Source organism: Trinickia fusca (assembly GCF_003628145.1).
GTDB lineage: Bacteria > Pseudomonadota > Gammaproteobacteria > Burkholderiales > Burkholderiaceae > Trinickia > Trinickia fusca.
Genome location: NZ_RBZV01000003.1, coordinates 166215 through 223885, shown reverse-complemented (window position 1 = coordinate 223885; position 57671 = coordinate 166215). Strand labels below are relative to the sequence as shown.

Genomic DNA, 57671 nt, shown 5'->3' with positions numbered 1-57671 from the left:
TACTACGTCGGCATCGTTCAGCAATTTGGCCGGACCTATCGCGCGTTCCTCTCGGCCTTCGAGGCGCACGTCGGGCACGCGATGCCGCGTTGGCGAATCCTGCGCACGCTGGCTGAGCCCGGGGAGGGCGAGTGGTCGCAAAAGCGTCTCGTCGAGTGTCTGCGCATGGACCCCGGCGCGCTCACCCGCTATCTGAAGGCGCTCGAGGCGATCGGCTGGGTCGAGCGCAGCACCGATACGCGTGACAATCGCATCACGAACGTGCGGCTCACGCCGGAAGGCGCCGAGATCGTGGCGGCGAGTCTGCCCAGACGCAACGCCTTCCTGCGCGAGACAATGGGGTCGCTGTCCGACGAGGCGTTGGCGGGACTATCCGATGCGCTCGCGCAGCTGGAGGCGCGCATTGTCGCCGTGGCGACCGCAGACGGCGTCGCCGCCCCGCTGACCGACGAGAGCTAGCGCCGTCGGCTTCCTTCGAAGGCCGCAAGCTCAGCCGGCCGAAAGGTCAGAAGAACGTCTCGACGACTTCGGTGACGCGGTATGCCTGATCGACGATCAGCACCTGACGCCACTTGTCGAACGTCAAGCACGGATGCGAGATATCGAACGAGAGCATGTCGCCCACCTTCAGATCGGCGCCGGGCTTGATGCGCATGAACGCGTGCTGATCCATCAAGCCCGTCACCTCCCAGCCGTCGCTTGCCGTCACTTCGCGCGGCGTGCTGTTACCCGGCCGATAGTGGCGTGCCGGCACGGGCATGCCGGCGTCGAATGCCGCATCGCGCTTGCCGAAGCCGACGATCGCGCGGTCGGGTTCGGGAATCGACTGCACGTAGGCCCACAATTGCAGCGCCGGCAACAGTGCCTCACCCATCTTCCTGGCGATTGGATTGCGCGCCAGGATGTCGGCCTGCGCTTTCTTGTAGATGCCGACATCGTGCGTCAGGTAGCAGCCGGGCCGCAGCACGACTTCGACGTGGCCGCTCTTCGATTCCTTGGCAAACTCTTCCGCCACCACGTCGTACCAGGCCGAGCCTGCCCCGGTGAGGATCGCCGGCATGCGTTCGAAGCGATCGCTCGCGGCCAGCGTGTGCATCGTTTCGACCGTGCGCCGTAGAAACGCGCGCACCTGTGCTTCGTCGTTGAGGATGCCTTCGAACAGCTCGACGCCGGCCAGACGCAGCGTGCCCGGATAGCGCGCGATCGCGGCCACCACCTCATCGCGCTCGCTGTCGTTGCGCACGCCCGTGCGTCCGCCCGGCACGCCGAGCTCGAGCAGCACCTGGAGCGATTTGCCGGCCGCTTCGAAGAACGTGCCGAGCTGCTCGACGTTCTCGACCGAATCGACGAGGCAGAAGAACTCGAATTCCGAGTCCGTCAGCATTTCGGCGACCATCGTCATGTTGTGCCGGCCGACGAGCTGGTTGGCCATCAGCACCCGCTCGACGCCACCCAGGTAGGCCGCGCGCGACTGGTGCGCGGTGGCGAGCGTGATGCCCCACGCGCCCGCATCGATCTGGCGCCGGAACAATTGCGGCGCCATCGTCGTCTTGCCGTGCGGCGCGAGCTTCACGCCGTACTCGGCGACGAACGCCTGCATCCAATTGAGGTTGTGCTCCATGCGGTCGGCGTAGAGCACGGCGGCCGGCAGGCTCACGTCTTCGGCCAACAGGTTCCATTCCAGATTGGCCGCCTGATCGAGCGGTACGCTTGCACTCGGCACGACGCCCAGGCCCTTGCTATAGGGATCGATCGTCGCGGTCTGGTAGCTAACCAGTTTCATATTCATAGGGTCTATCCCTGATAGGCGTCGGGGAGGGCTGATCGGCGATGCGCGTCCTGATGGTACAGAAACTCGGGTAGGATTTGCAGCGAATACGCCATTCGGCATAGCCAAGGAGGCCGCTCATGCATTCCCATCCCGAAGCCGCCGATACGCTGATTTATGGAGCCTGTCTGTATGACGGCACAGGAGGGCCTCCGGTTGAGCGCGATGTAGCATTGCGCAACGGCAGGATCGCGGCGATCGGCAACTTGTCGAACTGGCTGGCCGAAGACGTGATCGACGGCACCGGGCGCGCGCTGGCGCCGGGCTTCGTCGACGTCCACACGCACGACGACACGCACGTGATTCAGGCGCCGCAGATGTTGCCCAAGATCTCGCAGGGTGTGACGACGGTCATCGTCGGCAATTGCGGCATCAGCGCGGCGCCGGTCACCTTGAGAAGCGACCCGCCCGACCCGATGCTGCTGCTCGGCGAGCGCGGCGCGTTTCGCTATCCGACCTTCGCCTCGTACGTCGACGCCGTCAATGCGGCACGGCCGGCCGTCAACGTGGCGGCGCTCGTAGGCCATACGGCGCTGCGCAACAATCAGATGGATCGGCTCGACCGTGCGGCCAGCGCCGACGAAATCGCGGCGATGCGCGCGCAACTCGAGGAGGCCCTTGTGCATGGTGCGCTGGGATTGAGCTCCGGGCTCGCCTACCGCTCCGCGTTCTCTGCGCCGACGGAAGAAGTGATGGCGCTGGCCGAACCGCTCGCGTTGGCGGGCGCGCTCTATACGACGCACATGCGCAGCGAATTCGACGCGATCCTCGAGGCGTTCGACGAAGCCTGCCGCATCGGCCGCCATGCGCGCGTGCCCGTCGTGATCTCCCACCTCAAGTGCGCGGGGCCGCGCAATTGGGGGCGCAGCACCGAAGTGCTGGCATCGCTTGACCGCGCGCGGACGCTGCAGCCGATCGGCTGCGACTGCTATCCGTACGACCGGAGTTCGACGACGCTCGATTTGAAGCAGGTGACCGGTGACGTCGAGATCACGATCACCTGGTCCACGCCGCATCCCGAAGTCGCGGGGCAGCACCTGTCGACGATCGCGGCGCAATGGGGTGTCACGCAGCAGGAAGCGGCCGAGCGGTTGCGGCCCGCCGGTGCCGTCTATCACAACATGTCGGAGGACGACGTGCGCCGCATTCTCGCGCATCCGGCCACGATGATCGGCTCGGACGGCCTGCCCAACGATCCGCGGCCGCATCCTCGGCTATGGGGCGCGTTTGCGCGCGTGCTCGGGCACTATGCGCGCGATGAGCAGTTGTTCCCGCTCGAAGAAGCCGTACGCAAGATGACGAGCCTTGCCGCACGGCGCTTCGGCCTCGTCGGGCGGGGCGAAATCCGCATCGGCTATCACGCCGATCTCGTGCTGTTCGATCCGGCGCGCGTGCGTGATGCGGCTACGTTCGAAGCGCCGCAGCAGGCCGCCGACGGCATCGAGGCGGTGTGGGTCAACGGCGTGCTGTCGTATTGCGACGGCGCGTCGACGGGCGCGCGCGCCGGCCGCTTCCTCGCCCGCGAGGCCGCGCCGGCCGGCGATGCGCACGGCGCGTTTTGAACCCGGCCGTGTGCCCGTGACCGACGTGAGCCGATATTACTGACGCGCGGTGCGCGCGTTGTCGGGCATCGGCAGGTTGGTGTTGGTGCGGAACGGATTGATGTCGAGCCCGCCGCGGCGCGTGTAGCGCGCATAGACGGCGAGCTTGACGGGCCGGCATTCGCGCAGGATGTCGATGAAGATGCGCTCGACGCACTGCTCGTGAAAGCCCGTATGGCTGCGGTACGAGATGATGTAGCGCAACAGCCCCGCATGGTCGATCTGCGGGCCGACGTAGTGGATCTGCACGCTGCCCCAATCGGGTTGTCCCGTCACCGGGCAGTTCGACTTGAGCAGGTTCGAGAACAGCGTCTCCTCGACGGGCGCTTCATCGAGCGCGGCCTTCAGCAGCGACGGATCGGGATGATAGACGTCGGCTTCGAGATCGAGTCGATCGAGCGAGAGCCCGTCGAGTTCTTCGAGTTCGAGCGTGGCGAATTCGGCCGGCGTCGCCAGGCGTACCGAGACGCTCGCGCCGCAGGCCGCCGAGACATCGCGCTTGAGCATGTCGCGCAGCGCGTCGATCGATTCGATCCGCGTCTGCGTGAACGAGCCCAGATACAGCTTGAACGACTTCGATTCGACGATATTGGGCGACTCGGCCGGCACGTAGAACGTCGCGATGGCGATCTGCGGCTTGCCGTGCGGGTTGAGCCACGAAAGCTCGTAGGCGTTCCAGATGTCGGTGCCGAAAAACGGCAGTTGCCCGCCGAGGCCGATCGCCTCGCGCGCATGGCTGCGTGCGATCGGAAACAGCAGGCTCGGATCGTATTGTTCGCTGTAGGCGGTCGCCTTGCCGAGCGGGGAATGAGCTTCGGGATTCATCGCAATCGAAGTAGGCAAAAAGGCGGTTAAGCCAGAAAGAGCCGGTAGACCGGGTTGTCGCTTTCGTCCCAATGCGGGTAGCCGAGCGTCGAGAGAAAGCGCTCGAAGTCAGCATTATCGGCCACCGGCACCTGAATGCCGACCAGAATCGAGCTGTAGTCGGCGCCCTGGTTGCGGTAGTGAAAGAGACTGATGTTCCACTCCGGCGCCATCGACGAGAGAAACTTCATCAGCGCGCCGGGCCGTTCGGGGAATTCGAAGCGGAAGAGCCGCTCGTCGTGCGCGAGCGGCGAGCGCCCCCCGACCATGTAGCGGATGTGCTGTTTCGACAACTCGTCGCCGGTCAGGTCGACGGTCGGAAAGCCGTGCGCCTCGAACGTCTGGGCGATCGCGGCCGATTCGCCGCGGCTCTTGATCTGCACGCCGACGAAAATGTGCGCGGCGCTCGCATCGGCGATCCGGTAGTTGAATTCGGTGACGCTGCGCTCGCCCACGAGTTGGCAAAAGCGCTTGAAGCTGCCGCGCTCCTCGGGAATCGTCACGGCGAACACGGCTTCGCGCGCCTCGCCGACCTCGGCCCGCTCGGCCACGAAGCGCATGCGGTCGAAGTTCATGTTCGCGCCCGAGGTGACCGCGATCAGCGTTTCGTTTTCGACGCCGCTGCGCTCGGCGTACTGCTTCGCACCGGCCACGGCCAGCGCACCGGCTGGCTCGAGTACGCTGCGCGTGTCCTGGAACACGTCCTTGATCGCGGCGCACAGCGCGTCGGTGTTGACGGTGAGCACGTCGTCGAGATACGCGCGACACAGGCGGAACGTCTCCTCGCCGACGAGCTTGACGGCCGTGCCGTCGGAGAACAGGCCCACCTCGGTCAGCGTCACGCGTTCGCCGGCTTGCAGCGATTGCGCCATCGCGCACGAGTCTTCGGTCTGCACGCCGATCACCTTGATCTCGGGGCGCACGGCTTTCACGTACGCGCCGACGCCGGCCGCCAGCCCGCCGCCGCCGATCGGCACAAAGATCGCGTGAATCGGAGCCTGGTGCTGGCTCAGGATTTCCATCGCCGTCGTGCCCTGGCCCGCGATCACGTAGGGATCGTCGAACGGGTGCACGAACGTGAGCGCGCGCGCCTGCTGCAATTCGAGCGCGTGGGCATAGGCATCGCTGTACGACTCGCCTGCCTGCACCACTTCGACGGTCGGGCCGCCGTGCGTGCGCACCGCGTCGACTTTGACCTGCGGTGTCGTGATGGGCACCACGATGACGGCCTTCACGCCGAGCCGGGCAGCCGAGTAGGCGACCCCTTGTGCGTGGTTGCCGGCCGAGGCTGTGATCACGCCGCGCGCAAGCGCGTCGGCCGGGATGTGCACCATCTTGTTGTAGGCGCCGCGCAGCTTGAACGAGAAGACCGGCTGGTTGTCCTCGCGCTTCAGATAGACGCGGTTGCGCAGGCGTGCCGACAGATTGCGCGCGGGCTCGAGCTCCGTTTCGCGGGCGACGTCGTAGACGCGCGCGGTCAGGATTTTCTTCAGGTAATCGTGAGACGACGAAGACATGGGAGAGCGCGCGAGCGTATCGCGCGAAAACGTTGCGGAACTTGGAAGCTGTCAATGATAGCGCCAACGGCCGCGTTTCAGGCCCGCTTCGATGGCTGATTGACCGTCCGTTCGGTTATTTTCACGCGTCAGGGGGTGTAAAAATGCGCGATTGCCGCGCCGACATCCCAAAATTTCGCTGAAACCCCGCATCAACGCATAGTGGGATAGTGCGGTAGAATTCGTTTTTAAAATCAGGACCGGTAAATGCGCTGGCAGCTTCGGACCGCCCATTTGACACCTGTGCCGCGACGAGCGTGTCCCGCGGCGCAGCGGCACGTCCGCCACGCGCGATCGTGCGGTTGCCTTAGCCTCTGCCTTTAATTCGCGAAGGCTGGACGGTATCGCGCTCGCGTTGCCTCTTCGCCCTTCGTCAGCCCAGTTTTGAATTTGCGCCTGGCGCGCATTGCCGGCTGCGCCGTCCGTCATGACGGAAGCGCGGTGGGCCTATCGATCCGTCCGACCATGAACGCACCTCAAGTTTTCGATCCGCATGGCGCCGCCGCTGTCCTGGCCGCCGATCCTGAACCGCGTCTGCGCGAGATTCCGTATAACTACACGTCGTTCTCCGACCGCGAGATCGTGATCCGCCTGCTCGGCGAAGAGGCGTGGAAAGTGCTCGACGAGCTGCGCAACGAGCGTCGCACTGGCCGTTCGGCACGCATGCTGTACGAGGTGCTCGGCGACATCTGGGTCGTGCGCCGCAATCCGTATCTGCAGGACGACCTGCTCGACAACCCGAAGCGCCGCACGCTGCTGATCGAAGCGTTGCATCACCGGCTCGCCGAGATCGAGAAGCGCCGCCATGCCGATTTGAGCGAGCATGCGGACGAGGCCGGGGTGGAGCGCGCCGCGCGTGTCGAGATGCTCGTGGTCGCCGCCCGCCGCGCCGTCGAGGCGTTTGCTGTCGAGTTCGATGCGAGTGCCGACCTGCGCCGCCGCGCCATGAAGGTGCTGGGCCGCTGCACGCAGAAGGACAACATCCGCTTCGACGGCTTGTCGCGCGTCTCGCACGTGACCGATGCGACCGACTGGCGCGTCGAATATCCGTTCGTCGTGTTGACGCCGGACACCGAAGCCGAAATCGCGCGCCTCGTCAAAGCATGCTTCGAGCTGGGCCTGACCGTGATTCCGCGTGGCGGCGGCACCGGCTACACGGGCGGCGCGGTGCCGCTCACGCCGTTTTCGGCCGTCATCAACACCGAGAAGCTCGAACAGCTCGGCGCCGTCGAGCTCGTCGAGCTGCCCGGCCTCGCGCGCAAGGTACCGACGGTCTTCTCGGGCGCGGGCGTCGTCACGCGCCGCGTGACCGAGGCGGCCGAAGCCGCGGGCTATGTGTTCGCAGTCGATCCGACCTCGCTCGACGCGTCCTGCATCGGCGGCAACATCGCGATGAACGCGGGCGGCAAGAAGGCGGTGCTGTGGGGCACCGCGCTCGACAACCTCGCCTGGTGGCGCATGGTCGATCCTCAGGGCGACTGGCTCGAGGTCACGCGCCTGGCGCACAACCTCGGGAAGATCCACGACGTCGACATGGCGCGCTTCGAGCTCAAGTGGTTCGACGGCGAGTACGCACCCGGCGAAAAGCTGCTGCGCAGCGAGACGCTCGCGATCGAAGGCCGGCGTTTCCGCAAGGAAGGCCTCGGCAAGGACGTGACCGACAAGTTCCTCGCGGGCCTGCCCGGCGTCCAGAAGGAAGGTTGCGACGGGCTCATCACGTCGGCGCGCTGGGTGCTGCACAAGATGCCCGCACACATTCGCACGGTCTGCCTCGAATTCTTCGGCCAGGCACGCGAAGCGATTCCGAGCATCGTCGAAATCAAGGACTACCTGTTCGAGACGTCCAAGCGCGGCGGCGCGATTCTGGCGGGCCTGGAGCACCTCGACGAGCGTTATCTGCGCGCAGTCGGCTATGCGACGAAGTCCAAGCGCAACGCATTCCCGAAGATGGTGCTGATCGGCGACATCGTCGGCGACGATGCCGATGCCGTCGCGACGGCCACCTCCGACGTCGTGCGCATGGCCAACGGCAAGAGCGGCGAGGGCTTCGTCGCCGTGAGCGCCGAGGCGCGCAAGCGCTTCTGGCTCGACCGCAGCCGCACGGCCGCGATCGCCAAGCACACGAACGCGTTCAAGATCAACGAAGACGTCGTGATTCCGCTGGGTCGCATGGGCGAGTACACGGACGGCATCGAACGCATCAACATCGAGCTGTCGATCAAGAACAAGCTGCAGCTCGTCGATGCGCTCGAAGCGTTCTTCAAGGCGGGCAACCTGCCGCTCGGCAAGACCGACGACGCGAACGAAATCCCGAGCGCCGAACTGCTCGAAGATCGCGTGCAGCAGGCACTCGATTTGATCAAGCGCGTGCGCGAACGCTGGACGTTCCTGCGCGACAAGCTCGACATGCCGCTGCGCGAAGCGCAGCACTACCTGGTGCAGCTCGGCTACGAGGCGCTGGCCGAGAAATTCGCGGACCGTGTCGACGCGCAAGCGCAGACGAACGTCTTTCATGTGACGCAGGACCGTACGATCCGCGTGTCGTGGAAGCAGGAGATTCGGGCTGAACTGCGGCAGATCTTCAACGGCGGCGAGTTCAAGCCGATCCTCGACGAGGCGCAGGCGATCCACAAGCAGGTGCTGCGTGGGCGAGTGTTCGTCGCGCTGCACATGCATGCGGGCGACGGCAACGTGCACACGAACCTCCCCGTCAACTCCGACAACTACGAGATGCTGCAAGACGCGCACCAGGCGGTCGAGCGCATCATGAAGCTCGCGCGCTCGCTCGACGGCGTGATCTCGGGAGAGCACGGCATCGGCATCACGAAGCTCGAGTTCCTGACCGAGGACGAGATCGCCGAGTTTCGCGCGTACAAGCAGCGCATCGACCCGGAAGGCCGCTTCAACAAGGGCAAGCTGTTGCCCGGCGCCGACCTGCGCAATGCCTACACGCCGAGCTTCGGGCTCATGGGTTACGAGTCGCTGATCATGCAGCAGTCCGACATTGGCGCGATCGCCGATTCGGTGAAGGACTGCCTGCGCTGCGGCAAGTGCAAGCCCGTGTGCGCGACGCACGTGCCGCGCGCCAATCTCCTGTACAGCCCGCGCAACAAGATCCTGGCGACGTCGCTGCTGATCGAGGCGTTCCTGTACGAGGAGCAGACGCGCCGCGGCGTATCGATCAAGCACTGGGACGAGTTCAACGATGTGGCCGATCACTGCACGGTCTGCCACAAGTGCGCGACGCCGTGCCCGGTGAAGATCGACTTCGGCGACGTGTCGATGAACATGCGCAACCTGCTGCGCAAGATGGGCAAGAAGAAGTTCAACGCCGGCGCGGCCGCGGGCATGTTCTTCCTGAACGCGACCAATCCGCAGACCATCAACCTTGCGCGCACCGCGATGATGGGCATCGGCTACAAGGCGCAGCGCCTCGGCAACGATCTGCTGAAGAACTTCGCCAAGAAGCAGACCGCGCATCCGCCGGCCACCACGGGCCGGCCGCCCGTCGTCGAGCAGGTGATCCACTTCGTCAACAAGAAGATGCCGGGCAACCTGCCGAAGAAGACGGCGCGTGCGCTGCTCGACATCGAAGACAACAAGATCGTGCCGATCATCCGCAACCCGAAGACGACGACCGTCGATTCGGAAGCGGTGTTCTACTTCCCGGGCTGCGGCTCGGAGCGCCTGTTCTCGCAGGTGGGCCTAGCGACGCAGGCGATGCTGTGGGAAGCGGGCGTACAGACCGTGTTGCCGCCGGGCTACCTGTGCTGTGGGTATCCGCAGCGCGGCGCGGGCCAGTACGACAAGGCCGAGAAGACCGTCACCGACAACCGCGTGCTGTTCCACCGCGTGGCCAATACGCTGAACTACCTCGACATCAAGACCGTCGTCGTGTCGTGCGGCACCTGCTACGACCAGCTCGCCGGGTACGAATTCGAGAAGATCTTCCCGGGTTGCCGCATCATCGACATCCACGAGTTCCTGCTCGAGAAGGGCATCAAGCTCGATGGCGTGAAGGGCATGCGGTACATGTATCACGATCCGTGCCATACGCCGATCAAGACGATGGACCCGGTCAAGCTCGTCAACGAGCTGATGGGCTCGGAACAGGACGGCTACAAGATCGAGAAGAACGATCGCTGCTGCGGCGAATCGGGCACGCTGGCCGTCACGCGTCCGGACGTGTCGACGCAGGTTCGCTTCCGCAAGGAAGAGGAAATCCGCAAAGGCGCGGCCAAGCTGCGCGCGATTCCGGTCGTGGCCGGCAATGGCGCGCCGGCTGCGCAGTCCGGCAACGGGGCGCAAGCCGGTCCTGAGATCAAGGTGCTCACGAGTTGCCCGTCATGCCTGCAAGGGCTGTCGCGCTATAACGAGGATGCCGGCATCGAGGCCGATTACATCGTCGTGGAAATCGCTCGGAACGTACTCGGCGATAACTGGATGGCCGACTACGTGCAACGCGCTAACAATGGCGGGATCGAGCGCGTGCTGGTCTAATAGCGCTCACCGACGTATATCTAGCGCTAGAGGGCGACGATGGACTGTGTATTCTGCCGTGAGGAAGGCGGTGTCGTGCTGTGGCAGGACGATGCATTGCGCGTCGTCCTGGCCGACGAGCACGACTATCCGGGCTTTTGCCGCGTGATCTGGAACGAGCATGTCGCCGAGTTTTCGGACCTCGAGCCCGTCGAGCGCCACCGCGTGATGCTGGCGGTGTACGCGGTCGAGCGGGCGATACGGACCGTGCTGAAGCCTGCGAAGGTGAACCTCGCGAGCCTCGGCAATCAGGTGCCGCATGTGCACTGGCACGTGATTCCGCGCTTCACGAACGACGCGCATTTTCCGCTGCCCGTCTGGGCGCCGCGGCAGCGCGCCGTCTCGGAGGTGCTGCTGGCGTCACGGCGTGCGCAGGCGACGTTGCTCGGCGACGCCGTACGCGAGCAGATCACCCGGGCATTCGCCTGAGCCGGGCCGGCCCGGCTACTGTTGCATTCCGAGGAAGTCATGAGTGGACTGAACCCCGACACGCCCGTTCCGACGGGCGTTGTCGTGCACGCCAAATCGCGCGTGCTCGAACTCCAATATGCCGACGGCGCGAGCTATCGCGTGCCGTTCGAGTTGTTGCGCGTGTTTTCGCCGTCGGCCGAGGTGCGCGGCCATGGACCGGGACAGGAGACGCTGCAGACAGGCAAGCGCGACGTGACGATCGTTTCGATCGAAGGCGTTGGCAACTACGCGATCCAGCCGACGTTCTCCGATGGCCACAATACCGGCATCTACTCGTGGGACCTGCTGTACGACTTCGCGACGCGCCAGGACGCGCTGTGGCGCGAGTATCTCGACCGGTTGGCCGCCGCCGGCGTCGACCGCGATGCGCCGATGGGCGCACCCGGTGCCCCGCGCGGGCACTGTCACTGATACGATCGCGAGCCGCCTGGCGTCCTGCCCGCCGGGCGCAATCATTTTGAGAATACGCGGAGGATAAACGCGATGAGCAAGACCCACTTTGGTTTCGAGTCCGTCGACGAGAAGGACAAGGCGAAGAAGGTGGCGGGCGTGTTCCATTCGGTCGCGACCAACTACGACTTGATGAACGATCTGATGTCGGGCGGGCTGCACCGGGTGTGGAAGCAGTTCACGATCGCGCAGGCGAACGTGCGTCCCGGCTACAAGTGCCTCGATATCGCCGGCGGCACGGGTGACCTCTCCAAGGCGTTCGCGAAGCAGGCCGGGCCGACGGGCGAGGTCTGGCATACCGACATCAACGAATCGATGCTGCGCGTGGGCCGCGATCGGCTGCTCGACCGTGGCGTGATCACGCCGGCGCTGCTGTGCGATGCCGAGAAGATTCCGTTTCCCGACCATTACTTCGACGTCGTGACGGTGGCCTTCGGCCTGCGCAACATGACGCACAAGGATGTGGCGCTGGCCGAGATGCGGCGCGTGCTCAAGCCGGGCGGGCGCCTGCTCGTGCTCGAGTTCTCGAAGGTTTGGGAGCCGCTCAAGAAGGCCTACGACGTCTATTCGTTCAAGGTGCTGCCGTGGCTCGGCAGCAAGTTCGCGAGCGACGCCGACAGTTATCGCTACCTGGCCGAGTCGATCCGCATGCATCCCGACCAGGAAACGCTGAAAACAATGATGGAACAAGCCGGCTTGGATGCCGTCAAATATTACAATTTGTCAGCTGGCGTGGTAGCCTTACACGTCGGAACAAAGTATTAGCGTTCCTAACTCATTGTTTTCGTAGGAGATTCATCTATGGCCGATTCGCTCTGCATTTCTTCCAAACAGCTTTCTGTGTTTTCGGCGAAGCGAATCCGGCTGCTGGCGGTGGCCGCTTTGATCGCGGCGGGCACCGTGGCTTCGCTCGATGCCGAGGCCAGGCGGATGGGGGGCGGCCGCACGATCGGGCGCCAATCGCAGTCGCTGCAAAAGCCCGCCACACCGCCTGCTCAACAGTCTCTGCAACAATCCACGGCTCAGCCCGCGCAACGCGCGCAAACGGCGCCCGCGGCTCAGCCCACGCCGGCTGCGCCGAGCGCCCGCTCGCGCTGGCTCGGGCCGCTGGCCGGGCTCGCGGCGGGCCTCGGCATTGCGGCGCTGCTGTCGCATTTCGGTCTCGGTGGGGCATTCGCGAGCGCCATGGCGAACGTGATCGTCGTCGCGCTGCTAGCGATGGTCGGCATTTGGCTCGTGCGCAAGATCATGGGCAGCCGTCGCCGTGACGCCACGCCGGCTTACGGCGCGGCAGGCGCCGGTGCACTGCGCAGTGCACCGGGCATCGACCCCTATCAAGCGCCGTCGCAACCGGCTTACGATGCTACGCCGCCTGCTGCCGCTGCCGCTGCCGCGCCTGCGGTGCCGGCCGGCTTCGACGCGGATGCGTTCCTGCACCATGCCAAGGTCAACTTCGTGCGTCTGCAAACGGCCTGGGACGACCGCAATCTGGCCGACTTGCGCGAATTCACGACGCCCGAGATGTTCGCCGAATTGAAGGTCGACATGGACTCGCGCGCCGACGAGCGCAACCAGACCGACGTCGTGCGGCTCGATGCCGCACTGCTTGCGCTCGAGGACCGCGGCAGCGAGTATTTCGCGAGCGTGCGCTTTTCGGGCCTGATCCGCGAAACGGCAGGCGGGGCGGCCGAGCTGTTCGCGGAAGTCTGGAACCTGACGAAGGTGGCCGGCACGAGCGAAGGCTGGCTGCTTGCCGGTATCGAGCAGGTCGCGCCGAACTGAGCACATCGTCATAGGCCGTGTGGCCTGGCTCGGCCACACGCGATCGGACGTTACAATAGTGGCCCGCGCAGGTTTTCGCCTGCGCGGGTTTTTTCATGCCGCGCTAATGACCTTCGCCACCAAGCCCTTTGCTGCCGCCGTCAATCATCTGCTCGCCCGCGAAGCCTGGGCCCGCGAGCGTCTCGCGCCGTACGCGGGCAAGACGGCCCGGTTCGTCTTTTCATCGGTATCGCTGACACTGGCGGTTCAGCCCGACGGCTATTTGTCCGCCGTCGACGAAACGCAAGCGTCGCTGGTCGACGTGTCGATCGCCGTGCCTGCCGACGCATTGCCGTCGTTTCTGCAAGGTGGGCAGGCGGCGGTGATGAAGCACGTGAAGATCGAGGGCGACGCTGAATTCGCGACACAGCTCGCGAAGCTTGCCGAGCATTTGCGATGGGAGCCGGAAGAGGATCTCGCGAAGCTGATCGGCGACGCTCCCGCGCATCGCATTGCGACCTTCGTGCGTGCGGCCGGCGGGCACGCGGCGCGCGCCGGACGTAACGTGCGCGATTCGGTAGCGGAGTACCTGCTCGACGAGAATCCGCAGCTCGTGCGACGCGCATCGCTCGATGTCTTCAATGCCGAACTGGCGCGAGCGCGCGATGCGCTCGCACGAGTCGAAAAGCGCTTCGAGCGCCTCGAGCAACAAGCCGAGAGTCGCGGTAAGGCGCCGCGCGGCATGCGTTAGCCCACGGACCCGCTCATGCGTTTTCTGCGTTTTATCAAAATCGTTTTTACCGTCATCCGGTTCGGCCTCGACGAGATGATGCTGAGCCGCATCAACGATCGCCGCGTGCGCGTGCTGCTGCGCATCGGCACGATCGGCCGCCGTTTCAAGGCGCCACCCGCGGTGCGGCTGCGGCTCGCGCTCGAAAGCCTCGGGCCGATCTTCGTGAAGTTCGGCCAGGTGCTGTCGACGCGTCGCGATCTGCTGTCGGTCGACGTTGCCACAGAACTGGCCAAGCTGCAGGATCAGGTCCCGCCGTTCGATTCAAAGGTGGCCATCGACATCATCGAAAAATCGCTGGGCGCCCGCGTCGACGAACTGTTCGACGAATTCGAGCGCGTGCCCATCGCGAGCGCCTCGATCGCGCAGGTGCACTTCGCGAAGGTCAAGGCCGGCCAGCACGCGGGCAAGCCTGTTGCGATCAAGGTATTGCGGCCCAACATGCTGCCCGTCATCGATTCCGATCTGGCACTGTTGCGCGATCTGGCCGTCTGGGCCGAGCGCCTGTGGGCCGACGGCAAGCGCTTGAAGCCGCGCGAGGTCGTCGCCGAATTCGACAAATATCTGCACGACGAACTCGATCTGATGCGCGAGGCCGCGAACGGCAGCCAGCTGCGGCGCAATTTTGCCGGGCTCGACCTGTTGCTCGTGCCGGAAATGTACTGGGAGTTCTGTACGCAGAACGTGCTCGTCATGGAGCGCATGGTGGGGGTGCCGATCAGCCAGGTCGAGATGCTGCGCGAGGCGGGCGTCGACATCCCCAAGCTCGCGCGCGAAGGGGTCGAGATTTTCTTCACCCAGGTGTTCCGCGATGGCTTCTTCCACGCGGACATGCACCCCGGCAATATTCAGGTGAGCCTTGATCCCTCACATTTCGGGCGCTATATCGCGCTCGATTTCGGCATCATCGGCGCGCTGTCGGACTTCGACAAGAACTACCTCGCGCAGAACTTCCTCGCCTTTTTCAAGCGTGATTACCATCGCGTCGCCACGCTGCACCTGGAATCGGGCTGGGTGCCGCAGAACACGCGCGTCGAGGAGCTCGAAAGCGCGATTCGCGCCGTCTGTGAGCCGTATTTCGATCGCGCGCTGAAGGACATCTCGCTCGGGCAAGTGCTGCTGCGGCTCTTTTCCACGTCGCGGCGCTTCAACGTCGAGATCCAGCCGCAACTCGTGCTGCTGCAAAAGACGATGCTCAACGTCGAAGGGCTCGGCCGCTCGCTCGATCCCGAGCTCGACCTGTGGAAGACGGCCAAACCGTATCTCGAGCGCTGGATGAACGAGCAGATCGGGCTGCGCGGCTGGTATGAACGGCTCAAGGTCGAGGCGCCGCAATGGAGCAAGACGCTGCCGCAGCTGCCGCGTCTCGTGCACCATGTGCTGGCCGAGCGTCATGACGCCGGGCGCGCGCACCACGACGAGACCATGCGTATGCTGCTGATCGAGCAGAAGCGGACGAACCGTCTGTTGCAGGCGCTGCTGCTGTTCGGCGTCGCTGCCGGCGTCGGTGCCGTGGTGGCGCGCTTCTGGCTCGTCCTGGCGTACGGCGCGTGACGAGCGATGTCGATCGATTCCACGCGCACGATCAGGAGGCCACGATGAATTCGCCACAACGCCCGTCAGCACCCGACGCCCCGAAGGCTGCATCGGCCGATGCCAACGCGCCGGCTTTCGATACGCGCGACCCCGATACCGCCGAGTTCTGGGACGAGCGATTCGGCAAAGGGTTCATGCCGTGGGACCGGGCCGGCGTGCCCGAGGCGTTTGGTGCATTTGCGATGCGTCACGCACCGTGCCCCGTGCTGATTCCGGGCTGCGGCAGCGCTCACGAAGCGCGGTGGCTCGCGCAGGCCGGCTGGACCGTCCGCGCGATCGATTTCTCCGCGAATGCCGTCGCGCAAGCGCGCTCGCAGCTCGGCGAGCACGCGGCGCTCGTCGAGCAAGCGGATTTCTTTGGCTATCAGCCGCCTTTCGAGCCCGGTTGGATCTATGAGCGGGCGTTCATGTGCGCACTGCCGCCGGCGCGCTGGCCGCAGTATGCCGCGCGTATGGCGCAGCTTTTGAGGCCGGGCGGGATGCTGGCGGGCTTCTTCTTTTTGGGGGCCACGCCGAAGGGGCCGCCGTTCGGCATCGAGCGCAGCGAGCTCGATGCGTGGCTGACGCCGTATTTCGATCTCGTCGAGGACGAGCCCGTCAGCGACTCGCTCGCCGTCTTCGCCGGCCGTGAGCGCTGGCTGACCTGGCGGCGGCGCTGACGGCTCCGCCGGCCGCGATCTTGATTTCGCGCCCGGCCGCCTCCATCTGCAGCGCGCACGGCGCCGCGTCCAACCGTTCGGGCGGGCGCCGAATGCGGCTATAATTCAACGCTTTGCAAGCGTTCAACCGTTTTTTTGTCGGAAATTGTCGGGAAGAGAATCATGCCGATCTACGCCTACCGTTGCGAATCGTGCGGCTTTGAGAAGGACGTGCTCCAGAAGATGAGCGATGCACCGCTGTCGCAGTGCCCGGAATGCGCGAAAGACACGTTCCGCAAACAAGTGACGGCCGCCGGTTTCCAACTGAAGGGTTCTGGCTGGTATGTCACCGATTTTCGCGGTGGCTCGAACGGCGCCGGTACGTCGGCGGCCGGCGGTGCCGTCGCCGGGAAGACGAATAATTCGACCGACGCCGCTTCCTCGACGGCCAGCGCCAGTGCGCCTGCGGCCGATTCGAGCTCGGCCCCGAAGGCGTCCAGCACCACCGACGCTTAACGGACATCCGGGACATCGGAGGCGTCGGGACGAGTCGCTCGCGACACGATCGATCGACACCTCGACCCGGGCGCCGTCGCAAGTTGCCGCCTTCTGCGGCAGCGCGCAGGCCGTGCCGATTTTCCCTGCGGTTCTCTGGCGGTACACATGAAAAAGACGACGCTCAAATCCGTGTTCTTGACCGGTTTGCTGGTCCTGGTGCCCTTGGCGATCACGCTGTGGGTGCTGGGGCTCATCATCGGCACGATGGACCAGACCTTGTTGCTGCTGCCTGGATCGTGGCAACCGGAGAAGTTGTTCGGGTTTCATCTGCCCGGCATCGGGGCGCTGCTGACGCTCGCGTTCATTTTTATCGTCGGCCTGTTCACGCAGAACTTCATCGGCCAGAAGCTCGTGACGTGGTGGGATGCGATCCTGCGTCACATTCCGGTGGTGGGGCCGATCTATACGAGCGTCAAGCAAGTATCCGATACGCTGCTCTCGAGCAGCGGCAATGCGTTCCGCAAGGCGCTCCTGATCGAATATCCGCGTCGGGGTTCCTATACGATCGCGTTTCTGACCGGCATTCCGGGCGGCGATGTGGTCAATCACCTGAAGGACGAGTACGTGAGCGTGTATGTGCCGACAACGCCAAACCCCACGTCGGGCTTTTTCCTGATGGTGCCCCGGAGCGAGGTCATCGAGCTCGATATGACCGTCGATGCGGCGCTCAAGTACATCGTCTCGATGGGCGTGGTCGCGCCCGCGGCTCCCGCAGCCGCGCCGACGCGCCGTCCCGTCGAGCCGCCCCTTTAATGGTGCAGCGCCGGCTCGTGCCGCGCGCTTCGCCCAATTCATGCAAACGATAGACGAAAACCATGTCGATGAGATCTGAATACTGCGGTCTGGTGACCGAACACCTGCTGGGCCAAACCGTCTCGCTGTGCGGCTGGGTGCATCGCCGTCGCGATCACGGCGGCGTCATCTTCATCGACTTGCGCGATCGCGAAGGTCTCGTTCAGGTCGTGTGCGACCCCGACCGCGCCGAGATGTTCAAGGTTGCCGAAGGTGTGCGCAACGAGTTTTGCGTGCGGGTGGTCGGCGTCGTGCGCAACCGTCCCGAGGGCACCGCCAACGCGGGTCTGGTGAGCGGCAAGATCGAAGTGCTGTGCCACGAGCTGACGGTGCTCAACGCATCGGTCACGCCGCCGTTCCAGCTCGACGACGACAACCTGTCGGAAACGACGCGCCTCACGCACCGCGTGCTCGACCTGCGCCGTCCGCAAATGCAGCACAACCTGCGTCTGCGCTATCGCGTGGCGATCGAGGTGCGCAAGTACCTCGACGCGCAAGGCTTCATCGACATCGAAACGCCGATGCTCACGAAGAGCACGCCGGAAGGCGCGCGCGACTACCTGGTGCCGTCGCGCGTGAACGCCGGCCAGTTCTTCGCGCTGCCGCAATCGCCGCAGCTGTTCAAGCAATTGCTGATGGTGGCGAACTTCGATCGCTACTACCAGATCGTCAAGTGCTTCCGCGACGAAGACCTGCGCGCCGACCGTCAGCCCGAATTCACGCAGATCGACTGCGAAACCTCGTTCCTCAGCGAGCAGGAAATTCGCGATCTGTTCGAGAAGATGATCCGCCACGTCTTCAACGAGACGATCGGCGTCGCGCTCGACGAAACGTTCCCGATCATGCCGTACTCGGAAGCGATGGCGCGCTTCGGCTCGGACAAGCCCGATCTGCGCGTGAAGCTCGAATTCACCGAGCTCACCGACGCGATGAAGGACGTCGAGTTCAAGGTGTTCAGCACGCCGGCCAACTCGAAGGACGGGCGCGTGGCAGCGCTGCGCGTGCCCAAGGGCGGCGAGCTCACGCGTGGCGACATCGACGGCTACACCGAGTTCGTGCGCATCTACGGCGCGAAGGGCCTCGCGTGGATCAAGGTCAACGAAGTCGCGAAGGGCCGTGACGGTCTGCAAAGCCCGATCGTCAAGAACCTGCATGATGCCGCGATCGCGGCGATCCTCGAGCGCACCGGTGCGCAAGACGGCGACATCATCTTCTTCGCCGCTGATCGCCTGAAGGTCGTCAACGATAGCCTCGGCGCACTGCGCCTGAAGATCGGCCACTCGGAGTTCGGCAAGGCCAACGGCCTCGTCGAGCAAGGCTGGAAGCCGCTGTGGGTCGTCGACTTCCCGATGTTCGAGTACGACGAGGAAGAGAACCGCTACGTGGCCGCGCACCATCCGTTCACGAGCCCGAAGGACGAACACCTCGAGTACCTCGAAACCGACCCGGGCCGCTGCCTGGCGAAGGCGTACGACATGGTGCTGAACGGCTGGGAAATCGGCGGGGGGTCGGTGCGGATCTATCAGGAGGACGTGCAAAGCAAGGTGTTCCGCGCGCTGAAGATCGGGCCGGAGGAGGCGCGTGCGAAGTTCGGCTTCCTGCTCGACGCGCTGCAATACGGCGCGCCGCCGCATGGTGGTATCGCGTTCGGCCTCGACCGTATCGTCACGATGATGGCCGGTGCCGACTCGATTCGCGACGTGATCGCGTTCCCGAAGACGCAACGCGCGCAGTGTCTGCTTACGCAGGCGCCGAGCGCAGTCGACGAGCGCCAGATGCGCGAGTTGCACATTCGTCTGCGTCAGCCCGAGCAGCCGAAGGCGTAAGCGAGAACCGAGGCTCGCGGCGCATGCCGCGGGCGGGAAATCAGGAAAAAGGCGCGCACGCGCCTTTTTTCTTGTCGTGTACTAAAGTCGATAACCGCTTTCCTCGAATGGTGCAGCGCGCTACGCCATGCGCTGCGCCTTGACGCCATGCAAAAGCCGCCCAAGATTCCCGAGTCCGTTCTCGTCGTCATCTATACCCCCGAGCTCGAGGTGCTCATCATCGAGCGCGCCGATCGGCCCGGGTTTTGGCAATCGGTGACAGGCTCGAAAGATCGTCTGGACGAACCGCTCGTCGAGACAGCCGCGCGCGAGGTGGGTGAGGAGACGGGCATCGCGATCGGCAGCGAACTCGTCCCGGTGCACGCGCTGATCGACTGGCGCGAGCAGATCGAGTACGAGATCTACCCCGTGTGGCGCCACCGGTATGCCGAGGGCGTCACGCGCAACGTCGAGCATTGGTTCGGGCTCGAGGTGCCGTATCGGTTGGCGGTCACGCTGGCGCCGCGCGAGCATACGGCCTACCAATGGCTGCCCTATGAGCAAGCGGCTGCGCAGTGCTTCTCATGGTCGAACCGCGACGCGATCCTGCAACTGCCACGCCGCTTACGAGCGTCTCGCGCATGAGCCGACGCGGTGCGCGCCGCATTGCACGGCTCGGCGCCGCCCTGGTGTCGCGCAGGCGTGCGACACGGCTGGCTTTCACCGTCGATAACGACGTCCGCCTGTTCAGCACAGGCGCCGATTATTTCGCAGCGCTGATCGAATCGATCGACTCGGCACGCGAGCACGTCGCGCTCGAAACCTATATTTTTCGCGACGACGGTGCCGGGCGGCTTGTCTCCGATGCGCTTCAACGCGCAGCCAGGCGCGGCGTGCAGGTGCGCGTCATCACCGACGGCATCGGCACAGGGCGTCTGTCGTTGTTCGACGAGTGGCTGGCTGCCGCCATCGAGCACCGCATCTACAACCCTCACTTGTTCGGCCGCTTCGGCTTCTCGCGCACGCATCGCAAGCTCGCGCTCGTCGATGGGCGCGAGGCGTTTTGCGGCGGGATCAACATCGCCGACGATTTCGACCGCGACGGCGAGCCGCTCGCGCATCCCGCCTGGGATTTCGCGCTCAAGCTGACCGGCCCGAGTGTTGCGCAGGTGAGTGCAGTGTTCGACGCGCAATGGCAGCGCATTGCGCTGGGCCATCGGCCGCATCCGCTCGAGATGTTGCGCGAGCGCGCTCTGCCATCGATGTCGCCAGCTTCGTGGCGGCGCGCGCAGGTGCGGGCATTGAGCCGGCCGAGCGTGGCGTTCGTCGCGCGCGACAACGTCGTCAACCGGCGTGCGATCGAGAAGGCCTATCTCGTCGCGATCGGCCGTGCCCGCCAAGAGATTCTTCTGGCGAATCCTTATTTCATGCCCGGCCGCAGGCTGCGACGCGCGCTCGTGCGGGCCGCGCGCCGTGGTGTCGACGTGCGGCTGCTGATCGGCCGCAAGGAGTTTCCCGCGCTCGATCACGCCGTGCGCTATCTGTACGGCACGCTGTTGACGGCCGGCGTGCGCATCGCCGAGTACGAGAAGACGATGCTGCACGGCAAGGTGGCCGTCGTCGATTCCAACTGGGCGACCGTCGGCTCATCCAACCTCGACGCGCTGAGTCTCGTGCTCAACAACGAAGCCAACGTCGTGCTCGTGCAGCACCCGGAGATTGCCCAACTGCGCGGGGCGATGCTGGCGGCGTTTGCCGAGGCGCGCCCCGTCGACGTCGACCGCTACGCGGCGCGGCCGCTCGTCGAGCGGCTCGTGAACTGGTTCGCCTACACGGCCTATCGGGCCGCGATGAAACTGATCACGGTGGGCGGTTACGATTGATGTCCGAGGCCGGCGCCGACAGTCGGCGAAAGCCTGCTGAGGTTAGATACGGCTTTCTAATAAAGTCCTTGTTTCAAGGACGGTCGCGCTCAATAATAGTACGGCCGTTCTATTTTTTGATTCGGTGTCGACTACAGCCAGTCCTCCGGCTCTAAGCAGAGCACTGACTGCGGTCCCAAGCAAAGCTATAAGAACGGTATGAAGGCCATGCGAAAAGGTGAACAAACGCGCGCCGCAATTCTCGAAGCAGCGCTGGATCTGGCGAGCCGGGATGGGCTCGAAGGTCTGACGATCGGTCTTCTGGCCGAGCGGATGCAGATGAGCAAGAGCGGCGTTTTTGCGCACTTCGGATCGCGCGAGGACTTGCAAGTCGAGGTCGTGCGCGAATACCACCGTCGGTTCGAGGAGGAGGTGTTCTTCCCGAGCCTGCGCGAGCCGCGCGGATTGCCGCGCCTGCGTGCGATGTTGAGCCGCTGGATCGAGCGACGCATCCAGGAAGTGATGACGGGATGCATCTACATCAGCGGCGCCGTCGAGTACGACGATCGCGGGGACAACCCCGTGCGCGAGCAACTCGTACGCAGCGTGACGACCTGGCGGGCCGCGTTGTTGCGTGCCATTTCGCAAGCCGTGGAAGAAGGGCATCTGCGTTCCGATACCGATCCGAACCTCATGCTTTTCGAACTGTACAGCTTCACGCTCGGTCTGCATCACGACGCGCGCTTCCTGCATCTGCCCGATGCGGTGCGCCTCACGTGGGCCGCGCTGGAAAAAACGATCGTTTCGTATCAAAGCGAAAGCCGTTAGCGGGACGCCTCAGGCGCATCGACCCGCGAAGCGGCCGAGCTTATTGCTGCAATCCTTTGGGAGAGAGAGTCATGGGTCAGTACGCCGCGCCGCTGCGCGACATGCAATTCGTGCTGCACGAGTTGCTCAACGTCGAAGCCGAAGTCAAGGGCATGCCCAAGCATGCGGATCTCGACGCCGACACGATCAATCAGGTGCTCGAGGAAGCCGGCAAGTTCTGCTCCGAGGTGTTGTTCCCGCTGAACCAGAGCGGCGACCGCGAAGGCTGCACCTACGAAGGTGACGGTGTAGTTCGGACTCCGAAGGGTTTCAAGGAAGCGTATCAACAGTACGTCGAGGCGGGCTGGCCCGCACTCGGCTGCGATCCCGAGTACGGCGGCCAGGGGCTGCCCGCGTTCGTCAACAACGCGCTGTATGAAATGCTGAACTCGGCGAACCAGGCCTGGACGATGTACCCGGGCCTGTCGCATGGCGCCTACGAGTGCCTGCACGCACACGGCACGCCCGAGCAGCAGCGCATCTACCTGCCCAAGCTCGTGGCCGGCGTCTGGACCGGCACGATGTGCCTGACCGAGCCGCACTGCGGCACGGACCTCGGCATCCTGCGCACGAAGGCCGAGCCCAACGTCGACGGCTCGTTCGCGATCACCGGCACGAAGATCTTCATCTCGAGCGGCGAACACGACCTCTCCGAGAACATCATCCATCTCGTGCTCGCGCGTCTGCCCGATGCGCCCCCGGGAACGAAGGGCATCTCGCTGTTCGTCGTGCCGAAGTTCATCCCGACGGAAGCAGGCGAGCCGGGCGAGCGCAACGGCATCAAGTGCGGCTCGATCGAGCACAAGATGGGCATCCACGCGAACTCCACCTGCGTGATGAACCTCGACAACGCGAAGGGCTGGCTCGTCGGCGAGCCGAACCGCGGCCTGCAGGCGATGTTCGTGATGATGAACGCGGCGCGCCTGGGCGTCGGCATGCAAAGCCTGGGCCTCACCGAAGTCGCTTATCAGAACTCGCTCGTCTACGCGAAAGAGCGTCTGCAGATGCGCTCGCTGACGGGTCCGAAGGCGCCCGAGAAGGCAGCCGACCCGATCATCGTGCACCCGGACGTGCGCCGCATCCTGCTGACGCAAAAGGCCTACGCAGAAGGTGCACGCGCGTTCTCGTACTGGTCCGCGATGCAGATCGACAAAGAACTGTCGCACGGCGACGAAGCGGTGCGCAAGGAAGCGGCCGATCTCGTCGCGCTGCTTACGCCGATCCTGAAGGCGTTCCTGTCGGACAACGCGTTCGAATGCACGAACCACGCGATGCAGGTGTTCGGCGGCCACGGCTTCATCGCCGAGTGGGGCATGGAGCAATACGTGCGCGATGCGCGTATCAACATGATCTATGAAGGCACGAACGCCGTGCAGTCGCTCGACCTGCTCGGCCGCAAGGTGCTCGCCGACATGGGCGCGAAGCTGCGCAAGTTCGGCAAGCTCGTGACCGACTTCGTCGAAGCCGAAGGCGTGAAGCCCGAGATGCAGGAGTTCGTCAACCCGCTCGCCGATATCGGTGACAAGGTGCAGAAGCTCACGATGGAAATCGGCATGAAGGCGATGCAGAACCAGGACGAAGTCGGCGCTGCCGCCGTGCCGTATCTGCGCACCGTCGGTCACCTCGTGTTCTCGTACTTCTGGGCCCGCATGGCACGCATCGCGCTCGACAAGCAAGCCTCGGGTGATCCGTTCTACAAGTCCAAGCTCGCGACCGCGCGCTTCTACTTCGCGAAGCTGCTGCCCGAGACGGCTGCGACGATCCGCCAGGCGCGTGCCGGCGCGAAGTCGTTGATGGAGATCGAGGAAGCGCTGTTCTAAGCGACGCGCTGACTGTGCGCCATGTCGATCGATGACGTGGCGCGCTTTTCGTAAGTTTTCCGCAGCTCGACCCGCGTTTCCGCCTCTTGCGCGAAAGCGCGTGCATCGAGCAAGCGAACTGAATGACTCCGAGGGAGATAGACGTGAGCAATCTGATCATTCGCAAGGTGGCCGTGCTCGGCGCCGGCGTGATGGGCGCGCAGATCGCGGCGCACCTGATCAACGCCAAGGTGCCGGTGCTGCTGTTCGATCTGCCGGCCAAGGAAGGCCCGAAGAACGCGATCGCGTTGAAGGCGATCGACAACCTCAAGAAGCTGTCGCCGGCACCGTTCGGCGTGAAGGACGACGCACGCTACGTCGAGCCCGCCAACTATGAAGACGACATCGCGCGGCTCGCCGAATGCGATCTCGTGATCGAGGCGATCGCCGAGCGGATGGACTGGAAGCACGACCTGTACAAGAAGGTGTCGCCGCACCTCGCGCCGCACGCGATCTTCGCGACGAACACGTCGGGTCTGTCGATTACCAAGTTGTCCGAAGGATTCTCGGATGAGCTGAAGGCGCGCTTCTGCGGCGTGCACTTCTTCAACCCGCCGCGCTATATGCATCTGGTCGAGCTGATCCCGACCTCGCACACGCGGCCGCAGATCATCGACGATCTCGAGACGTTCCTCACGAGCGTCGTCGGCAAGGGCGTCGTGCGCGCGAAGGACACGCCGAACTTCATCGCCAACCGCGTCGGTATCTTCTCGATCCTCGCGGTGATGGCCGAAGCGGCCAAGTTCGGTCTGCGCTTCGACGAAGTCGACGATCTGACGGGCTCGCGCCTCGGTCGCGCCAAGTCGGCGACGTTCCGCACGGCGGACGTGGTCGGCCTCGACACGATGGCGCACGTCATCAAGACGATGCAGGACAACCTGACGGACGATCCGTTCTTCCCCGTGTACGAGACGCCGGCCGTGCTCGCCGAGCTCGTGAAGCAAGGCGCGCTGGGCCAGAAGTCGGGGGCCGGCTTCTACAAGAAGGAAGGCAAGACGATCAAGGTGCTCGATCCGAAGGCGGGTCAGTACGTCGAGGGCGGCGCCAAGGCCGACGAGCTCATCGGCCGCATCCTCAAGCGTCCGGCCGCCGAGCGCCTGAAGCTGCTGCGCGAATCGGAGCATCCGCAAGCCCAATTCCTGTGGGCCATCTTCCGCGACGTGTTCCATTACATCGGCGTGCATCTGGAGTCGATCGCCGATAACGCGCGCGACGTCGACCTGGCGATCCGCTGGGGCTTCGGCTGGAACGAAGGTCCGTTCGAGGGTTGGCAAGCGGCGGGCTGGAAGCAGATTGCCGAGTGGGTGCAGGAAGACATCGCGGCAGGCAAGGCACTCTCGAGCGCACCGCTGCCCTCGTGGGTGTTCGAGAGCACCGTCGCCGAGAAGGGCGGCGTGCATACGAACGAAGGCTCGTGGTCGCCGGCTACGAAGACGTTCGCGCCGCGTTCGAAGCTCGCGGTCTACGACAAGCAGGTGTTCCGTGCGCCGCTCGTCGGCGAGACGGGCATCGATCCGAAGACCTACGGCAAGACGCTGTTCGAGACCGATGTGGTGCGTGCATGGGTCGACGATCGCGCGGGCGAGGACGACGTCGTCATCGTCTCGTTCAAGAGCAAGATGAACACGATCGGACCGAGCGTGCTCGACGGCCTCGTGCAGGCGATCGAGCTGGCCGAGAAGGACTACAAGGGCGTGGTGGTTTGGCAACCGACGTCGCTGAAGCTCGGCACGCCGGGCGGCCCGTTCTCCGCCGGTGCGAACCTCGAAGAAGCGATGCCCGCGTTCATGATGGGCGGTGCCAAGGGCATCGAGCCGTTCGTGAAGAAGTTCCAGCAAAGCATGCTGCGCGTGAAGTACGCGAGCGTGCCCGTCGTGGCGGCCATCTCGGGCATCGCGCTCGGCGGCGGTTGCGAGCTGCTGCTGCAAAGCGCCAAGCGTGTGGCGCACATCGAGAGCTATATCGGGCTCGTCGAAGTCGGCGTGGGCCTCGTGCCGGCCGGTGGCGGCCTCAAGGAAGCGGCGCTGCGCGCAGCTGACGCGGCCGCTCAAGTCGGCGCATCGAATGGCGACATGCTCAAGTTCCTGACCAAGTCGTTCGAGAACGCGGCGATGGCAAAGGTGTCGGCTTCGGCGCTCGAAGCGCGTGCGATGGGCTACCTGAAGCCGTCGGACACGATCGTCTTCAACGTCTTCGAGCTGCTCGACACGGCGAAGAAGGAAGCGCGTGCACTGACCGCGGCCGGCTATCGTCCGCCGCTGCCCGCGAAGGGCGTTCCGGTGGCAGGCCGCTCGGCGATCTCGACGATCAAGGCCCAGCTCGTGAACATGCGCGACGGCAACTTCATCAGCGCGCACGATTTCCTCATCGCGTCGCGTATCGCGGAAGCGGTCTGCGGCGGCGATGTCGAAGCGGGCAGCCTCGTCGATGAAGAATGGCTGCTCACGCTCGAGCGCCGTGCGTTCGTCGATCTGCTCGGCACGCAAAAGACGCAGGAGCGGATCATGGGCATGCTGCAGACCGGCAAGCCGGTGCGCAACTGAACGAACGCGGTGAGGACAAGGAGCTGCAAATGAGCAAACAATTGCAAGACGCATATATCGTCGCCGCGAGCCGTACGCCGATCGGCAAGGCGCCGCGCGGCATGTTCAAGAACACGCGCCCGGACGAGCTGCTCGTTCACGCGATCAAGGCAGCGGTTGCACAGGTGCCGGGTCTCGATACGAAGGTCATCGAAGACGCGATCATCGGCTGCGCGATTCCCGAAGGCGAGCAAGGCCTGAACGTGGCGCGTATCAGCGCGCTCGTCGCCGGTCTGCCGCAGTCGGTGGGTGGCGTGACGGTGAACCGTTTCTGCGCGTCGGGCGTGACCGCCCTCGCGATGGCGGCCGATCGGATCCGCGTCGGTGAAGCCGATGCGATGATCGCGGGCGGCTGCGAATCGATGAGCATGGTGCCGATGATGGGCAACACGCCGTCGATGCCGCCGGCTATCTTCGAACGCGACGAGAATTTCGGCATCGCCTACGGCATGGGCCTGACGGCCGAACGTGTGGCCGAGCGCTGGAAGGTGAGCCGTGAGGACCAGGATCGCTTCTCGTTCGAATCGCACCAGAAGGCGATCGCTGCGCAGCAAGCGGGCGAGTTCAAGGACGAGATCGCGCCGTTCATGATCACCGAGCGCTTCCCCGATCTCGCCACCGGCGAGGTCAAGGTCAAGCAGCGTGAAGTGTCGCTCGACGAAGGTCCGCGCCAGGACACGTCGGTCGAAGGCCTCGGCAAGCTGCGCCCCGTGTTCGCGAACAAGGGCTCGGTGACGGCCGGCAACAGCTCGCAGACGTCGGACGGCGCCGGTGCGCTGATCGTCGTGTCGGAGAAGGTGCTCAAGCAATACAACCTCACGCCGCTGGCGCGCTTCGTCAGCTTTGCCGTGCGCGGCGTGCCGCCCGAAGTGATGGGTATCGGCCCGAAGGAAGCGATTCCGGCTGCGCTGAAGGCCGCGGGCCTGAAGCAGGACGACATCGACTGGTTCGAGCTCAACGAAGCGTTCGCGGCGCAGTCGCTGGCCGTGATCCGCGATCTGGGCCTCGATCCGGCCAAGGTCAACCCGATGGGCGGCGCGATCGCGTTGGGCCACCCGCTCGGCGCGACCGGTGCGATCCGCGCGGCGACGGTCGTGCACGCGCTGCGCCGTCGCAACCTGAAGTACGGCATGGTGACGATGTGCGTCGGCACCGGCATGGGTGCAGCGGGCATCATCGAACGCTTGTAATCGGGCAGTAACGCAGTGACGACGGTTCGCGGGTCTTGGGGCATTTCCTCAAGGCCCGCGAACCGTTTTTCCATTCAGGGTTTCACAGTGCGAGGAGTGAGCAATGGACATTTTGGTTGAACGCGCCGACGAAGGCGTGATGACGATCGCTTTCAATCGGCCCGGCAAGAAGAACGCGATCACGGCCGCGATGTATCAGACGATGGCCGACGCGCTGGCTGAAGCGCAAGAGGACACCCGCGTGCGCGCGATTCTGTTTCGCGGCACCGAAGGCGTGTTCAGCGCCGGCAATGATCTCGAAGATTTCATGAAGTCGCCGCCGAAGGACGAAAACGCGCCCGTGCTGCAATTCCTGCGGCAGATCAGCAGCGCGCAAAAGCCGATCGTGGCGGCGGTGAGCGGGGTGGCCGTCGGCATCGGCACGACACTGCTGCTGCATTGCGATCTCGTCTATGCGGCGGAGTCGGCGACCTTCTCGCTGCCGTTCACGCAGCTCGGCCTGTGCCCCGAAGCGGCCTCGAGCCTGCTGCTGCCGAACATTGCCGGCTATCAGCTCGCGGCCGAGAAGCTGCTGCTTGGCGAGGCGTTCGACGCGCAGGAGGCGCATCGCATGGGTATCGTGAACCGGTTGCTGCCGGCTGCCGATGTCGATGCGTTCGCGTTCGCGCAAGCGGTCAAGCTTGCGGCACTGCCGGCGTCGTCGCTGCGCGTATCGAAGTCGCTGATGAAGCGCGCACATGAGCAGGCAATCGCCGAGCGCATGAAGGAGGAAGTCGTGCACTTCAGCCAGATGCTGCTGGCGCCCGAAGCGCGTGAGGCAATGATGGCGTTCTTTCAGAAGCGCAAGCCCGACTTCCGGCAGTTCGATTGAGCGCGGCGGCGGGCGAAGCGGCGCCGTCGTGCTCGTATCGCTCGCATCAAGCGGTGCCGTAGTCGACGTAGCCCGCCTCACGGCAGAAGCTGACGAGCCGGATGCCGGCCTCGCGCGCAATCGCGATGGCCAGCGAGGACGGTGCCGAGATCGTCGCGACCATCGGAATGTCCACACGCGCCGATTTGCGCACGAGCTCGTAGCTTGCGCGGCTCGACAGGAAGACGAAGCCGTTGGTCGTGTCGGCGCGCGCGAGCACGAGCTGGCCAATCAGCTTGTCGAGCGCGTTGTGGCGGCCGACGTCTTCGAACGCGTGCAGGATGGCACCGTCCGCGGTACACCATGCCGCGGCATGCAGGCCGCCCGTGCGCTGCGTAAGCGCTTGATGCGCGGGCAGCTCGCGGGCCGCCCGCGCGAGCGCATCGGGTGCCAGGCGCCCGAGAAAGCCGGTGTCGGGCACGCGTTGCGGCGCCAGGTCGAGCGCATCGATGCTTTCGATCCCGCATACGCCGCAGCCCGTACGACCCGCCAGTGCGCGGCGCTTGTCCTTGAGCGCGGCGAAGGCCTGCTGCACGACGGTGAGCTCGACCCGCGCATAGGGGATGGCCGCATCGCAGTGCAGCGCGACTTCGATGTCGTGAATGTCGCTGCCACGCTCGACGATGCCCTCGGAGATCGCAAAGCCGACCGCGAACGCTTCGAGCTCGCGCGGCGTGCACATCATGACCGCGTGCGAAATGCCGTTGAACACGAGCGCGACGGGCCACTCCTGCCCGATGCTGTCGACGATGGCATCAACCGCGGCGCCGCGATGCCGGTGTACTTTTTGCTCGACGAAGCCGGGTTGTTCGGCAGGGTCCAACGAGTCGTTCAAGGTTGCTCCTTCTTGCGTGGGCCTCTTGTCGGCATGAACAGGCCCTAATGCGCGTCGAATAAGGTTCTAAAATACCCGAAGCAAACAACGCGTGCCGTATCTGGCCGCATCGTATGCCGATATGCGTGAGGGGACGCCAATCATGGGACTGCACGAAGCGCCGCTGTTATTCGATTTCGAAGTTGTTTCCAGCGAAGACCTCACCTACATGCCAATGTCGGTGCGTTTCAATCTCGATCGCTTCGGCCTGCGCATCTCGCTCGCGCAATGGCAAGTCCTGCCGCATGCCGATCGTGTGCTGCTCGCGCGCTTTCCGGTGGACGACGATACCGCGATCGAACCGAACTTCGATCACGCCTTGTTCGAAATGATGCGCACGCACGCGAACGTCGAGCCCGACTGGTTTACGCCCGAGGCCGAGCCGGCCTGGCGCAACACGGCCGCCGTGCCCGACGGCCTCGCCCGCCATTGCAGCCTGGCCGACCTGCCCACGCCGAGCGTCCAGCGCTGGGCGCAGCTCGATCCGTTCAAGCGCTATGTTCTGACGAAACTGTCGCGCAAGCCCGAAGCCAGCCACGACTTCGTTCCGGCCATGCGTGAATTCGGGCTCGCGCCTTAATCGATTCGTAAGCAATTCGTCATATCCGTGCGGTGACGCCGTCTCCGGCCGTCGAGCAAGACTGCGGCGCTGTCGCTGATTTTTTCGGCACCGACCCCTTAAGCCGGTGCCCGGCGTGCCGTTATCCAGAAGTTGGCGCGACATAGGCTCATCCAACGAGCCGTATTGCCTCCTCGTCGGACCGATGCACGATTTGGGACCGGGGGCGCTTATAACGACATCGCGCAGCCCCCGGCTCCAACAGCTTCGGATTCCATGACCTCTCTTTTTTCGAAACGGCTGCTGATCAACCTCGCAGTCGTGGCGGCGGCGGTCGGCGCCAATGCGTTCGTCGCTTACTCGCAAATCCGCAGCGAGCGCGCGACCAACGTCAGCACGCTGCGCTCCATGACCGTCAAGCGCGATCTCGACGCTTACCGTGCCACGCTCGGCAATGGGCTGGCCGCACTGGGCCGTTTCGAAGCCGCGGGCACGCTGGTCGAAGGCACGTTCGGCGCCGAGCACGAGGCCAAGCTTGCGCGCATCAAGGCGCAGCTGCGCGGCGAGCTGACCGACGACGCGCAGATCAGCGCGCAGCTCGAGGCGTTGTTCGCGTTGTCGCAGCACGTCGAGCGCGAGACGCAGACCGCGCTGGAACGCGCGGCGCAGCCTGGCGACGACGCGGCGCAGTCGGCGCTCTCGCGCGCATGGGCCGCGTCCGCCTACACGCGCATCGGTTCGGCGCTCGACGGCGTCGACAGCGCCTTGGCGACGTTGCGCCAGCGGGAGGATGCGTCGCTCGACGCCTCGCTTGCGGCATCCGCGCATTCGACGCGGCTTGCAACCCTGCTGCTGATCGCGACGATGGTGGCCGGCTGCGGCATGTTGATCTACACGTTCGGCGTGCGCGAGAGTGCTGCGCGCGCGAAGATCCGTGTGGCGCGCGCGATGCGGCGCAGCGACGAGCGGTTTCGCGAGCTGTTCGACGCGCATCCCGTGCCGATGTGGATCTACGATCGCGAGACGCTGCGTTTTCTCGCCGTGAACGCGGCGGCCGTCGAACAGTACGGCTACAGCGAGAGCGACTTCCTGTCGATGACGATCCGCGAGATCCGCCCGCATGAGGAGATCGGGCGTCTCGAGTCGTATCTCGTGCGCATGGTTGCGGCGCCGCGGCGCGGCCGCGTGATGGCCGGCGTGTGGCGGCACCAGCGTCGCGACGGCACGCAATTGAGCGCCGACATTTCGAATCATCGGCTCACGTTCATGGGGCGCCCGGCGATGTTCGTGCTCGCCGACGACGTGACCGATCAGATCAAAGCCGAAGCCGAGGCGCAACGCTCGGCGCAGATGCTCGAGACCGTCATCGACAACATTCCGCAGCGCATCTTCTGGAAAGACCGCGAATCGCGCTACCTCGGCTGCAACATGGCATTCGCACGCGATGCGGGGCTCGCCTATACCGAGCAGGTGATCGGCAAGCGCGACGAGGACATGCCGTGGAAGACGCTGGCCAAGACGCTCAAGCAGGCGGACGAGGAAGTCATCGCGACGGGCGTGCCGAAGATGAACTACGAGTTCGATGTGACGATCGACGGGACGCATCGCGCCGGCGTGACGAGCAAGATCCCGCTCACGAACAGCGATGGGACCGTCATCGGCGTGCTCGGCTCGTACATGGACGTGACCGAGCGCAAGCGTTCGGATCTCGCGCTGCGCTTGCAAAGCCGCGCGCTCGACGCGAGCGTGAACGCGATCCTGATCACGGGCCCCGCCGAGACGGGCCATCTGATCGAATACGCGAACCCCGCATTCAAGCGCATCACGGGTTACGAACCGGTCGAGGTGATCGGCCATGATTGCCGCTTCCTGCAGCGCGACGATCGCGATCAGGAAGGCCTCGTGGCGATTCGCGAAGGGCTGGCCGCGAACCGCGAGGTCAGCGCGGTGCTGCGCAACTACCGCAAGGACGGCGCGCTGTTCTGGAACCAGCTGCTCATCGCGCCGGTGCCGGACCCCGATGGCAAGATCACGCATCACATCGGCGTCATCAACGAAGTCACCGATCTGATCCGCTACCAGGAGCAGCTCGAATACCAGGCCAACTACGACGCTCTGACGCGGCTGCCGAACCGCAACCTGCTGCGCGAGCGGCTCGAGCACGCGATTGCCCGCGGTGCGCCGCTGGCCGTCGTGTTCGTCGACCTCGACGGCTTCAAGAACGTCAACGACAGTCTGGGGCACAGCGTCGGCGATCGCCTGCTGCGCGTCGTCGGCGAGCGGCTCGCGCGCAGCGCGCGGGCGAGCGACACGGTGGCGCGGCACGGCGGCGACGAGTTCGTGATCGTGCTGACGGGCGTGGTCGATCAGGCCTCGCTGATCCAGTGGATGGAGCGCGTGCGCGCGGCCATCTCCGAGCCCGTGTGGCTCGATGGCACCGAGCTCTACGTCGGCTGCAGCATGGGCGCGAGCCTGTTCCCACAAGATGGTGAGGATGTCGAAACGTTGCTGAAGAAGTCCGATCTCGCGATGTATCGCGCGAAGGACATGGGCCGCAACACGTTCCAGTTTTATCAACCCGAGATGAACACGAGCGTCGGGGCGCGGCTCAATCTCGAGCGGCGTCTGCGGCGCGCGCTACGCGACGGTGAGTTCCTGCTGCACTACCAGCCGCAGGTCGACATCGAGTCGGGCAAGATCGTCGGGATGGAGGCGCTCGTGCGCTGGCTCGACCCGGAGGTAGGGCTCGTGCCGCCGTCGGCGTTCATTCCGGTAGCCGAGGAGAGCGGGCTCATCGGGCCGCTTTCCGAATGGGTGCTGCGCGAGGCATGTCGTCAGAACAAGGCCTGGCAGGACGAAGGGCTGCCGCCTGCGCGGGTATCGGTGAATCTGTCGGCGCGGCAGTTCCAGCAGCGCGACATCGCCAAGCTCGTGACGGCGATTCTCGAGGAAACGGGGCTCGAGCCGCGCTACCTCGAACTCGAGCTGACCGAGAGCACGATCATGCGCAATGCCGAGGAGGCCGTCGTCATGCTCAACGAGCTGCACGCGCTCGGCATCGGCCTCGCGATCGACGACTTCGGCACCGGCTATTCGAGCCTCAGCTACCTGAAGCGCTTCCCGGTCGACCGGCTCAAGATCGACCGCTCGTTCGTCTCGGACATCGGCGCGTCGAGCGACGACGAGACGATTACGTCGGCCATCATCGCGCTCGCGCATTCGCTGCAATTGCAGGTGATCGCCGAGGGTGTCGAGACGGCCGCCCAGCTCGACTTTCTCAAGGAGCGCGCCTGCAACGAAATGCAGGGTTACTTCTTTGCGCGGCCGATGTCGCACGAGGCCATCGCCGGGCTGCTGCAGCGCGAGCGCGTGGCCGCATAACGCCCGGACTGCCCGGCAAAAGCGCCGGGTACCCGGCGCGGCACGAGCGGCTTACGCGAGGGCGGGCAACTTGCGCGGCTTGCGATCCTGATCGGTGGCGACGTAGGTCAGGGTCGCCTCGGTCACCTTCACGACTTCTTCGGCCAGGCTCATGCGCTGCGCGAACACTTCGACCGATACCGTGATCGACGTGTTGCCCGTCTTCACGATGTCGGCGTAGAAGCTCAGCAGGTCGCCCACGAACACGGGCTCCTTGAAGAGGAACGAATTGACCGCGACGGTCGCGACACGGCCGTTGGCGCGGCGGCTCGCGGGGATCGAGCCCGCGATATCGACCTGCGCCATGATCCAGCCGCCGAACACGTCGCCGTGCACGTTCGCATCGGCCGGTTGCGGCACGACGCGCAGCGCGCAGCTCTTCTGCGGAAGCGAGGAAAGGGAAACGCTCATGGGGACACCTTAGGAATAAGGAAACGTCGTGTGATGCCGGCGCCGACGCGGCCGTCTGGCTTCTGCGACAATACTCGAGCGTTTGGCATTGTACGGGCAAACGGGAGGCGCGGCGAACGGCCCGCTGCCCCCGCCTGCAAGCGATACTCCAGCGCTCCGGGTGCTTTTTTCGATTCAACCGCCGCGCCGTTTTCGCGGCTTGCCAAGCCAACGACGCCATGCAACGCCATCGCGCCCTAGCCGAACCCGCTCCCGCCTCGACCGCGCCGCGCCGCGACTGGCAGACGATTCGCTCGCTGCTGCCTTATCTGGCCACTTACAAAGGGCGCGTCGCAATGGCCCTGGCGTGCCTGATCGGCGCGAAGCTCGCGAACCTCGGCGTGCCGATCGTGATGAAGCGCATCGTCGACGGCCTGGCCCCGATCCAGCACCTGACGGCGCTCGGCCGCGCTCAGCACGAGAGCGCGATCGTGCTCGTGAGCGGCATGGGCATGCTCGTCGTCGCGTATGCGCTCGTGCGCCTGTCGACGTCGATGTTCACCGAGCTGCGCGAAATCCTCTTTTCCAAGGTGACCGAAAGCGCCGTGCGCGAGCTCGCGCTCCAAGTGTTCCGTCATCTGCATTCGCTGTCGTTGCGCTTTCACCTCGAGCGGCAGACGGGCGGCATGTCGCGCGACATCGAGCGTGGCACGCGCGGCATTCAGCAGCTGATTTCGTATTCGCTGTACAGCATCCTGCCCACGCTCGTCGAGGTCGCACTCGTACTGGGCTTTTTCGTCGTCAAGTACGAGGCGTACTACGCCGTCGTCGCGCTGTGCGCACTGGTCGCCTACATCACGTTCACCGTCAAAGTCACCGAATGGCGCACGCATTTCCGGCGCACGATGAACGAGCTCGATTCGCGCGCCAACTCGCGCGCGATCGATTCGCTGCTCAACTACGAAACCGTGAAGTACTTCGGTAACGAGGAGTGGGAGGCACAGCGCTACGACGAAAACCTTAAACGCTACCGGGCAGCGGCCATCAAGTCGCAGAACTCGCTGTCGTTGCTGAACTTCGGGCAGCAGGCGATCATCGGGGCGGGGCTCGTGTTCATCTTGTGGCGCGCCACGCAGGGCGTGATGGCGGGACGTCTGACGCTGGGCGATCTCGTGCTCATCAACACGTTCATGCTGCAGCTCTACATTCCGCTGAACTTCCTCGGCGTCGTCTATCGTGAGCTCAAGCAAAGCCTCACCGACATGGACCGCATGTTCACGCTGCTCGGCGCCGCGCGCGAGGTGCCCGATGCGCCGGGCGCGCCGGCACTTGCCGTGCGCGGCGGCGAGGTCCGTTTCGAGCATGTGCGCTTTGCCTACGATCCCGCGCGGCTCATTCTCGAGGACGTGAATTTCACGATTCCGGCAGGCACGACGACGGCGGTCGTCGGTGCGAGCGGCTCGGGCAAGTCGACGCTCGCGCGGCTGCTCTTTCGCTTTTACGATCTCGACCGTGCGGCGGGCGGCGCGATCACGATCGACGGGCAGGACGTGCGCGACGTGACACAGGATTCGCTGCGCGCCACGATCGGCATCGTCCCGCAGGACACGGTGCTGTTCAACGACACGATCTACTACAACATCGCTTACGGGCGGCCATCTGCGACGCGCGAAGAGGTCATCGCGGCCGCGCGCGCGGCGCACATCCACGATTTCATCGAAGGCTTGCCGGGCGGCTACGACACGCCGGTCGGGGAGCGTGGCCTGAAGCTGTCGGGGGGAGAGAAGCAGCGCGTCGCGATCGCGCGCACGCTGTTGAAGAACCCGCCGATCCTGCTGTTCGACGAGGCCACCTCGGCGCTCGATTCACGCTCGGAGCGGGCGATCCAGAGCGAGCTCGACCACATCGCGCGCGGCCGCACGACGCTGGTCATCGCTCACCGTCTGTCGACGGTCGTGCATGCACAGCAGATCATCGTGATGGACCGCGGCCGCATCGTCGAGCGCGGCACGCATGAGGAGTTGCTGCGCGCGGGCGGAACATTCGCGCAGATGTGGGCGTTGCAGCAGCGGGCTGCCCAGCGTGAGCATACGGAGCAGGCCGAGCACGCGTCCGCCAGTGGCGAAGCCGGCCACTGACCGGCTCAGGACCCACTAGCCCTGGCAGCGGTTCAACTGGCAGCGTGCTCTCGGCCCGCGCCGGCGAGCACTGCATCGAGCGTGCGCAATTGCTCAGGTGTCCCGACGTTTTCCCACAGACCTTCATACAACGCGCCGCTGACGAGGCCGGCAGCAATGGCTTCGCGGTAGTAGGGCGTGAGCGCGCGACGCTCGCCGCGCGGCAGCGCATGGAACATGCGCGTGTCGTACAGGCCGATGTTGCCGAACGTGAAGCGTGGGGCGCCGTCGAGCGACAAGCGTCCGTCGACGAGTCCGAAGTCGCCACGCTCATGAAACGGCGGATTGCGCACCATCACGAGATGCATGCCGGGCTCGTCCATCATGGCGAGCCGCTGCGCGGGCTCACGCAGCCGCGCGTAATCGAAATCGCAGTAGATGTCGCCGCTGACGGCGACGAACACCTGCGCCTTGCCATCCTTTTCGAGCAGCGGCAGTGCTTGGGCGATGCCGCCCGCCGTCTCGAGCGCGTCGCGCTCGGCCGAATAGGCAAGCTTGATGCCCCAACGCGAGCCGTCGCCGAGCGCGGCTTCGAGCTGTTCGCCGAGCCAGGCGTGGTTGATGACGATCGTGCGAAAGCCGGCGCGCGCGAGGCGCTCGATCTGCCAGACGATCAGCGCCTTGCCGCCGACTTCGAGCAACGGCTTCGGGCAGGTATCGGTGAGCGGACGCATGCGTTCGCCGCGTCCGGCGGCGAAGATCATCGCTGTGGTGAGCGGGGTGTTCATCGTGATGGGCCCGTGCTCAGAACGTGTAGCCGACTTGCTGCGCGCGGCCCTCGAGCTCGTCGAGCAGCCGTGCGAACGGCGCGAGCGGGCGATAGCGCTCGCAGACCTTGCGGGCATAGCCGACGAAGCGCGGCAGATCGGCCAAATAGCGCGGCTTGCCGTCGCGATAGTGGAGCCTCGAGAACAGCCCGAGGATCTTGATGTGCCGCTGCAAGCCCATCCACTCGAGCTGCCGGTAGAACTCGCCGAAGTCGGCGTCGACGGGCAGGCCCGCCTTTTTCGCACGCTCCCAGTAGTAGACGAAGCAATCGAGCTCGAACTCCTCGTCCCAGCTGATGAACGCGTCGCGCAGCAACGAGGCCACGTCGTACGTGATCGGCCCGTACACCGCGTCCTGAAAATCGAGCACGCCGGGGTTCGGCTCGCAGATCATCAGATTGCGCGGCATGAAGTCGCGCAGCATGTAGACCTGAGGCTGCGTCTGCGCGCTCGCGACGAGCAGCGCGAACGTGCGGTCCAGTATGCCGCGCGTCTTCTCGTCGACGGGCTGGTTCAAATGCCGCGCGATGTACCACTCGGGCAGCAACTCCATCTCGCGGCGCAGGAAGGCTTCGTCGAAGGGCGGCAGCACCTGCTCGCGCGAGGCGAGCTGCCAGCGGATCAAGGCATCGAGCGCATCGCGCATGAGCGGCTTGGCGCGCGCGGGCTCGTTCGGATCGAGCACACCGATGTACGGCTGCGTGCCCAGATCGGTGACGAGCATGAAGCCGTGCTCGAGATCGCATTCGAGCACGCGCGGCGCGTGCACGCCGGCCTCGGCGAGCAGGCCCGCGATCTCGGCGAACTCGCGGCATTTCTCGGGCGGCGGCGCATCGACGGCGATCAGCGAGGCACCATGCCCGCCCGAGCTCGCGAGGCGGAAATAGCGGCGGAAGCTGGCGTCGGCCGACGCCACGGCGAGGGAAGGAAGGTCGAGCCCATATTGGTGCTCGTGCGTGCTGAGCCAGGTGCGCAAGGCGGCCAGGCGGGTGTCGGCAGAGGGAGTCGTCGTCATACGGAAGGGGGGGCAAAACGTCTTGCCATATAATACCCGACGACTTTTTTTGTTGCGCCCCGTGTCGGCCTTCGCACGACGCCGTTTGACCGCCTGTCATTGCTCCAGCCGAACGTGCCTCGTGCGCGTGCGGTGAGGCTGCCTCCCATGGCGGCGGGGTGCGAACGGGCGGCAAACATGCCGTGCCTCCCGGCTGCCGGGCCGCTCCGCCAAACGATACATGCCGCCAAAACCGCTTCTCCCAACGAATTTTGTCGACGATGCGATGCCGCGTATGAGGCGCCTCGCTGCGGCATTGATCGCCGTGCCGGGGCTCATGCCGTCGGTATCGCACGCGCAGCTTGCCGGCGACGCCGCGGTGCCGCAGCAGGTCGACACGCCGTGGGGCCTGCGGCTGGCGCCGCAACTCGAAGAGCACACGCCGCCCGCGGGGCAGGCGCCGTCGTTGTTCGTGCTCGGCGAGCACCTGAGCGGCACGTCCGATCAGGATCTGGCCGCCAAGGGTTCCGCCGAACTGCGGCGCAACACGTCCGTCGTGAAGGCGCAAGCACTGCACTACGATCAGGACACCGACATCGCCGACGCGTACGGCATGGTGCGCCTCATCAACAACGGCGTGCTGTTCGCGGGGCCCGAGGCGCATTTGAAGGTCGAGTCGAATGCGGGCTACATGCCGCAGGCGAAATACCGCTTCACGCTGCGCGGCGGCTCGGGCAGCGCCAAGCGCGTCGACCTGCTCGACAACGAGCGGTCGGTCTTCACGAGCGGGACCTACACTGCGTGCCAGTGCACGGACCATCCGGCCTGGTACATCCGCGGCACCAAGTTCGATTTCGATACCGGCGCGGACGAGGGCGTCGCGCACAATGGCGTGCTGTTCTTCCAGGGCGTGCCGATCTTTGCGAGCCCGTGGCTGTCCTTCCCGCTCAGCGACGAGCGGCGCAGCGGTTTGCTGCCGCCGTTGTTCTCGGTGAGCTCGACGAACGGGATCGAGTTCTCGCAACCGTACTACTTCAACATCGCGCCGAACCGCGACCTGACGCTGACGCCTCGCCTCATCTCCAAGCGCGGCGTACAGACACAAGCGGCGTTCCGCTATCTCGAGCCTACGTATTCGGGCCAGTTCACGGGAGAGTTCCTGCCGAACGACGCGATGCGCCATGAGAACCGCTACGCCGTCTACTGGACGCACAACCAGAATCTCGGCCATGGTTTCGGCGCGTATGTGTACTACAACAAGGTCTCCGACAACACCTATCCGGAAGACCTTGCCTCCGCGGGCAATTCGTTTCTGGTCGGCACACAGCTGCTGTTCCAGCAAGAGGCGGGGCTGACGTACTCGAACGGGCCGTGGTCCGTGTTGGCGCGGGAGCAGCACTGGCAGACGCTGACGGGCTCGTCGCCGCCGTACGCCCGCGAGCCGCAATTGAACGTGAAGTACGCGAAGTACAACGTCGGCGGCTTCGACTTCGGTACGGAAGCCGACTACTCGCGTTTCAGGATCACGACGGCGGACATGACCGAAGGCGACCGGTTGATGTTCAACCCGTACGTCTCGTATGGCTTCGTCGGACCCGGTTATTTCGTCGTGCCGAAAGTGCAGATGCACTTCGCGGCTTACGACCTCAGTCACATCGCGTCGGGCGCGCCGGCCGGGCAGCCGAAGAATTTCACCGAGTCGGTTCCGACGTTCAGCTTCGATAGCGGACTTATTTTCGACCGGTCGATGCGCCTGTTCGGCGAAGACTACATCCAGACGCTCGAGCCGCGTTTCTACTACGTCTATACGCCGTACCGGAATCAGGACTTCGCGCCGCTCTTCGATACCGCCGAGTCGGACTTCGGACTTGCCGAGATCTTCACGCCGAACACGTTCGTCGGCAACGACCGCATCGCCGACGCGAACCGCGTCACCGCTGCGCTGACCTCGCGCTTCATCAATGCACAAACGGGTGACGAGCGAGCGCGCTTCGTCATCGCGCAGCAGTACTACTTCACCGATCAGCGCGTGACGCTGACGCCGGGGACGAACCCGTCGGCCGCGAGCCATTCGGACTTGATCGCTGGCATGTCCGTCAAGCTCGGCGCCGGTTTCGCCTCGGAAACGGCGTTCCAATATAATGCCGACGACAATCAGCTCGTGCGCTCAAGCATCGGTTTCGGGTTCAGTCCCGAAGACCGCAAGGTTGTCAACGTCGCCTATCGGTATACGCGGGCCAATTCGACGCTCAGCAACCAGCCGATCAATCAGGTCCTGGTGTCGGGCGAATGGCCCATTACGCGACGGCTGTACGGCGTCGGGCGCTTCAATTACGACCTGGCCGGGCATCGCGTCGTCGACGCCCTGGTGGGCTTCCAGTACGATGCCGATTGCTGGGCGTTCGGCATCGGCATGCAGCGCTACGCGAACGGCTTGAATGGTTCGGGCCAGAACGCACCGGCGACGCGCGTGCTTGCGCAATTGACGCTCAAAGGATTGTCGAACGTCGACAACGGGCTCGTGGGTGCCTTCAGGGCTGGTGTTGCCGGCTACATGCCGCCTCCGCCGCCTGCGCCGCCGCTGGCCCGGTTCAGCAACTACGAGTGACCAGAAGACGACGCCCGCGCGTGAGGCCGCCTGCGCGAGCAGGGCGCGCGAGAACAGAGACATCAACGGCCGGACATCAATGGAGTAGCTGTGGCAATCATCAATAAGCTTCGCTTGGCAACGTTCGCGGCCAGTCTTGCCGCTGCCGTCGTCATCAATCCGGCGGCGCCGGCCATGGCTCAGGCGCTCAAGACGCAAAGCGGCTCGACGGTCGATTCCGTCGTGGCCATCGTCAACGACGGCGTCGTCACCTCGCGCGAGCTCGATCTGCGGGTGGGTCTGATTCAGCGCCGGCTCGAACAGCAGAAGGCGCCTGTGCCGCCGCTCGACCAGTTGCGCCAGCAGGTGCTCGATCAGATGGTGCTCGAGCGTGTGCAGCTCGAGAAGGCCAAGGAAGACGGTATCGTCATCGACGATGCAACCGTGCAGGCGACGCTGCAGCGCCTCGCGCAAGCGAACAATCTGACGCTCGAAACGTATCGCGCGCGACTCGAGTCCGAAGGCGTGCCCTGGTCCGTATTCGAGGGCGACGCGCGCACCGAGCTCACGCTCCAGAAGCTGCGCGAGAAGGAAGTCGACAGCAAGGTCTCCGTGTCCGACGCCGAAGTCGCGAACTACATCGCAAGCCAGCGCGGCCCGGACGCGCAAACGCGGCAGGACCTGCGCATCGAGCGCATCCTCGTGAAGGTGCCCGACAACGTGACGCAGGCCGAGCTGGGCGCTGCGCAGCAAAAGGCCCAGGCGATTCTCGATCAGGCCAAGGGCGGCGCGAAATTCGAAGCGCTCGCGAAGGCGCAGTCGCAGGCCGCGGATGCTGCCAAGGGCGGCGACCTCGGCTTCCTGCCGCCGACCCAGCTGCCGCCTGAGTTCGTCGCAGCCGCCTCACAGCTGCGTCCTGGTCAGGTCAATCCCGACCTCATTCGGACGACCGACGGCTTCGAGATCATGCGACTCGTCGATCGCCGTACCGGTGTGGGCGGCGGCTCGTCGGCCGATGCGCCCAAGCTCGTACAGACACACGTGCGCCACATTCTGCTGCGCGTCGGCGAAGGCGGCATGCCGGAGCAGAAGGCACGCGAGACGCTGATGCAGATTCGCCAGCAAGTGGCCGACGGCGGCGATTTCGCCAAGTTCGCGCGCACGTACTCACAGGACGGCTCGGCGTCGCAAGGCGGCGATCTGGGCTGGATCAGCCCGGGGGAGACGGTGCCCGAATTCGAGCGCGCGATGAACAATCTGAAGGACAGCGAAGTCAGCGGTCCGGTGCGCAGCGAATACGGCTATCACCTGATCCAGGTGCTCGAGCGTCGCGATGCGCAAGGCTCGGTCCAGCAGCAGCTCGATCTGGCGCGTCAGGCGATCGGCCAGCGCAAGGCCGAGCAGGCTTACGCGGACTGGCTGCGTCAGCTGCGCGATTCCGCGTACGTGCAGTACAAGCTCGGCGGCCCGGTCGCCCAGCAATGAGCCGATAAGCCATGACGAGCGTCTCGCGCCCCGCGCTGCACATCGCGATCACGACCGGCGAGCCTGCCGGCGTCGGCCCGGAGCTGACGGCGATGGCGCTCGCGGGCGCCGCGGTGCATTGGCCGGACGTGTGCTTCACGGTGCTCGGCGATGCGGCGTTGCTCGAGGCGCGTGCGCATGCCGTCGGCGTCGATTGGGCGGCGCTCGTCGGCTCGCGCGTGAAGATCGGGCATCGGCCGCTCGCGGTGCCGTCGGTGGCGGGGCGGCTCGATGCGGCCAACGGGCGCTACGTGCTCGCGCTGCTCGACGATGCGATTGACGGCGCGCTGGCCGGCACCTTCGATGCGATCGTCACCGCGCCGCTGCAAAAGAGCACGATCAACGATGCGGGCGTGCCCTTTACGGGCCATACCGAGTATCTGGCCGAGCGCACGCATACGGCGCGCGTCGTGATGATGCTGGCCGGCACCGGCGTGCGGCCGCTACGCGTGGCACTGGCGACCACGCATCTGCCGCTCAAGGACGTGCCGGCCGCGATCACGATCGACAGCCTGCTCGAGACGCTGACGATCGTCGACCACGACTTGCGGCGCGACTTCGGCTTGCCCGTACCGCGCATTCTCGTGACGGGCCTCAATCCGCACGCGGGCGAGAACGGCTACCTCGGGCGCGAGGAGATCGACACGATCGCGCCGGCGCTCGCGCAGGCCAACGCGCGCGGCATCGACGCGCGTGGTCCGTATCCGGCCGATACGCTGTTTCAGCCGCGCCATCTCGACGAAGCCGACTGCGTGCTCGCGATGTTCCATGACCAGGGGCTGCCGGTGCTCAAGTATGCGACGTTCGGCGAGGGCGTGAACGTCACGCTCGGGCTGCCGATCGTGCGTACGTCGGTCGATCACGGCACGGCGCTCGATCTCGCGGGCACAGGGCGTGCCGACGCGGGCAGTCTCATAGCCGCGATCGATACGGCCGTGTCGATGGCGCGCAACCGTCGCGCTGGCTGAGCCGTTCCGGCTGCTTGCCGCGACTTCGTTCGACTTTTCTTCGGTTTCCTCACGATTTCGATGTCCACCAGTAAATCGCACCAAGGCCATTTCGCGCGCAAGCGCTTCGGGCAGAACTTTCTCGTCGACCTGGGCGTGATCGACTCGATCGTCTCGGCGATTCGGCCGGAGCCGGGCCAGCGCATGGTCGAAATCGGCCCGGGTCTCGGCGCGCTGACCGAACCGCTGATCGAGCGGCTGGCAACGCCCGGCGCGCCGCTGCATGCGGTCGAGCTCGACCGGGACCTGATCGTGCGCTTGCAGAAGAAGTTCGGCGATCGGCTCGCGCTGCATGCCGGCGATGCGCTGGCGTTCGATTTCGCGTCGCTCGTCGATACGCAAGCGCAGCCTACGCTGCGCGTGGTCGGCAACTTGCCCTACAACATCTCGAGCCCTTTGCTGTTTCATTTGATGTCGTTCGCGCCGATCGTCGTCGATCAGCACTTCATGCTGCAGAACGAAGTGGTCGAGCGCATGGTGGCCGAGCCGGGCACGAAGGCGTTCAGCCGCTTGTCGGTGATGCTGCAATACCGCTACGTGATGGACAAGCTCATCGACGTGCCGCCCGAGTCGTTCGAGCCGCCGCCGAAAGTCGATTCTGCGATCGTGCGCATGATTCCGTATGCGCCGCACGAGGTTGCAAAGGTCGACGAGCGCGTGCTCGGTGAAGTCGTGACGGCTGCGTTCTCGCAGCGGCGCAAGATGCTGCGCAATACGCTGTCGGACTATCGCGACAAGGTCGATTTCGAGGCGCTCGGCTTCGATCTCGCGCGGCGTGCCGAAGACGTGCCAGTCGACGAATACGTGCGTGTGGCGCAGACGCTGGCAGGAGCCGACAACGGCTGACGAGCGACGCGCACGCGATCAGCTGACGCGTGCACGCCGGGCGGGCGCGTTCACGAGCATGATGCCGACGAGCACGAGTGCCGAGGCCAGCAGAAAGCGCGTGCTGAACGACTCGCCGAGCAGCACGACGCCGAACGTCACGCCGAATAGCGGCGTGAGGAACGAGAATACCGACAGCCTCGAAGCCATATAGCGCGTGAGCAGCCAGAACCACGTCAGGTAGCTGATGAAGGCGACCACTACGGCCTGATAGGCCAAGCTCGCGACCGCCAGCGGCGTGATGTGCACGGCACGTCCTTCGCCGAGTACGAAGGCCAGCGCAAGCAGCGCGACGGCCGATACCGCGAGCTGATAGAACAGCGTCTTGCTCGCGCTCGCGTGCGACAGCGAGCTCGCGCGTACGACGACGGTCGTGGCGGCCCATAGCGCGCCGCCGAGCACGCCGAGCGCATCGCCTGCGAGCCCGGCCAGCATCGAGGTGCCGGCCGCGCTGGCGTGCGCGAAGCCGTCGGCAAATGCCAGCACGGTGCCCGCGAACGCGACCCCGACACCGATCCACTGCATACGCCGCATGCGCTCACCGGCTACGAACAGGTGCAGGCCGAGCGCCGTGAAGCAAGGGGCCGTATAAAGGAACACGGCCATGCGCGAGGCGCTCGTCAACGTGAGCCCAAAGAAGATGCAGACGAATTCGCCCGCGAACAGCAGCCCCGCGAGCAACCCGGCGCCAAGGGTGCCGTCTTCGCGAAAGAGCGGCGTGCCGCGCGAGCGCGCCCAGGCCCACACGAGCACGGTCGCAATGGCCGAGCGTACGCCCGCTTGCAGGATCGGCCCGAGCGCGCCGTTCGTCGATTTGATCGCCACCTGCTGAAAGCCCCAGATCGCGCACAGCAGGAGCATCAGCATGACGGCAAAGCCGTCGGGCGCGCGACGAGTGGCGATTGGGCCGGCAAGTGAGGTGGCGGTGGTGTTCATTGATCGTTTGGCGGGCAGGCAAGGCGAAATCGGTTCTCGTTTCCGTACGACGGCCATCCGCCGTGACGGCGGACACGGTGCGCGGTAGCGCAGGCCGACAGTGCCTTAACATAGCAAATCGCTATGCATTGCGCTTACGTCCGCCGAGAGACCGTACGCGCGTCAGGGCCAAGCGGCCGCGCCGCTTTCTTGGTAGATTCGCCTTTTTCACGCAACTGGAGTTCACGATGCGTCTGCTGCATACGATGCTGCGAGTCGGCGATCTCGATCGCTCGATCGCGTTTTACTCGGACCTGCTGGGCATGAAGCTGCTGCGCCGGCAGGAGTATCCCGACGGCCGCTTCACGTTGGCCTTCATCGGCTACGAAGACGAGAGCAAAGGCACCGTGCTCGAGCTCACGCACAACTGGGACACGAAGTCCTACGATCACGGCAACGCGTTCGGTCACATCGCGATCGAAGTCGACGATGCGTACGCGGCGTGCGAGCGTATCAAGGCGCAAGGCGGGACCGTCGTGCGCGAAGCGGGCCCGATGAAGCACGGCACGACGGTGATCGCGTTCATCAACGATCCCGACGGCTACAAGATCGAATTCATTCAGAAGAAGGCGCAATAAGGCTTGCCGGCCGCACGGTGCGGCCTGCGCGCTCGACGCACTCAAAGGGCCGGCAGCAGTTCCGGCGGATGATGCTTGAGCGTGTGCCGCGCCTCGCGGAATTCGGGAAAGATCGATTCGACCGTCTCCCAGAAGCGCGGGCTGTGGTTCATCTCGCGCAAATGCGCGAGCTCGTGTGCGACCACGTAATCGATGATCGATAGCGGAAAGTGGATGAGCCGCCAGTTCAAGCGGATGCGGCCGTCACTCGAGCAACTCCCCCAGCGCGTCGCGGCCGACGACAGCGCATAGCCTTTGAACCCCACCCCGAGCTTTTGCGCGTAGACGGCGAGCCGCTCGCCGAACAGGCGTTTGGCTTCGTTCTGCAGCCAGCCCTGCACGCGATCCTTGATTTGCTGCGCGTCCGCGTGTGCGGGCAGCGCGAGCGACAGCGCCGCCTGCTCCGTATCGAACGCGAGCGCGCCGTGCGGCGAATTCAGCGAGATGCGCACGGGCTTGCCCAGATACGGGATGTGGGCGCCGTCGCGCCATTCGATGCGCGGCAGGGCGCGCTGTTCCGTGCGTGTCTGCCATTCGGCGAGCTTCGCGAAGATCCAGCGCTCCTTGCCGACGATCGCGCTTTCGATGTCGGCCAGCGTGACCCAGCGCGGTGCCGTAATGACGAGGCCGTTGCCGTCGATCGTGAAGCCGATCGTCCGGCGCGCCGAGCGCTTCAAGCCATATTCGAGCGTGCGCCCGTTCAGCGTGAGGCGGCGCAGCTTGGCGCCGGCCGGCAGGCTCGACGTATCGGCGGCGGTGGATGCCGGCGAGGGCGCCGACGTAGGGTCCGCCGGCTCGGCAAAGAGCGGCAGGTCGAGCTGCTGGTGATCGAGTGCGCTGGGGGCGCGTGGCATAACGGGCTTAGGCATGGATTAGCTGTGCCACACGTGTGGGACACGCGCCGGGCGAGCGCCGCGACGCGTGGGTGCCAGGGCCGGCCACGGTAGCGTGAACGGGGGCTAGATCCGTGCCGTGCGGGCAGGATCGGCATCGGCCGCGCTGCGGTACGCATCGGGATCGATGCGGCGCATCTCGGCTTCGATCCACGTCTCGACGCGCGTATTCAGTTCATCGGGGGTGAGTCCCGTCGAGTCGATCGGCTTGCCGATGGAGACCGTGACGATGCCCGGATACTTGATGAACGAATTGCGCGGCCAGACACGTCCGGCATTGTGCGCGATCGGCACGACGGGCGCACCGGTGTCGACGGCAAAGCGTGCGCCGCCCGTCTTGTACTTGCCCTGCTTGCCGACCGGCGTGCGCGTGCCTTCGGGGAACATGATGACCCATGCCCCTTCGTTCATGCGATGGCGGCCTTGCTTGACGACCGACGCGAACGCGTATTTGCCTTCCTTGCGGTCGATATGAACCATCTTCAGCAGGCCGAGCGCCCAGCCGAAGAACGGCACGTAAAGCAGTTCGCGCTTGAACACGAAGCACAGCGGACGCGGCATCAGCGCGGGAAGCGCCATGGTTTCCCAGGCCGACTGGTGCTTGGACAACAGCACGGCCGGACCGTCGGGCAGGTTCTCGACGCCTTCGACGCGATAGCGAATGCCGTTCAGATGGCGCGCGACGACGATCGACGAGCGGCACCAGCCCGCCGCCATCCAGTAGCGGCGGTCCGCATGCATGAACGGAAACGCGATGAAGCAGGCGATCGCATACGGAACCGTGTAGACGATGAAGAAGATGAACAGCAGCAGCGAGCGGAGAAAGCGCATCGGTATCGTGGATCGGTTGGCGTTACTCGTGTCGTTCGGCGAGGAACGTCAGCGCGAACGCTTTCAAGTCATCGTGGACTCGCGTGCCGTCCGGCAGGCCGCCGGCCGCGAGTGTCTTCTTGCCTTTGCCCGTCAGCACGAGGTGCGGCGGGAAGCCCAGCGCGGCGCCCGCTTGCAGATCGCGCAGCGAATCGCCGACGACGGGCGTGACTTGCGGGTCGATCTCGAAACGCTCGACGATCATCTGCAGCAGGCCGGGCTTGGGTTTGCGGCATTCGCATTGGTCCTCGGCCGTGTGCGGGCAGAAGAACACGGCATCGATGCGCCCGCCGACGGCCGCGACCGCGCGCTGCATCTTGATGTGCATCGCATTGAGCGCAGCCATGTCGAACAGGCCGCGCCCGATGCCCGACTGGTTCGAGGCCACGGCCACGCGGTAGCCCGCCTGATTGAGTCGTGCGATGGCCTCGAGGCTGCCGGGGATCGCGACCCACTCGTCTGGCGACTTGATGAACGCGTCCGAATCGACGTTGATGACCCCGTCGCGATCGAGGATGACTAGTTTCTTGCTGGAGGTCATGGCGTGATCCGTACCGCGTCAGGCTGCAAGCTTCGAGATGTCGGCGACGTAGTTCATGCGCTCGTGCAGGGCGCCGAGCAACGCGAGCCGGTTCGCACGCAGCGCCGCATCGTCGGTGTTGACCATCACGTCGTTGAAGAACGTATCGACGGGATCGCGCAGCGCCGCGAGCGCCGACAGCGCCCCCGTGTATTCGCGTTGCGACAGGTGCGCACGCACGCGCGGCGTCACGGCTTCGAGCTCGGCGTACAGTGCCTTCTCGGCCGACTCCACGAGCAGCGGCTCGGCGATTTGCTGCGGCGCCTGACCGTCCGACTTCTTCAGGATGTTGGCGATGCGCTTGTTGGCGGCCGCGAGCGCACTCGCTTCGGGCAGCGCCGTGAATTCGCGCACGGCGTCGAGTCGTGCGATCACGTCGTCGAGGCGCGACGGGTTCAGGCTCAGCACCGCGTCGACTTCGCCGGCCGAGTAGCCGCGCTCGCGCAACAGGCCGCGCAGGCGGTCCATGAAGAATGCGACCAGCGCATCGGTCGAATCGGTCACTTGCGGCACGTTCGAGAATGCGCCGCAGGCCGCACGCAACAGGTCAACGAGATCGATCGGCAACTGCTTCTCGATCAGGATGCGCAGCACGCCCAGCGCGTGGCGGCGCAGCGCGAACGGGTCTTTCTCGCCGGTCGGCACGAGGCCGATGCCCCAGATGCCGGCGAGCGTCTCGAGCTTGTCGGCCAGCGCGACGGCCGTGCCGACGCGCGTCGTGGGCAGCGCATCGCCCGAGAAGCGCGGCTGGTAGTGCTCGGTGCAGGCGAGCGCGACTTCTTCGGACTCGCCGTCGTGGCGCGCGTAGTACGTGCCCATCGTGCCTTGCAGCTCGGGGAACTCGCCGACCATGTCGGTCAGCAGGTCGGCCTTGGCCAGGCGTGCGCCACGCGCGGCCAGCTCCAGTTCCGCGCCGACGAGCGGTGCGATCGTGCGCGTGAGCGTTTCGAGGCGCTCGATGCGCTGCAGCTGCGAGCCGAGCTTGTTGTGATAGACGACGTTCGCGAGCAACGGCACACGGTCGGCCAGCGGCTTTTTCTTGTCCTGCTCGAAGAAGAACTTGGCGTCGGCCAGACGCGGGCGCACGACGCGCTCGTTGCCTTCGACGATTTCGACGGGCGTCTTCGTCTCGATGTTCGAGACGATCAGGAAGCGCGAGCGCAGCTTGCCTGCCGCATCGGTCAGCGCGAAGTACTTCTGATTAGTCTGCATCGTGAGGATCAGGCATTCCTGCGGGACTTGCAGGAACTCGTCCTCGAAGCGGCATTCGTAGACGGTGGGCCATTCGACGAGCGCCGTCACTTCGTCGAGCAGCGCGTCGGGCATCACGACCTGGTCATCGCCGGCATGCGACAGCAGCTGCGTGCGGATGAGCTCGCGGCGCTCCGCGAGGTTCGAGATAACGTGGCCCTTCGTGCGCAGCGTCGCTGCGTAGTCGTCGGCATGCAGGAGCGCGACGAGGCCGTCCGACAGGAAGCGGTGGCCGATCGTCGTATCGCCGGCATCGATGCCGAACGCCGTGACGGGCACGACCTCTTCGCCGTGCAGCACGGTGAGCCGCTGCACGGGGCGCACGAACTGCACATTGGTGCCGTCGGGGCGCTGATAGGTCATGACCTTCGGGATCGGCAGCTTGACGAGTGCTTCGTCGAGCACGGCCTGCAAGCCGTCGACGAGCGTGGCACCCGGTGCCGCATAGTTCAGGAAGAAGGCTTCGGCCTTGCCATCCGAGGCGCGCTCGAGATCGGCGAGCGTCGCGTTGGGAAAGCCGAGCGCGGCCAGCTTCTTCGCGAGCGGCGGCGTGGGCTGGCCGTTCGCGTCGAGCGCGACCGATACGGGCAGCACCTTTTCGCGGACCTGCTTCTCGGGCGCGACGGCGCGCACGTTCTTGATCAGCACGGCCAGGCGACGCGGCGTGGCGAAGCGTTCGAACGACGGCGTGCCGTCGATCAGGTCGCGCGCCGCAAGGCGTTCGACGACGCCTTCGGCAAACGCGTCGCCCAGGCGCGCGAGCGCCTTCGGCGGCAATTCCTCGGTCAACAGTTCGACGAGCAGAGTGGCTTGAGCTTGATTCATGTTGTTCGGTCTCGTCATTCCTGGTCGATTGCGCGCTCGACCTTCAGCGGCGGCGCCCATGCGGGCATCGCGGCTTCCTGGTCGTCCGTCGTGAGGCCCGGCACGCCGTGCACGGGATTGCCGAGCATCGGGAAGCCGAGTTTTTCGCGCGATTCGTAATAGGCTTGCGCGACGAGGCGCGAGAGCGCGCGAATGCGGCCGATGTAGGCCGCGCGCTCGGTCACGGAGATCGCGCCGCGCGCATCGAGCAGGTTGAACGTATGCGCCGCCTTGAGCACGAGCTCATAGCCGGGCAGCGCGAGTTGCATCTCGATCATGCGCTTGGCTTCCGACTCGTAGCTGTTGAACAGCGTGAACAGCAGGTCGACGTTCGCGTGCTCGAAGTTGTAGGTCGACTGCTCGACCTCGTTCTGGTGGTACACGTCGCCGTAGGTGAGGCGACGCAGCTCGGGACCGTTCGGGCCCATTTCCTCCCATTCGGTCCATACGAGGTCGTAGACGTTCTCGACCTTTTGCAGATACATCGCGAGCCGCTCGAGGCCGTATGTGATTTCGCCGAGCACGGGCTTGCAGTCGAGACCGCCCACTTGCTGGAAGTAGGTGAACTGCGTGACTTCCATGCCGTTGAGCCACACTTCCCAGCCAAGCCCCCAGGCGCCGAGCGTCGGGTTTTCCCAGTCGTCTTCGACGAAACGCACGTCGTTCTGCTTGAGGTCGAAGCCGAGTGCCGTGAGCGAGCCCAGGTACAAGTCGAGAATGTTCTCGGGCGCGGGCTTGAGCACGACCTGGTACTGGTAGTAGTGCTGCAGGCGGTTCGGGTTGTCGCCGTAGCGGCCGTCCTTCGGACGGCGCGACGGCTGCACATAGGCGGCCCGCCACGGCTCGGGGCCGACGGCGCGCAAGAATGTGTGAACGTGCGAAGTGCCCGCGCCGACCTCCATGTCGATCGGCTGGAGCAGCGCGCAACCCTGCTTGTCCCAATAGGATTGCAGCGTCAGGATGATTTGCTGAAACGTGAGCATGTCGTGCCTTTTGAGGCGAGGCGGCGGATGGGCCGGTTTGCGGGCCGCACGTGGGACGATGCGCTGGGCGCGTGGCCCCTGCGCAGCTGGTCTGCACGAGCGCGGGCCGACCGGACGCACCGAGCAGCCCGGTGCTAAAACGAGGAATTTTACCGGATTGCAGACCGCTTGCTAACTTCGCTGCATCGCTGCCAGCAAGCGGCGCATATCGGATCAGCGTCGATCGTCTTTCCGACGCGCTTTGCTACGTGCCGGCCCGAACGCGAAGCCGAACGCCAGCAGGATCAGCGAGACGGCCAGTACGGTGTTGTTGCCGCTCGTGATATACGGCGTGAGGCCGGCCGTGCCCTGGATCGCGACGTCGAGCGAGCCGACCGTAAATGCCGGCAGGCGCGCGATGACGCGGCCGTGTGCATCGATGGCCGCCGTCGCGCCCGTGTTCGTGGCGGCCAGCATCGGGCGGCCCGTTTCGAGCGTGCGCATGCGGGCCATCTGCAGATGCTGATCGAGCGCGATCGTATTGCCGAACCAGGCCAGATTCGACGTGTTGATCAGCACGCCAGCGGGGACTGCCGCGTCGCGCAGCGTACGCGCGATCTCCTCGCCGAAGATGTCCTCGTAGCAGATGTCGACGGCCACGGGCTGGTTGTGCACGACGAATGCCTTCTGCACGGGCGTGCCGCGCGCGAGGTCGCCGAGCGGGATGTTCATGAGCTGCACGAACCAGTGAAAGCCCCACGGCACGAATTCGCCGAACGGCACGAGATGGTGCTTGTCGTAGCGGTAGAGCCCCGCCGTGTCCGGCGTCACGCCGTACAGGCTGTTGGTTTCGTCCGTGTATTGGCCGCCCTCGCCCAGCGTGGCGCCGAACGCGCCGAGCAGCATCGAGGTGCCCGTCGTGTCGGCAAACGTACGCAGCGCGTGCGCGAACGGTTCGGGAAACTGTTCGGGCAGCATCGGAATGGCGGTTTCGGGCGTGACGACGAGATCGGCCGGCTTCTCGGTGATCATCTTCTGGTACAGCGCGAGGGCGTCACGCACGCCGGCTTCGTCGAACTTCATCTCCTGCTTCACGTTGCCTTGCAGGATGCGCACGGTCAGCGGCGCGTTGGCCGGTAGCGTCCACGTCACACGGGGCAGCAGCAAGCCGGCCGCCATCAGCGCCAGTGCGAGCACGACCGGCATGGCCGTGCCGGCCCCTACGCGGCGCGGCCCACTGCGTCGTGCAGTGGAGTGCAGCGCTTGCACGAGCAGCGCCGCGACGAGCGCGAGCACCCAGCCGATGCCGTACGTGCCGACGAGCGGCGCAAAGCCCGCGAACGGGCCGTCCGCTTGCGCATAGCCGCTAGCGAGCCACGGAAAGCCCGTGAACACGGTGCCGCGCAGCCATTCGCCGAGCGCCCAGGCGCTCGCGAATGCAAGCGCGCCGTGCCAGGTCGGCGCGAATGGGCGCACGTCATGCTTGCCATTGCCGGCATGGCCCGCGCAAAACGACCAGAGCCCCGCCGAGAAGGCCGGATACAGCGCGAGGTAGAGCGAAAACAGCACGAGCGCGGCAAGCGCCAGCGGCGCGGCCATGCCGCCGTAGTCGTGCATGCTGACATAGAGCCACCAGACGCCGGTCACGAAATTGCCGAAGCCGAACGCACCGCCTGTGAGCGCGGCGCTTTTCCAGCCGGTCGTGCGCGTGAGCCACGCATAGAGGAAGACGAAGACCGCGATTTCGAGCCAGCCGCCGTGCGGGGTCGGCGCGAACGACAACGTGTTGGCCGCGCCGGCGGCCAACGCGGCGAGGTAATGCCAGCGCGGCAGCGTCCGGCTCACGACGACGGCGTCGGGTGGGGAGGGAGGGACGCTTTCGCGCAGACGGGTGGACATCGACGTTGTAGGGTGTTCGGCGGTGGCGGTTCAGGCATCGAAGGGCCGGGCGCGTGCCAAAGCGCGCCGGCACCTGCTGGCGCTGCGGTCAGGTCTGTACGTGTTGCGCTTCGCGTTCGCGCTGGCCCGCGAGCGGGTCGCGCCGCACGAGCAGCATGTGGATCTGCCGGGCATCGGCGCGCAGCACCTCGAAGATCAGGTCGTCGATGCGTACGCGCTCGCCGCGGTGCGGGACGCGGCCGAAATGGTGCGTGACGAGCCCGCCGATCGTATCGACTTCCTCGTCGGAGTAATGGGTGCCGAACGTCTCGTTGAACTGTTCGATCTCGGTGAGGGCGCGCACACGGTAGCGGCCGTCGGGCGAGGGGATGATGTTGTCGGCTTCTTCGTCGAAGTCGTATTCGTCCTCGATGTCGCCGACGATCTGCTCGAGCACATCCTCGATCGTGATGAGCCCCGCCACGCCGCCGTATTCGTCGACGACGATCGCGATGTGGTTGCGGTTCACGCGAAAGTCGTGCAGCAGCACGTTCAGGCGCTTGGCCTCCGGGATGAACACCGCGGGCCGCAGCATGCCGCGCACGTCGAATTCCTCTTCCGCGTAGTAGCGCAGCAGGTCCTTGGCGAGCAACACGCCGATGATGTTGTCGCGGTTGCCTTCGTAGACGGGGTAGCGCGAGTGTGCTTTTTCGAGCACGAACGGGATGAATTCAGCGGGGCTCTGCTCGATGTTGATGGCGTCCATCTGGGCGCGCGGGATCATGATGTCGCGCGCGCAGAGATCGGAGACCTGGAACACGCCCTCGATCATCGACAGCGAATCGGCGTCGATGAGATTGCGCTCGTGCGCATCCTGGAGGATTTCGAGCAATTCGCTGCGCGATTCGGGCTCAGGCGAGATGAGATCGGTCAGACGCTCGAGCAAGGAGCGTTTTTCGTGCGGTTTGTCGGTATGGCGTCGACTGGGATAGGGTTCGTTCATGGTGTTGCGCCCGAGACGACCGGGCGCGTGGTAAGCGGAGAGTTAAGGATACACCAGGCACGCCAACTGCCATTTTCGCCGTGTCAGCTGCTAAAGTCGCGCTGCAGGCGGCCATTTGATCGGCGTGCCAAGTCTCACCATTCTTTTCTACCCTGATTGCGCGAAGGAAATATGTCGGAAGAGTTCGAAGTGCGTGGACCGCACGAAGAAGCGGTCGAAGATGCCGGGCATGGTGCTCACCATGGCACGCAAGATTCGTTCGCGGGCCGTGTGGCTGTCATGACGGCCGTGCTGGCAACGATTGGCGCCATTTTTTCGTACCAGGGCGGTTCCACCGAAGGGCTCGCGCTGTTTTACAAGAACGAGGCAGCCATTCGCAAGACCGAGGCAGCCAATCAGTGGAGCTACTACCAGGCCAAGGGCGAGAAGCAGAACCTGGCCGAGCTCGGCGCCGCGCTCGTCGCAAGCGACCCGAAAGGCATCGCCAAATTCAACGCCGACATCGCCAAGTATCAGCAGCAGAAAACGGCGATCCGCACCCAGGCAGAGTCGCTCGAGAAGGCCGTGACCGAAGCCGATGAGGCCAGCGAGCGGCAACTGCACATGCACCACCGCTGGGCGCAGGCCACGACGCTCACGCAAATCGCGATCTCGCTTGCGGCGATCACGCTGCTCACGCGCCGCCGCTGGCTGCTCGGCGCCGCGCTCGGCGTCGCGGGCTTTGGCGTGCTCGTCGGCGGGGCCGCGTTCTTCGGTATCTGACTACCGCGCTTCGTGCGCCCGCTGAGCGCTAGACGCACCGCTTGAGCAGTGCTTCGAGTGCGCGGTCGGGCATGCCGCTCGCGCGCAGCGCTTCGACGGTGCGGCTCACGTAGTCGAGTGTCGTGCCATAGCGTCCGCGCGCACAGCCAAAGACGGTCTTCACGATCGCATCGGGCAGCTTGCCGGTGTAGGTAGGGACGTCGCGGCGCATCACGAAGGCCAGTGCCGGCACGCGCCGGCCATCGGCAAGCAGGCACGGCAGCCAGGCGGGCCGGTACGAGCCCATTGCCATTTCGCGCAGCCACAGCGCTTCGAGGTGTGGCATGGCCGTCGCGCCGGCTAGCCGGAACGCGATGCCCGTGCACGAGCCGCCGCGATCGAGGGCCAGCACGAGGCCGGGCTGCTCGGGCGTGCCGCGGTTCACGCGTGACCACAGATATAAGCCGCGGTGATAACCGCGCACGCATGCGCGCACGCTTTCGGCTGTCGGCATGCCGGGGTTCCAGATCAGCGAGCCATAGCCGAACAGCCACAGATCGCTTGCTCCGTCCCAGTCCTTCAGCATGCAGGCCAGTGAGGCCGCAAGCTCTCCATCGGAGAGCAGCCGCGCTTCGCCGAGCGAGGGCGGGTATGGGCGCGGCAAGGGTGCGAGGTCCTCGCAACCGTCGGAGTCGACAAGCGGAGTAGAGGCGCTCGCGCGGGCCATCGTCAGCGATCGCGGTCCGCGTAGGGATCGGCAAAGCCGAGGCGGCCGAGGATGTCGGTTTCGAGCGCCTCCATCTCCTGCGCTTCGTCGTCGACCTCGTGGTCGTAGCCCTGGGCGTGCAGCGTGCCGTGCACGATCATGTGCGCATAGTGTGCCTCGAGCGGTTTGCCTTGCTCGGCCGCTTCTTGCTCGATGACGGGGCAGCAGATGATCAGATCGCCGGAGACCGGATCGTCTTCGTGCTCGGCATAGGCGAACGTCAGCACGTTCGTCGCGTAGTCCTTGCCGCGATACGTGCGGTTGAGCGTGCGGCCTTCGTCGGCGTCGACGAAGCGCACGGTCAGCTCGCCGTCGGCGAACAGCGCGGCCTTGATCCAGTTGCCCACGCGTGCGCGCGTGAGCAGGGCCTTGTGCTCGGGATAGGCCTTGGACGCGGGAAATTGCAGCGACAGCGTCAGTTTGGGCGGGTGGCTCATGCGGCGTCAGCGCCCTTCCAATCGAGGCACGTCGTCATGCTTGGCATGTTTGTCGTAGGCCTCGACGATGCGCGCGACGAGCGGGTGACGCACGACGTCGGCACTCGTAAAGCGCGTGAGCGCGATGCCACGTACGTTCGCGAGCACCTGCTGCGCTTCGATGAGCCCGCTCTTGGCGCCGCGCGGCAGGTCGACCTGTGTCGTATCGCCGGTCACTACCGCCTTCGAGCCGAAGCCGATCCGCGTGAGGAACATCTTCATTTGCTCGGGCGTGGTGTTCTGCGCTTCGTCGAGGATGATGAAGGCATGATTGAGCGTGCGTCCACGCATGTAAGCGAGCGGCGCGATCTCGATCATCTGACGCTCGAACATCTTGGCCGTCTTGTCGAAGCCGAGCAGGTCGTACAGCGCGTCATAAAGCGGCCGCAGGTACGGGTCGACCTTTTGCGCGAGATCGCCGGGCAGAAAACCGAGGCGCTCGCCCGCTTCGACGGCCGGGCGTGTCAGCACGATGCGCTTGACCTGGTCGCGCTCGAGCGCGTCGACGGCGCAGGCGACGGCTAGGTACGTCTTGCCGGTCCCGGCCGGGCCGACGCCGAACGTCACGTCATGCGACAGGATTTGCTTCAGATAGTCGCGCTGCGCGGGCGTGCGGCCGCGCAAATCGGCGCGGCGCGTGTAGAGCTTCGGCCCGAGCTGCTCTTCGACGCTTTCGTCGTCGAGGCGGGCCGGCTCGTCGAACGGATGGTCCGGGTCATAGCGCGTGGGCGCTTCGAGTTCGCCATCGTTGTCGGCCTTGCCGCGATGGCCCGGGTGGCGCGTCTCGACGAGCGCGAGCTGGATGTCGTCGACCGACAGTGGCTCGCGCGCGCGGTTGTAGAACGTCTCGAGCGCGCCTAGTGCGAGCTTGGCGCCCCGGCCGCGGATCGCGATGCGATGGCCGCGCCGTTGCAGCGTCACGTCGAGGGCTTGCTCGATTTGCCGCAGGTTTTCGTCGAGCGGCCCACACAGGTTGGCAAGACGCGCGTTGTCGTCGCGCGGTGCGGTGAATTCCAGAGGCTGGGCGGTCTTCAAGGCGAACGAACGATCCTTAGGCTCAGAGATCCGCATGTTAGGCAAGCACGAGCTCGCCGCGCAGCGAATGCGGGTAGGCGTGGTTGATGCGCACGTCGATCATCTGACCGATCAGGCGCGCATGCGAGGCGACGGGCGCCGGGAAGTTGACGACACGATTGTTCGCGGTGCGGCCCGCGAGCTCGCTCGGGTCCTTGCGCGACGGGCCCTCGACGAGAATGCGCTCGACGTTGCCGACCATCGACTCGCTGATGCGCACGACGTTCGCATCGATCGTGGCCTGCAGGTGCTGCAGGCGCTTCAATTTGACTTCGCGCGGCGTGTCGTCGTGCAGGTTCGCGGCCGGCGTGCCGGGACGCGGACTGTAGATGAACGAAAAGCTCGTGTCGTAGCTCATCTCGTCGACGAGCTTCATCGTCATGTCGAAGTCGGCGTCGGTTTCGCCCGGGAAGCCGACGATGATGTCGGTCGACAGGGACAGGTCGGGACGAATCGCGCGCAGCCGGCGGATCACCGACTTGTATTCGAGCACCGTATAGCCGCGCTTCATCGCCATCAGGATGCGGTCCGAGCCGTGCTGCACAGGCAAGTGCAGATGCGAGACGAGCTTGTCGACCTTCGCGTAGGTATCGATGAGGCGCTGCGTGAATTCCTTCGGATGCGACGTCGTATAGCGGATGCGTTCGATGCCGGGAATCTCGGCCACGTATTCGATCAGCGTCGCGAAATCGGCGATCTCGGACGAGCCGGCCGTCAGCGCGCCGAGATACGCGTTCACGTTCTGGCCCAGCAGCGTGACTTCGCGCACGCCCTGGTCGGCCAGGCCCGCGATCTCGGTCAGCACGTCGTCGAGCGGGCGCGAGACCTCCTCGCCGCGCGTGTACGGCACGACGCAGTAGCTGCAGTATTTGCTGCAGCCTTCCATGATCGAGACGAACGCGCTCGGGCCTTCGACACGCGCGGGCGGCAGATGGTCGAACTTCTCGATCTCGGGGAACGTGATGTCGACTTGCGGACGGCCGCTCGTGCGGCGCGCTTCGATCATCTGCGGCAGGCG

49 protein-coding genes (2 of these 49 cut by a window edge) are annotated in these 57671 nt (G+C 65.2%); 29 read left to right on the top strand and 20 right to left on the bottom strand.

From position 1 onward, the window contains the following. On the top strand, window positions 1-459 hold the 3' portion of the coding sequence (locus D7S89_RS10305) for a MarR family winged helix-turn-helix transcriptional regulator (protein WP_121277569.1). Its footprint begins 12 nt before the window's first position; the window shows 459 of its 471 coding nt (coding positions 13-471); its start codon lies beyond the left edge, outside the window; it ends in the stop codon at window positions 457-459. 46 nt (window positions 460-505) lie between these two features. Here the strand turns inward: D7S89_RS10305 and D7S89_RS10300 are convergent, their stop codons facing one another. Next, entirely contained in the window at window positions 506-1783 is a 1278-nt protein-coding gene (locus D7S89_RS10300; protein WP_121277909.1) for an amino acid deaminase, read from the bottom strand. A 125-nt stretch (window positions 1784-1908) separates the two neighbouring features. On the opposite strand from D7S89_RS10300, the gene D7S89_RS10295 reads away from it, so the two are divergent. After that, complete coding sequence (locus tag D7S89_RS10295; RefSeq protein ID WP_121277568.1) at window positions 1909-3390, top strand: N-acyl-D-amino-acid deacylase family protein; 1482 nt, start codon at window positions 1909-1911, stop codon at window positions 3388-3390. Between the two features lie 36 nt (window positions 3391-3426). Here the strand turns inward: D7S89_RS10295 and queF are convergent, their stop codons facing one another. From queF to D7S89_RS27155, 3 genes are read right to left on the bottom strand one after another with little or no spacing between them, the layout of a single operon-like run. Continuing rightward, window positions 3427-4254: an NADPH-dependent 7-cyano-7-deazaguanine reductase QueF gene (gene queF / locus D7S89_RS10290; protein ID WP_121277567.1), complete on the bottom strand. Its 828-nt coding sequence runs from the start codon at window positions 4252-4254 to the stop codon at window positions 3427-3429. A gap of 26 nt (window positions 4255-4280) precedes the next feature. Continuing rightward, the gene (ilvA, locus tag D7S89_RS10285; protein ID WP_121277566.1) at window positions 4281-5810 is read right to left on the bottom strand and encodes a threonine ammonia-lyase, biosynthetic; all 1530 of its coding nucleotides are present in this window, start codon (window positions 5808-5810) and stop codon (window positions 4281-4283) included. 51 nt (window positions 5811-5861) lie between these two features. After that, window positions 5862-6278 carry a hypothetical protein gene (locus tag D7S89_RS27155; RefSeq protein ID WP_147426626.1) on the bottom strand — a complete coding sequence of 139 codons (417 nt, stop codon included), beginning with the start codon at window positions 6276-6278 and terminating at the stop codon, window positions 5862-5864. Window positions 6279-6314: 36 nt separating this feature from the next. On the opposite strand from D7S89_RS27155, the gene D7S89_RS10280 reads away from it, so the two are divergent. The 18 genes from D7S89_RS10280 (at window position 6315) to D7S89_RS10195 (ending at window position 28480) form a co-directional block, all read left to right on the top strand. Then, window positions 6315-10349 (top strand): DUF3683 domain-containing protein, encoded by a 4035-nt coding sequence (locus tag D7S89_RS10280; RefSeq protein WP_121277908.1) that lies wholly within the window; start codon window positions 6315-6317, stop codon window positions 10347-10349. 39 nt (window positions 10350-10388) lie between these two features. Beyond that, window positions 10389-10817 carry an HIT family protein gene (locus D7S89_RS10275; protein WP_121277565.1) on the top strand — a complete coding sequence of 143 codons (429 nt, stop codon included), beginning with the start codon at window positions 10389-10391 and terminating at the stop codon, window positions 10815-10817. A 39-nt stretch (window positions 10818-10856) separates the two neighbouring features. Next, entirely contained in the window at window positions 10857-11270 is a 414-nt protein-coding gene (locus tag D7S89_RS10270; protein ID WP_121277907.1) for a gamma-butyrobetaine hydroxylase family protein, read from the top strand. A gap of 72 nt (window positions 11271-11342) precedes the next feature. After that, window positions 11343-12074 carry a bifunctional demethylmenaquinone methyltransferase/2-methoxy-6-polyprenyl-1,4-benzoquinol methylase UbiE gene (ubiE, locus tag D7S89_RS10265; protein ID WP_121277564.1) on the top strand — a complete coding sequence of 244 codons (732 nt, stop codon included), beginning with the start codon at window positions 11343-11345 and terminating at the stop codon, window positions 12072-12074. Between the two features lie 36 nt (window positions 12075-12110). Then, window positions 12111-13091: a Tim44 domain-containing protein gene (locus D7S89_RS10260; protein ID WP_121277563.1), complete on the top strand. Its 981-nt coding sequence runs from the start codon at window positions 12111-12113 to the stop codon at window positions 13089-13091. 106 nt (window positions 13092-13197) lie between these two features. Continuing rightward, on the top strand, window positions 13198-13821 hold the full coding sequence (locus D7S89_RS10255) for a ubiquinone biosynthesis accessory factor UbiJ (protein WP_121277562.1): 624 nt from the start codon (window positions 13198-13200) through the stop codon (window positions 13819-13821). A 15-nt stretch (window positions 13822-13836) separates the two neighbouring features. Next, window positions 13837-15414 carry a ubiquinone biosynthesis regulatory protein kinase UbiB gene (gene ubiB, locus D7S89_RS10250; protein WP_121277561.1) on the top strand — a complete coding sequence of 526 codons (1578 nt, stop codon included), beginning with the start codon at window positions 13837-13839 and terminating at the stop codon, window positions 15412-15414. A 44-nt stretch (window positions 15415-15458) separates the two neighbouring features. Then, complete coding sequence (locus D7S89_RS10245) at window positions 15459-16115, top strand: methyltransferase domain-containing protein (RefSeq protein ID WP_121277906.1); 657 nt, start codon at window positions 15459-15461, stop codon at window positions 16113-16115. Between the two features lie 162 nt (window positions 16116-16277). Beyond that, window positions 16278-16610 carry an FmdB family zinc ribbon protein gene (locus D7S89_RS10240; RefSeq protein ID WP_121277560.1) on the top strand — a complete coding sequence of 111 codons (333 nt, stop codon included), beginning with the start codon at window positions 16278-16280 and terminating at the stop codon, window positions 16608-16610. A gap of 147 nt (window positions 16611-16757) precedes the next feature. Next, the gene (locus D7S89_RS10235) at window positions 16758-17405 is read left to right on the top strand and encodes a DUF502 domain-containing protein (protein WP_121277559.1); all 648 of its coding nucleotides are present in this window, start codon (window positions 16758-16760) and stop codon (window positions 17403-17405) included. A gap of 62 nt (window positions 17406-17467) precedes the next feature. After that, window positions 17468-19270: an aspartate--tRNA ligase gene (aspS, locus tag D7S89_RS10230; RefSeq protein WP_121277558.1), complete on the top strand. Its 1803-nt coding sequence runs from the start codon at window positions 17468-17470 to the stop codon at window positions 19268-19270. Between the two features lie 147 nt (window positions 19271-19417). Further along, on the top strand, window positions 19418-19894 hold the full coding sequence (gene nudB, locus D7S89_RS10225; RefSeq protein ID WP_121277557.1) for a dihydroneopterin triphosphate diphosphatase: 477 nt from the start codon (window positions 19418-19420) through the stop codon (window positions 19892-19894). Further along, the gene (locus D7S89_RS10220; protein WP_121277556.1) at window positions 19891-21132 is read left to right on the top strand and encodes a phospholipase D-like domain-containing protein; all 1242 of its coding nucleotides are present in this window, start codon (window positions 19891-19893) and stop codon (window positions 21130-21132) included. The genes nudB and D7S89_RS10220 overlap by 4 nt, the downstream gene beginning before the upstream one ends. Window positions 21133-21339: 207 nt before the next feature. Then, complete coding sequence (locus D7S89_RS10215; protein ID WP_121277905.1) at window positions 21340-21939, top strand: TetR/AcrR family transcriptional regulator; 600 nt, start codon at window positions 21340-21342, stop codon at window positions 21937-21939. Window positions 21940-22010: 71 nt separating this feature from the next. After that, complete coding sequence (locus D7S89_RS10210; RefSeq protein ID WP_121277555.1) at window positions 22011-23798, top strand: acyl-CoA dehydrogenase C-terminal domain-containing protein; 1788 nt, start codon at window positions 22011-22013, stop codon at window positions 23796-23798. A gap of 143 nt (window positions 23799-23941) precedes the next feature. After that, window positions 23942-26380 (top strand): 3-hydroxyacyl-CoA dehydrogenase/enoyl-CoA hydratase family protein, encoded by a 2439-nt coding sequence (locus D7S89_RS10205; protein ID WP_121277554.1) that lies wholly within the window; start codon window positions 23942-23944, stop codon window positions 26378-26380. A gap of 29 nt (window positions 26381-26409) precedes the next feature. After that, entirely contained in the window at window positions 26410-27609 is a 1200-nt protein-coding gene (locus D7S89_RS10200; RefSeq protein ID WP_121277553.1) for an acetyl-CoA C-acyltransferase, read from the top strand. A gap of 103 nt (window positions 27610-27712) precedes the next feature. Further along, a complete protein-coding gene (locus tag D7S89_RS10195) occupies window positions 27713-28480 on the top strand; it encodes an enoyl-CoA hydratase (RefSeq protein WP_121277552.1) in 768 nt (255 codons plus the stop codon). A gap of 46 nt (window positions 28481-28526) precedes the next feature. On the opposite strand, the gene fdhD is transcribed toward D7S89_RS10195, so the two are convergent. Continuing rightward, window positions 28527-29342 (bottom strand): formate dehydrogenase accessory sulfurtransferase FdhD, encoded by an 816-nt coding sequence (fdhD, locus tag D7S89_RS10190; RefSeq protein WP_425470783.1) that lies wholly within the window; start codon window positions 29340-29342, stop codon window positions 28527-28529. A 154-nt stretch (window positions 29343-29496) separates the two neighbouring features. Here fdhD and D7S89_RS10185 point away from each other — a divergent pair, with 154 nt between their 5' ends. Together D7S89_RS10185 and D7S89_RS10180 are read left to right on the top strand one after the other, a co-directional pair. After that, window positions 29497-29973, top strand: coding sequence for a nitrate reductase associated protein (locus D7S89_RS10185; RefSeq protein WP_121277550.1), 477 nt, complete (start codon window positions 29497-29499; stop codon window positions 29971-29973). 255 nt (window positions 29974-30228) lie between these two features. Then, window positions 30229-33333: a sensor domain-containing protein gene (locus D7S89_RS10180; RefSeq protein WP_121277549.1), complete on the top strand. Its 3105-nt coding sequence runs from the start codon at window positions 30229-30231 to the stop codon at window positions 33331-33333. A 51-nt stretch (window positions 33334-33384) separates the two neighbouring features. Here the strand turns inward: D7S89_RS10180 and D7S89_RS10175 are convergent, their stop codons facing one another. Next, a complete protein-coding gene (locus D7S89_RS10175) occupies window positions 33385-33783 on the bottom strand; it encodes an acyl-CoA thioesterase (protein ID WP_121277548.1) in 399 nt (132 codons plus the stop codon). Between the two features lie 218 nt (window positions 33784-34001). Here D7S89_RS10175 and D7S89_RS10170 point away from each other — a divergent pair, with 218 nt between their 5' ends. Beyond that, complete coding sequence (locus D7S89_RS10170; RefSeq protein WP_121277547.1) at window positions 34002-35900, top strand: ABCB family ABC transporter ATP-binding protein/permease; 1899 nt, start codon at window positions 34002-34004, stop codon at window positions 35898-35900. A 32-nt stretch (window positions 35901-35932) separates the two neighbouring features. On the opposite strand, the gene murU is transcribed toward D7S89_RS10170, so the two are convergent. Both murU and D7S89_RS10160 read right to left on the bottom strand, forming a co-directional pair. Beyond that, on the bottom strand, window positions 35933-36667 hold the full coding sequence (gene murU / locus D7S89_RS10165) for an N-acetylmuramate alpha-1-phosphate uridylyltransferase MurU (RefSeq protein ID WP_121277546.1): 735 nt from the start codon (window positions 36665-36667) through the stop codon (window positions 35933-35935). A 16-nt stretch (window positions 36668-36683) separates the two neighbouring features. Next, window positions 36684-37721 carry an aminoglycoside phosphotransferase family protein gene (locus D7S89_RS10160; protein ID WP_121277545.1) on the bottom strand — a complete coding sequence of 346 codons (1038 nt, stop codon included), beginning with the start codon at window positions 37719-37721 and terminating at the stop codon, window positions 36684-36686. A gap of 220 nt (window positions 37722-37941) precedes the next feature. Here D7S89_RS10160 and D7S89_RS10155 point away from each other — a divergent pair, with 220 nt between their 5' ends. The 4 genes from D7S89_RS10155 to rsmA all read left to right on the top strand — a co-directional run bounded on the left by D7S89_RS10155 (window position 37942) and on the right by rsmA (window position 43664). Beyond that, a complete protein-coding gene (locus D7S89_RS10155) occupies window positions 37942-40308 on the top strand; it encodes an LPS-assembly protein LptD (RefSeq protein WP_121277544.1) in 2367 nt (788 codons plus the stop codon). 90 nt (window positions 40309-40398) lie between these two features. After that, window positions 40399-41772: a peptidylprolyl isomerase gene (locus D7S89_RS10150; RefSeq protein ID WP_121277543.1), complete on the top strand. Its 1374-nt coding sequence runs from the start codon at window positions 40399-40401 to the stop codon at window positions 41770-41772. 11 nt (window positions 41773-41783) lie between these two features. Further along, entirely contained in the window at window positions 41784-42779 is a 996-nt protein-coding gene (gene pdxA, locus D7S89_RS10145; RefSeq protein ID WP_121277542.1) for a 4-hydroxythreonine-4-phosphate dehydrogenase PdxA, read from the top strand. Between the two features lie 60 nt (window positions 42780-42839). Next, window positions 42840-43664 (top strand): 16S rRNA (adenine(1518)-N(6)/adenine(1519)-N(6))-dimethyltransferase RsmA, encoded by an 825-nt coding sequence (rsmA, locus tag D7S89_RS10140; protein WP_121277541.1) that lies wholly within the window; start codon window positions 42840-42842, stop codon window positions 43662-43664. Window positions 43665-43682: 18 nt separating this feature from the next. On the opposite strand, the gene D7S89_RS10135 is transcribed toward rsmA, so the two are convergent. Then, a complete protein-coding gene (locus D7S89_RS10135) occupies window positions 43683-44639 on the bottom strand; it encodes a DMT family transporter (protein WP_121277540.1) in 957 nt (318 codons plus the stop codon). 227 nt (window positions 44640-44866) lie between these two features. Between D7S89_RS10135 and gloA the strand changes: the two genes are divergently transcribed. Continuing rightward, entirely contained in the window at window positions 44867-45256 is a 390-nt protein-coding gene (gloA, locus tag D7S89_RS10130) for a lactoylglutathione lyase (protein WP_121277539.1), read from the top strand. A 41-nt stretch (window positions 45257-45297) separates the two neighbouring features. Here the strand turns inward: gloA and D7S89_RS10125 are convergent, their stop codons facing one another. The 7 genes from D7S89_RS10125 to D7S89_RS10095 form a co-directional block, all read right to left on the bottom strand. After that, window positions 45298-46164, bottom strand: coding sequence for a M48 family metallopeptidase (locus tag D7S89_RS10125; protein WP_121277538.1), 867 nt, complete (start codon window positions 46162-46164; stop codon window positions 45298-45300). 90 nt (window positions 46165-46254) lie between these two features. Continuing rightward, window positions 46255-47019, bottom strand: a complete 765-nt coding sequence (locus tag D7S89_RS10120; RefSeq protein ID WP_121277537.1) for a lysophospholipid acyltransferase family protein — start codon at window positions 47017-47019, stop codon at window positions 46255-46257. Window positions 47020-47041: 22 nt separating this feature from the next. Beyond that, entirely contained in the window at window positions 47042-47599 is a 558-nt protein-coding gene (gene gmhB, locus D7S89_RS10115; protein WP_121277536.1) for a D-glycero-beta-D-manno-heptose 1,7-bisphosphate 7-phosphatase, read from the bottom strand. Window positions 47600-47617: 18 nt separating this feature from the next. After that, window positions 47618-49714: a glycine--tRNA ligase subunit beta gene (gene glyS, locus D7S89_RS10110; protein WP_183085144.1), complete on the bottom strand. Its 2097-nt coding sequence runs from the start codon at window positions 49712-49714 to the stop codon at window positions 47618-47620. 14 nt (window positions 49715-49728) lie between these two features. Next, complete coding sequence (gene glyQ, locus D7S89_RS10105) at window positions 49729-50736, bottom strand: glycine--tRNA ligase subunit alpha (RefSeq protein WP_121277534.1); 1008 nt, start codon at window positions 50734-50736, stop codon at window positions 49729-49731. Window positions 50737-50949: 213 nt separating this feature from the next. Beyond that, on the bottom strand, window positions 50950-52614 hold the full coding sequence (lnt, locus tag D7S89_RS10100) for an apolipoprotein N-acyltransferase (protein ID WP_121277533.1): 1665 nt from the start codon (window positions 52612-52614) through the stop codon (window positions 50950-50952). Between the two features lie 88 nt (window positions 52615-52702). Continuing rightward, on the bottom strand, window positions 52703-53596 hold the full coding sequence (locus tag D7S89_RS10095) for a CorC family transporter (protein WP_121277532.1): 894 nt from the start codon (window positions 53594-53596) through the stop codon (window positions 52703-52705). A gap of 171 nt (window positions 53597-53767) precedes the next feature. Here D7S89_RS10095 and D7S89_RS10090 point away from each other — a divergent pair, with 171 nt between their 5' ends. Then, a complete protein-coding gene (locus tag D7S89_RS10090; RefSeq protein WP_121277531.1) occupies window positions 53768-54358 on the top strand; it encodes a DUF4337 domain-containing protein in 591 nt (196 codons plus the stop codon). Window positions 54359-54386: 28 nt separating this feature from the next. On the opposite strand, the gene D7S89_RS10085 is transcribed toward D7S89_RS10090, so the two are convergent. The 4 genes in view from D7S89_RS10085 to miaB are tightly spaced (at most 37 nt apart) and all read right to left on the bottom strand, a layout consistent with a single transcriptional unit that may run on beyond the window. Then, window positions 54387-55064: a gamma-glutamylcyclotransferase gene (locus tag D7S89_RS10085; protein ID WP_121277530.1), complete on the bottom strand. Its 678-nt coding sequence runs from the start codon at window positions 55062-55064 to the stop codon at window positions 54387-54389. A gap of 2 nt (window positions 55065-55066) precedes the next feature. Continuing rightward, window positions 55067-55540 (bottom strand): rRNA maturation RNase YbeY, encoded by a 474-nt coding sequence (ybeY, locus tag D7S89_RS10080; RefSeq protein WP_121277529.1) that lies wholly within the window; start codon window positions 55538-55540, stop codon window positions 55067-55069. A gap of 6 nt (window positions 55541-55546) precedes the next feature. Next, complete coding sequence (locus D7S89_RS10075; RefSeq protein ID WP_121277904.1) at window positions 55547-56614, bottom strand: PhoH family protein; 1068 nt, start codon at window positions 56612-56614, stop codon at window positions 55547-55549. 37 nt (window positions 56615-56651) lie between these two features. Beyond that, window positions 56652-57671, bottom strand: partial view of a tRNA (N6-isopentenyl adenosine(37)-C2)-methylthiotransferase MiaB gene (gene miaB / locus D7S89_RS10070; RefSeq protein ID WP_121277528.1) — the 3' portion only. The gene runs 327 nt beyond the window's last position; only the last 1020 of its 1347 coding nucleotides appear in the window; its start codon lies beyond the right edge, outside the window; it ends in the stop codon at window positions 56652-56654.

Excerpts from the sequence above, each read along its gene's own strand:
- D7S89_RS10260 (WP_121277563.1), top strand. The coding sequence starts at position 12,111 with ATGGCCGATTCGCTCTGCATTTCTTCCAAACAGCTTTCTGTGTTTTCG.
- glyS (WP_183085144.1), bottom strand. The coding sequence starts at position 49,714 with ATGAATCAAGCTCAAGCCACTCTGCTCGTCGAACTGTTGACCGAGGAA.
- ubiE (WP_121277564.1), top strand. The coding sequence starts at position 11,343 with ATGAGCAAGACCCACTTTGGTTTCGAGTCCGTCGACGAGAAGGACAAG.
- D7S89_RS10095 (WP_121277532.1), bottom strand. The coding sequence starts at position 53,596 with ATGAACGAACCCTATCCCAGTCGACGCCATACCGACAAACCGCACGAA.
- D7S89_RS10185 (WP_121277550.1), top strand. The coding sequence starts at position 29,497 with ATGGGACTGCACGAAGCGCCGCTGTTATTCGATTTCGAAGTTGTTTCC.
- D7S89_RS10245 (WP_121277906.1), top strand. The coding sequence starts at position 15,459 with ATGAATTCGCCACAACGCCCGTCAGCACCCGACGCCCCGAAGGCTGCA.
- pdxA (WP_121277542.1), top strand. The coding sequence starts at position 41,784 with ATGACGAGCGTCTCGCGCCCCGCGCTGCACATCGCGATCACGACCGGC.
- D7S89_RS10240 (WP_121277560.1), top strand. The coding sequence starts at position 16,278 with ATGCCGATCTACGCCTACCGTTGCGAATCGTGCGGCTTTGAGAAGGAC.
- aspS (WP_121277558.1), top strand. The coding sequence starts at position 17,468 with ATGTCGATGAGATCTGAATACTGCGGTCTGGTGACCGAACACCTGCTG.
- D7S89_RS10270 (WP_121277907.1), top strand. The coding sequence starts at position 10,857 with ATGAGTGGACTGAACCCCGACACGCCCGTTCCGACGGGCGTTGTCGTG.
- D7S89_RS10160 (WP_121277545.1), bottom strand. The coding sequence starts at position 37,721 with ATGACGACGACTCCCTCTGCCGACACCCGCCTGGCCGCCTTGCGCACC.
- D7S89_RS10220 (WP_121277556.1), top strand. The coding sequence starts at position 19,891 with ATGAGCCGACGCGGTGCGCGCCGCATTGCACGGCTCGGCGCCGCCCTG.
- ubiB (WP_121277561.1), top strand. The coding sequence starts at position 13,837 with ATGCGTTTTCTGCGTTTTATCAAAATCGTTTTTACCGTCATCCGGTTC.
- D7S89_RS27155 (WP_147426626.1), bottom strand. The coding sequence starts at position 6,278 with ATGACGGACGGCGCAGCCGGCAATGCGCGCCAGGCGCAAATTCAAAAC.
- D7S89_RS10210 (WP_121277555.1), top strand. The coding sequence starts at position 22,011 with ATGGGTCAGTACGCCGCGCCGCTGCGCGACATGCAATTCGTGCTGCAC.
- D7S89_RS10200 (WP_121277553.1), top strand. The coding sequence starts at position 26,410 with ATGAGCAAACAATTGCAAGACGCATATATCGTCGCCGCGAGCCGTACG.
- D7S89_RS10235 (WP_121277559.1), top strand. The coding sequence starts at position 16,758 with ATGAAAAAGACGACGCTCAAATCCGTGTTCTTGACCGGTTTGCTGGTC.
- gmhB (WP_121277536.1), bottom strand. The coding sequence starts at position 47,599 with ATGACCTCCAGCAAGAAACTAGTCATCCTCGATCGCGACGGGGTCATC.
- D7S89_RS10275 (WP_121277565.1), top strand. The coding sequence starts at position 10,389 with ATGGACTGTGTATTCTGCCGTGAGGAAGGCGGTGTCGTGCTGTGGCAG.
- D7S89_RS10125 (WP_121277538.1), bottom strand. The coding sequence starts at position 46,164 with ATGCCTAAGCCCGTTATGCCACGCGCCCCCAGCGCACTCGATCACCAG.
- lnt (WP_121277533.1), bottom strand. The coding sequence starts at position 52,614 with ATGTCCACCCGTCTGCGCGAAAGCGTCCCTCCCTCCCCACCCGACGCC.
- queF (WP_121277567.1), bottom strand. The coding sequence starts at position 4,254 with ATGAATCCCGAAGCTCATTCCCCGCTCGGCAAGGCGACCGCCTACAGC.
- ilvA (WP_121277566.1), bottom strand. The coding sequence starts at position 5,810 with ATGTCTTCGTCGTCTCACGATTACCTGAAGAAAATCCTGACCGCGCGC.
- rsmA (WP_121277541.1), top strand. The coding sequence starts at position 42,840 with ATGTCCACCAGTAAATCGCACCAAGGCCATTTCGCGCGCAAGCGCTTC.
- D7S89_RS10215 (WP_121277905.1), top strand. The coding sequence starts at position 21,340 with ATGCGAAAAGGTGAACAAACGCGCGCCGCAATTCTCGAAGCAGCGCTG.
- nudB (WP_121277557.1), top strand. The coding sequence starts at position 19,418 with ATGCAAAAGCCGCCCAAGATTCCCGAGTCCGTTCTCGTCGTCATCTAT.
- D7S89_RS10300 (WP_121277909.1), bottom strand. The coding sequence starts at position 1,783 with ATGAAACTGGTTAGCTACCAGACCGCGACGATCGATCCCTATAGCAAG.
- D7S89_RS10155 (WP_121277544.1), top strand. The coding sequence starts at position 37,942 with ATGCCGCCAAAACCGCTTCTCCCAACGAATTTTGTCGACGATGCGATG.
- D7S89_RS10170 (WP_121277547.1), top strand. The coding sequence starts at position 34,002 with ATGCAACGCCATCGCGCCCTAGCCGAACCCGCTCCCGCCTCGACCGCG.
- glyQ (WP_121277534.1), bottom strand. The coding sequence starts at position 50,736 with ATGCTCACGTTTCAGCAAATCATCCTGACGCTGCAATCCTATTGGGAC.
- D7S89_RS10295 (WP_121277568.1), top strand. The coding sequence starts at position 1,909 with ATGCATTCCCATCCCGAAGCCGCCGATACGCTGATTTATGGAGCCTGT.
- gloA (WP_121277539.1), top strand. The coding sequence starts at position 44,867 with ATGCGTCTGCTGCATACGATGCTGCGAGTCGGCGATCTCGATCGCTCG.
- ybeY (WP_121277529.1), bottom strand. The coding sequence starts at position 55,540 with ATGAGCCACCCGCCCAAACTGACGCTGTCGCTGCAATTTCCCGCGTCC.
- D7S89_RS10280 (WP_121277908.1), top strand. The coding sequence starts at position 6,315 with ATGAACGCACCTCAAGTTTTCGATCCGCATGGCGCCGCCGCTGTCCTG.
- D7S89_RS10180 (WP_121277549.1), top strand. The coding sequence starts at position 30,229 with ATGACCTCTCTTTTTTCGAAACGGCTGCTGATCAACCTCGCAGTCGTG.
- D7S89_RS10120 (WP_121277537.1), bottom strand. The coding sequence starts at position 47,019 with ATGCGCTTTCTCCGCTCGCTGCTGCTGTTCATCTTCTTCATCGTCTAC.
- D7S89_RS10090 (WP_121277531.1), top strand. The coding sequence starts at position 53,768 with ATGTCGGAAGAGTTCGAAGTGCGTGGACCGCACGAAGAAGCGGTCGAA.
- D7S89_RS10085 (WP_121277530.1), bottom strand. The coding sequence starts at position 55,064 with ATGGCCCGCGCGAGCGCCTCTACTCCGCTTGTCGACTCCGACGGTTGC.
- D7S89_RS10255 (WP_121277562.1), top strand. The coding sequence starts at position 13,198 with ATGACCTTCGCCACCAAGCCCTTTGCTGCCGCCGTCAATCATCTGCTC.
- D7S89_RS10135 (WP_121277540.1), bottom strand. The coding sequence starts at position 44,639 with ATGAACACCACCGCCACCTCACTTGCCGGCCCAATCGCCACTCGTCGC.
- murU (WP_121277546.1), bottom strand. The coding sequence starts at position 36,667 with ATGAACACCCCGCTCACCACAGCGATGATCTTCGCCGCCGGACGCGGC.
- D7S89_RS10175 (WP_121277548.1), bottom strand. The coding sequence starts at position 33,783 with ATGAGCGTTTCCCTTTCCTCGCTTCCGCAGAAGAGCTGCGCGCTGCGC.
- D7S89_RS10195 (WP_121277552.1), top strand. The coding sequence starts at position 27,713 with ATGGACATTTTGGTTGAACGCGCCGACGAAGGCGTGATGACGATCGCT.